This window comes from Streptomyces sp. NPDC052042, from assembly GCF_044548345.1.
In the GTDB taxonomy this organism is placed as follows: domain Bacteria; phylum Actinomycetota; class Actinomycetes; order Streptomycetales; family Streptomycetaceae; genus Streptomyces.
This window is the reverse complement of record NZ_JBIUBU010000001.1, coordinates 652,520-708,951: the sequence shown is the minus strand read 5'-3', so window position 1 is coordinate 708,951 and position 56,432 is coordinate 652,520. Positions and strand designations below refer to the sequence as shown.

The 56,432-nt window shown below is 71.3% G+C and carries 52 protein-coding genes, 1 pseudogene and 1 CRISPR repeat array (2 of these 54 running past the window's edge); of the genes and pseudogenes, 26 read left to right on the top strand and 27 right to left on the bottom strand.

Translation table 11 applies throughout. The features are described from left to right. The 4 genes from cas6e to ACIHCL_RS03085 form a co-directional block, all read left to right on the top strand. A protein-coding gene (cas6e, locus tag ACIHCL_RS03100; protein WP_399857123.1) for a type I-E CRISPR-associated protein Cas6/Cse3/CasE crosses the window boundary here: on the top strand, window positions 1–96 show its 3' end. Its footprint begins 657 nt before the window's first position; only the last 96 of its 753 coding nucleotides appear in the window; its start codon lies beyond the left edge, outside the window; the stop codon is at window positions 94–96. A 6-nt stretch (window positions 97–102) separates the two neighbouring features. Next, window positions 103–1,110: a type I-E CRISPR-associated endonuclease Cas1e gene (cas1e, locus tag ACIHCL_RS03095; protein ID WP_399856345.1), complete on the top strand. Its 1,008-nt coding sequence runs from the start codon at window positions 103–105 to the stop codon at window positions 1,108–1,110. Next, entirely contained in the window at window positions 1,107–1,415 is a 309-nt protein-coding gene (cas2e, locus tag ACIHCL_RS03090; RefSeq protein ID WP_399856343.1) for a type I-E CRISPR-associated endoribonuclease Cas2e, read from the top strand. Before cas1e ends, cas2e begins: the two co-directional genes overlap by 4 nt. Before the next feature lie 18 nt (window positions 1,416–1,433). Then, a CRISPR array of direct repeats spans window positions 1,434–2,682; the repeat unit is 28 nt; unit sequence GTCGACCCCGCGCCCGCGGGGATGGTCC. 323 nt (window positions 2,683–3,005) lie between these two features. Further along, window positions 3,006–3,572, top strand: a complete 567-nt coding sequence (locus ACIHCL_RS03085; RefSeq protein ID WP_399856341.1) for an NUDIX domain-containing protein — start codon at window positions 3,006–3,008, stop codon at window positions 3,570–3,572. A gap of 274 nt (window positions 3,573–3,846) precedes the next feature. Here the strand turns inward: ACIHCL_RS03085 and ACIHCL_RS03080 are convergent, their stop codons facing one another. Then, a complete protein-coding gene (locus ACIHCL_RS03080) occupies window positions 3,847–6,102 on the bottom strand; it encodes a SpoIIE family protein phosphatase (protein ID WP_399856339.1) in 2,256 nt (751 codons plus the stop codon). A 623-nt stretch (window positions 6,103–6,725) separates the two neighbouring features. On the opposite strand from ACIHCL_RS03080, the gene ACIHCL_RS03075 reads away from it, so the two are divergent. From ACIHCL_RS03075 to ACIHCL_RS03065, 3 genes are all read left to right on the top strand, one after another. Continuing rightward, on the top strand, window positions 6,726–7,766 hold the full coding sequence (locus tag ACIHCL_RS03075; protein ID WP_399856337.1) for an NlpC/P60 family protein: 1,041 nt from the start codon (window positions 6,726–6,728) through the stop codon (window positions 7,764–7,766). Window positions 7,767–8,139: 373 nt separating this feature from the next. Continuing rightward, on the top strand, window positions 8,140–8,508 hold the full coding sequence (locus ACIHCL_RS03070; protein WP_399856335.1) for a BlaI/MecI/CopY family transcriptional regulator: 369 nt from the start codon (window positions 8,140–8,142) through the stop codon (window positions 8,506–8,508). Between the two features lie 57 nt (window positions 8,509–8,565). Next, entirely contained in the window at window positions 8,566–9,411 is an 846-nt protein-coding gene (locus ACIHCL_RS03065) for a M56 family metallopeptidase (protein WP_399856333.1), read from the top strand. Window positions 9,412–9,501: 90 nt separating this feature from the next. Here the strand turns inward: ACIHCL_RS03065 and ACIHCL_RS03060 are convergent, their stop codons facing one another. Together ACIHCL_RS03060 and ACIHCL_RS03055 are read right to left on the bottom strand one after the other, a co-directional pair. Next, window positions 9,502–11,172, bottom strand: a complete 1,671-nt coding sequence (locus tag ACIHCL_RS03060) for a multicopper oxidase family protein (RefSeq protein WP_399856331.1) — start codon at window positions 11,170–11,172, stop codon at window positions 9,502–9,504. Window positions 11,173–11,262: 90 nt separating this feature from the next. Further along, on the bottom strand, window positions 11,263–11,691 hold the full coding sequence (locus tag ACIHCL_RS03055; protein WP_399856327.1) for a DUF6153 family protein: 429 nt from the start codon (window positions 11,689–11,691) through the stop codon (window positions 11,263–11,265). A gap of 603 nt (window positions 11,692–12,294) precedes the next feature. Here ACIHCL_RS03055 and ACIHCL_RS03050 point away from each other — a divergent pair. Then, the gene (locus tag ACIHCL_RS03050) at window positions 12,295–14,226 is read left to right on the top strand and encodes an ABC transporter ATP-binding protein (protein WP_399857121.1); all 1,932 of its coding nucleotides are present in this window, start codon (window positions 12,295–12,297) and stop codon (window positions 14,224–14,226) included. An 18-nt stretch (window positions 14,227–14,244) separates the two neighbouring features. Then, window positions 14,245–15,531, top strand: coding sequence for an MFS transporter (locus ACIHCL_RS03045; RefSeq protein WP_399856325.1), 1,287 nt, complete (start codon window positions 14,245–14,247; stop codon window positions 15,529–15,531). A gap of 78 nt (window positions 15,532–15,609) precedes the next feature. On the opposite strand, the gene ACIHCL_RS03040 is transcribed toward ACIHCL_RS03045, so the two are convergent. Both ACIHCL_RS03040 and ACIHCL_RS03035 read right to left on the bottom strand, forming a co-directional pair. Then, window positions 15,610–17,094: an acyl-CoA synthetase gene (locus tag ACIHCL_RS03040; RefSeq protein WP_399856322.1), complete on the bottom strand. Its 1,485-nt coding sequence runs from the start codon at window positions 17,092–17,094 to the stop codon at window positions 15,610–15,612. 165 nt (window positions 17,095–17,259) lie between these two features. Beyond that, a pseudogene (locus ACIHCL_RS03035) lies at window positions 17,260–17,877 on the bottom strand (nitrate/nitrite transporter); the annotation flags it as partial. Between the two features lie 96 nt (window positions 17,878–17,973). Between ACIHCL_RS03035 and ACIHCL_RS03030 the strand changes: the two are divergent. After that, window positions 17,974–18,405: an Lrp/AsnC family transcriptional regulator gene (locus tag ACIHCL_RS03030; RefSeq protein ID WP_399857119.1), complete on the top strand. Its 432-nt coding sequence runs from the start codon at window positions 17,974–17,976 to the stop codon at window positions 18,403–18,405. Between the two features lie 129 nt (window positions 18,406–18,534). Here ACIHCL_RS03030 and ACIHCL_RS03025 read toward each other — a convergent pair whose 3' ends face one another. From ACIHCL_RS03025 to ACIHCL_RS03010, 4 genes are all read right to left on the bottom strand, one after another. Then, a complete protein-coding gene (locus ACIHCL_RS03025; protein ID WP_399856319.1) occupies window positions 18,535–20,157 on the bottom strand; it encodes a GAF domain-containing sensor histidine kinase in 1,623 nt (540 codons plus the stop codon). Window positions 20,158–20,331: 174 nt separating this feature from the next. Then, window positions 20,332–21,369 (bottom strand): rod shape-determining protein, encoded by a 1,038-nt coding sequence (locus tag ACIHCL_RS03020; RefSeq protein ID WP_399856316.1) that lies wholly within the window; start codon window positions 21,367–21,369, stop codon window positions 20,332–20,334. A 156-nt stretch (window positions 21,370–21,525) separates the two neighbouring features. Next, on the bottom strand, window positions 21,526–22,092 hold the full coding sequence (locus ACIHCL_RS03015; protein WP_399856314.1) for a hypothetical protein: 567 nt from the start codon (window positions 22,090–22,092) through the stop codon (window positions 21,526–21,528). Window positions 22,093–22,350: 258 nt separating this feature from the next. Continuing rightward, window positions 22,351–22,800 carry a MarR family winged helix-turn-helix transcriptional regulator gene (locus ACIHCL_RS03010; RefSeq protein ID WP_399856311.1) on the bottom strand — a complete coding sequence of 150 codons (450 nt, stop codon included), beginning with the start codon at window positions 22,798–22,800 and terminating at the stop codon, window positions 22,351–22,353. A 165-nt stretch (window positions 22,801–22,965) separates the two neighbouring features. Between ACIHCL_RS03010 and ACIHCL_RS03005 the strand changes: the two genes are divergently transcribed. Both ACIHCL_RS03005 and ACIHCL_RS03000 read left to right on the top strand, forming a co-directional pair. After that, complete coding sequence (locus ACIHCL_RS03005) at window positions 22,966–23,985, top strand: NADP-dependent oxidoreductase (protein ID WP_399856310.1); 1,020 nt, start codon at window positions 22,966–22,968, stop codon at window positions 23,983–23,985. Window positions 23,986–24,074: 89 nt separating this feature from the next. Further along, window positions 24,075–24,503, top strand: coding sequence for an organic hydroperoxide resistance protein (locus tag ACIHCL_RS03000; RefSeq protein WP_399856308.1), 429 nt, complete (start codon window positions 24,075–24,077; stop codon window positions 24,501–24,503). Window positions 24,504–24,753: 250 nt separating this feature from the next. Here ACIHCL_RS03000 and ACIHCL_RS02995 read toward each other — a convergent pair whose 3' ends face one another. Both ACIHCL_RS02995 and ACIHCL_RS02990 read right to left on the bottom strand, forming a co-directional pair. Next, window positions 24,754–26,754 (bottom strand): flavin monoamine oxidase family protein, encoded by a 2,001-nt coding sequence (locus ACIHCL_RS02995; RefSeq protein WP_399856305.1) that lies wholly within the window; start codon window positions 26,752–26,754, stop codon window positions 24,754–24,756. Window positions 26,755–26,872: 118 nt separating this feature from the next. Beyond that, complete coding sequence (locus ACIHCL_RS02990) at window positions 26,873–27,469, bottom strand: TetR/AcrR family transcriptional regulator (protein ID WP_399856304.1); 597 nt, start codon at window positions 27,467–27,469, stop codon at window positions 26,873–26,875. 203 nt (window positions 27,470–27,672) lie between these two features. Between ACIHCL_RS02990 and ACIHCL_RS02985 the strand changes: the two genes are divergently transcribed. Continuing rightward, the gene (locus ACIHCL_RS02985) at window positions 27,673–30,162 is read left to right on the top strand and encodes a glycoside hydrolase family 3 protein (protein ID WP_399856302.1); all 2,490 of its coding nucleotides are present in this window, start codon (window positions 27,673–27,675) and stop codon (window positions 30,160–30,162) included. 115 nt (window positions 30,163–30,277) lie between these two features. Here the strand turns inward: ACIHCL_RS02985 and ACIHCL_RS02980 are convergent, their stop codons facing one another. Then, a complete protein-coding gene (locus tag ACIHCL_RS02980) occupies window positions 30,278–31,387 on the bottom strand; it encodes an aldose epimerase family protein (protein WP_399856300.1) in 1,110 nt (369 codons plus the stop codon). Window positions 31,388–31,465: 78 nt separating this feature from the next. Next, window positions 31,466–32,374 carry an SGNH/GDSL hydrolase family protein gene (locus ACIHCL_RS02975; RefSeq protein WP_399856297.1) on the bottom strand — a complete coding sequence of 303 codons (909 nt, stop codon included), beginning with the start codon at window positions 32,372–32,374 and terminating at the stop codon, window positions 31,466–31,468. A 345-nt stretch (window positions 32,375–32,719) separates the two neighbouring features. Here ACIHCL_RS02975 and ACIHCL_RS02970 point away from each other — a divergent pair, with 345 nt between their 5' ends. Continuing rightward, window positions 32,720–33,214, top strand: coding sequence for a DUF3145 domain-containing protein (locus ACIHCL_RS02970; RefSeq protein WP_399856294.1), 495 nt, complete (start codon window positions 32,720–32,722; stop codon window positions 33,212–33,214). Between the two features lie 165 nt (window positions 33,215–33,379). On the opposite strand, the gene fabF is transcribed toward ACIHCL_RS02970, so the two are convergent. The 5 genes from fabF to ACIHCL_RS02945 form a co-directional block, all read right to left on the bottom strand. After that, window positions 33,380–34,642 (bottom strand): beta-ketoacyl-ACP synthase II, encoded by a 1,263-nt coding sequence (fabF, locus tag ACIHCL_RS02965; protein WP_399856292.1) that lies wholly within the window; start codon window positions 34,640–34,642, stop codon window positions 33,380–33,382. Window positions 34,643–34,718: 76 nt separating this feature from the next. Continuing rightward, complete coding sequence (locus ACIHCL_RS02960; RefSeq protein ID WP_351727608.1) at window positions 34,719–34,967, bottom strand: acyl carrier protein; 249 nt, start codon at window positions 34,965–34,967, stop codon at window positions 34,719–34,721. A 63-nt stretch (window positions 34,968–35,030) separates the two neighbouring features. Then, window positions 35,031–36,062: a ketoacyl-ACP synthase III gene (locus tag ACIHCL_RS02955; protein WP_399856289.1), complete on the bottom strand. Its 1,032-nt coding sequence runs from the start codon at window positions 36,060–36,062 to the stop codon at window positions 35,031–35,033. A 13-nt stretch (window positions 36,063–36,075) separates the two neighbouring features. After that, window positions 36,076–36,990, bottom strand: coding sequence for an ACP S-malonyltransferase (locus ACIHCL_RS02950; protein WP_399856285.1), 915 nt, complete (start codon window positions 36,988–36,990; stop codon window positions 36,076–36,078). Between the two features lie 89 nt (window positions 36,991–37,079). Beyond that, the gene (locus tag ACIHCL_RS02945) at window positions 37,080–38,279 is read right to left on the bottom strand and encodes a PucR family transcriptional regulator (protein ID WP_399856283.1); all 1,200 of its coding nucleotides are present in this window, start codon (window positions 38,277–38,279) and stop codon (window positions 37,080–37,082) included. Between the two features lie 160 nt (window positions 38,280–38,439). Between ACIHCL_RS02945 and ACIHCL_RS02940 the strand changes: the two genes are divergently transcribed. The 3 genes from ACIHCL_RS02940 to ACIHCL_RS02930 all read left to right on the top strand — a co-directional run bounded on the left by ACIHCL_RS02940 (window position 38,440) and on the right by ACIHCL_RS02930 (window position 41,189). Then, a complete protein-coding gene (locus tag ACIHCL_RS02940) occupies window positions 38,440–39,108 on the top strand; it encodes a pirin family protein (RefSeq protein ID WP_399856280.1) in 669 nt (222 codons plus the stop codon). Window positions 39,109–39,263: 155 nt separating this feature from the next. After that, window positions 39,264–40,250: an ArsR/SmtB family transcription factor gene (locus tag ACIHCL_RS02935; protein ID WP_399856277.1), complete on the top strand. Its 987-nt coding sequence runs from the start codon at window positions 39,264–39,266 to the stop codon at window positions 40,248–40,250. A gap of 246 nt (window positions 40,251–40,496) precedes the next feature. Next, a complete protein-coding gene (locus ACIHCL_RS02930) occupies window positions 40,497–41,189 on the top strand; it encodes a C39 family peptidase (RefSeq protein ID WP_399856276.1) in 693 nt (230 codons plus the stop codon). Window positions 41,190–41,289: 100 nt separating this feature from the next. Here the strand turns inward: ACIHCL_RS02930 and ACIHCL_RS02925 are convergent, their stop codons facing one another. Next, the gene (locus ACIHCL_RS02925; RefSeq protein ID WP_399856274.1) at window positions 41,290–41,484 is read right to left on the bottom strand and encodes a DUF397 domain-containing protein; all 195 of its coding nucleotides are present in this window, start codon (window positions 41,482–41,484) and stop codon (window positions 41,290–41,292) included. Window positions 41,485–41,686: 202 nt separating this feature from the next. On the opposite strand from ACIHCL_RS02925, the gene ACIHCL_RS02920 reads away from it, so the two are divergent. From ACIHCL_RS02920 to ACIHCL_RS02905, 4 genes are all read left to right on the top strand, one after another. Then, window positions 41,687–41,962, top strand: coding sequence for a beta/gamma crystallin domain-containing protein (locus ACIHCL_RS02920; protein WP_399856272.1), 276 nt, complete (start codon window positions 41,687–41,689; stop codon window positions 41,960–41,962). A gap of 454 nt (window positions 41,963–42,416) precedes the next feature. Further along, complete coding sequence (locus tag ACIHCL_RS02915; RefSeq protein ID WP_399856269.1) at window positions 42,417–42,785, top strand: hypothetical protein; 369 nt, start codon at window positions 42,417–42,419, stop codon at window positions 42,783–42,785. After that, window positions 42,782–44,557, top strand: a complete 1,776-nt coding sequence (locus tag ACIHCL_RS02910) for an alpha/beta hydrolase (RefSeq protein WP_399856267.1) — start codon at window positions 42,782–42,784, stop codon at window positions 44,555–44,557. Before ACIHCL_RS02915 ends, ACIHCL_RS02910 begins: the two co-directional genes overlap by 4 nt. Before the next feature lie 113 nt (window positions 44,558–44,670). Next, window positions 44,671–45,159, top strand: coding sequence for a hypothetical protein (locus ACIHCL_RS02905; RefSeq protein ID WP_399856264.1), 489 nt, complete (start codon window positions 44,671–44,673; stop codon window positions 45,157–45,159). Window positions 45,160–45,445: 286 nt separating this feature from the next. Here the strand turns inward: ACIHCL_RS02905 and ACIHCL_RS02900 are convergent, their stop codons facing one another. Beyond that, entirely contained in the window at window positions 45,446–45,712 is a 267-nt protein-coding gene (locus ACIHCL_RS02900) for a DUF397 domain-containing protein (protein WP_399856262.1), read from the bottom strand. Further along, window positions 45,672–46,520, bottom strand: coding sequence for a helix-turn-helix domain-containing protein (locus ACIHCL_RS02895; protein WP_399856259.1), 849 nt, complete (start codon window positions 46,518–46,520; stop codon window positions 45,672–45,674). Before ACIHCL_RS02895 ends, ACIHCL_RS02900 begins: the two co-directional genes overlap by 41 nt. 87 nt (window positions 46,521–46,607) lie before the next feature. Here ACIHCL_RS02895 and ACIHCL_RS02890 point away from each other — a divergent pair, with 87 nt between their 5' ends. After that, on the top strand, window positions 46,608–47,108 hold the full coding sequence (locus tag ACIHCL_RS02890; RefSeq protein WP_399856257.1) for an ATP-binding protein: 501 nt from the start codon (window positions 46,608–46,610) through the stop codon (window positions 47,106–47,108). Here ACIHCL_RS02890 and ACIHCL_RS02885 read toward each other — a convergent pair. Beyond that, entirely contained in the window at window positions 47,068–47,889 is an 822-nt protein-coding gene (locus ACIHCL_RS02885; protein ID WP_399856254.1) for a serine hydrolase domain-containing protein, read from the bottom strand. The two genes, ACIHCL_RS02890 and ACIHCL_RS02885, sit on opposite strands and share 41 nt — an antisense overlap. Before the next feature lie 199 nt (window positions 47,890–48,088). Here ACIHCL_RS02885 and ACIHCL_RS02880 point away from each other — a divergent pair, with 199 nt between their 5' ends. The 4 genes from ACIHCL_RS02880 (at window position 48,089) to ACIHCL_RS02865 (ending at window position 51,554) form a co-directional block, all read left to right on the top strand. Continuing rightward, window positions 48,089–48,550: a MerR family transcriptional regulator gene (locus tag ACIHCL_RS02880; RefSeq protein WP_399856252.1), complete on the top strand. Its 462-nt coding sequence runs from the start codon at window positions 48,089–48,091 to the stop codon at window positions 48,548–48,550. Further along, window positions 48,550–49,569, top strand: coding sequence for an aldo/keto reductase (locus ACIHCL_RS02875; RefSeq protein WP_399856250.1), 1,020 nt, complete (start codon window positions 48,550–48,552; stop codon window positions 49,567–49,569). Before ACIHCL_RS02880 ends, ACIHCL_RS02875 begins: the two co-directional genes overlap by 1 nt. A gap of 299 nt (window positions 49,570–49,868) precedes the next feature. Next, a complete protein-coding gene (gene ycaC / locus ACIHCL_RS02870) occupies window positions 49,869–50,507 on the top strand; it encodes an isochorismate family cysteine hydrolase YcaC (protein WP_399856248.1) in 639 nt (212 codons plus the stop codon). Between the two features lie 225 nt (window positions 50,508–50,732). After that, window positions 50,733–51,554: an APH(3'') family aminoglycoside O-phosphotransferase gene (locus tag ACIHCL_RS02865; RefSeq protein WP_399856246.1), complete on the top strand. Its 822-nt coding sequence runs from the start codon at window positions 50,733–50,735 to the stop codon at window positions 51,552–51,554. Between the two features lie 127 nt (window positions 51,555–51,681). On the opposite strand, the gene ACIHCL_RS02860 is transcribed toward ACIHCL_RS02865, so the two are convergent. From ACIHCL_RS02860 to ACIHCL_RS02840, 5 genes are all read right to left on the bottom strand, one after another. Next, window positions 51,682–52,365, bottom strand: a complete 684-nt coding sequence (locus ACIHCL_RS02860; protein WP_399856244.1) for a response regulator — start codon at window positions 52,363–52,365, stop codon at window positions 51,682–51,684. 47 nt (window positions 52,366–52,412) lie between these two features. Next, window positions 52,413–53,963 (bottom strand): sensor histidine kinase, encoded by a 1,551-nt coding sequence (locus ACIHCL_RS02855; protein ID WP_399856241.1) that lies wholly within the window; start codon window positions 53,961–53,963, stop codon window positions 52,413–52,415. A gap of 510 nt (window positions 53,964–54,473) precedes the next feature. Further along, window positions 54,474–54,602: a hypothetical protein gene (locus tag ACIHCL_RS02850; protein WP_399856238.1), complete on the bottom strand. Its 129-nt coding sequence runs from the start codon at window positions 54,600–54,602 to the stop codon at window positions 54,474–54,476. Window positions 54,603–54,841: 239 nt separating this feature from the next. Further along, on the bottom strand, window positions 54,842–55,837 hold the full coding sequence (locus ACIHCL_RS02845; RefSeq protein ID WP_399856235.1) for a DUF4429 domain-containing protein: 996 nt from the start codon (window positions 55,835–55,837) through the stop codon (window positions 54,842–54,844). A gap of 85 nt (window positions 55,838–55,922) precedes the next feature. Beyond that, on the bottom strand, window positions 55,923–56,432 hold the final stretch of the coding sequence (locus tag ACIHCL_RS02840; protein WP_399856232.1) for an alpha/beta hydrolase. The gene runs 702 nt beyond the window's last position; 510 of the gene's 1,212 nt are visible here — the last part of the coding sequence; its start codon lies off the right edge, out of view; the stop codon is at window positions 55,923–55,925.

Genomic DNA, 56,432 nt, shown 5'->3' with positions numbered 1-56,432 from the left:
GCCCTCCTCACCGAGCGCCTCCTCGCCGGCATCGGCCCTTCCAAGGCTTACGGATGCGGACTGCTCACCCTCGCCCCGCTCCCCGAAAGGGAATGAACAGCCGTGTCCGATATCTGGTGGAAGGCCGACCCCCAGGACCTGCACCGCCTTGTCGACCGTGTCTCCAGCGTCTACGTCGAGCGAAGCCATCTGGACCGCGACGAGAACGCCGTCGTCATCATCAACAAGCAGCAAACCGTCCGGGTACCCGCGGCCATGGTGGCCGTCATGCTCCTCGGGCCCGGCACTCGCGCCACTCACGGCGCCATCCGTCTGCTTGCGGACTCCGGCACCACCGTGTGCTGGGTCGGCGAACAAGGCGTCCGCATGTACGCAGCTGGCCTCGGCCCCAGCCGGGGTGCCGGCCTTCTCCACCGTCAGGCCTGGCTTGTCACCCGCCCCAAGGAACGCCTTGCCGTTGCCCGTGCCATGTACAGCATGCGTTTCCCCGGCGAGGACGTCTCCACCCTCACCATGCAGCAACTCCGCGGCCGCGAAGGGACACGCATTCGCAAGTACTACCGCGCCCAGGCGGACCGCACCGGAGTCCCCTGGAACGGCCGCGTCTACAAAGCCGGGGACGCATTCGCAGCAGGCGACGACCTCAACCGCCTTCTGTCCGCTGCCAACGCCGCGCTCTACGGCATCTGCCACGCCGTCATCGTCGGACTCGGCGCCAGCCCAGGACTCGGCTTCGTCCACACCGGTAAAGCCACATCCTTCGTCCTGGACATCGCCGACCTGTACAAGGCGGAATACACTATCCCGCTCGCCTTCGACCTCGCCGCACAAGGCCTCACGGAAGAACGCGACGCACGGCTCGGGCTCCGCGACCTCATCGCCCGCGACAAACTCCTCAGCCGCATCGTCACCGACGTCAAAAACCTGCTCACTCCTGAAGGAACGGACTTCGACGACTCCGAAGCCAACCTCCTGTGGGACGAGCACCTGGGCTCCGTTCCGGGCGGCACCAACTACGCCCACCACGCTGACCTGTCGGCACACGGGATGACCGACAGTCACATCGCCGTTATCGGGCCCGAAATCGACGACCCCGAAGCCACGTCATGACCGTCATCATCCTCATCGCCGCCCCAGAAGGCCTCCGCGGGCACCTCACCCGCTGGATGGTCGAGGCCAGCGCCGGCGTATTCGTCGGCAACCCCAGCCGTCGCGTCCGTGACCGCCTCTGGGAGCTCTTGGCCACCCGCATCGGTGACGGCCAGGCCATCCTCATCGAACCCGCCGCCAACGAACAGGGCTGGGCCGTCCGCACCGCGGGCCGCGACCGCTGGCAGCCCGTCGACCTTGACGGACTGATCCTCTCGGCCCGCCCCAAAAAGCAACTAAACGAAAACAGCCCTCCCGCTCGATAAAGCCCCAGCTCAACAAGTGTCGACCCCGCGCCCGCGGGGATGGTCCGGCGATGGAGGACGCCGAGCGCGCCCGCCAGCTGTCGACCCCGCGCCCGCGGGGATGGTCCGTCCATCGTTGCCCGACTCGGTGAAGCCGCCGCGTCGACCCCGCGCCCGCGGGGATGGTCCGCACGTGCACGGCCTATTGAAGGGCCGCCGCATGTCGACCCCGCGCCCGCGGGGATGGTCCCCCGGACGGGTTCCGGCCGGGCGTCCGCGTGCAGTCGACCCCGCGCCCGCGGGGATGGTCCGGCCCAGTTGTCCAACTTCCACAGCACCATCGAGTCGACCCCGCGCCCGCGGGGATGGTCCGACGGCCCTGGAGGGGTTCCGTCGGATCGAGTCGTCGACCCCGCGCCCGCGGGGATGGTCCGGCAGTGCGGGAGCAGGTCCGCGCGGCCGAGGTGTCGACCCCGTGCCCGCGGGGATGGTCCGCTATTGGGCGGCTCCGTGCCGACTACCTTGCCGTCGACCCCGCGCCCGCGGGGATGGTCCTCGTCGTCGTCACGGTTGCTCCCTGGTAATGGCGTCGACCCCGCGCCCGCGGGGATGGTCCGGAGGCGATGATGCCAACGACGATGATCGGGGCGTCGACCCCGCGCCCGCGGGGATGGTCCGGCGGCATTCCCGATCAACTCCGGCGCGGTGCGGTCGACCCCGCGCCCGCGGGGATGGTCCCTACGACGTGCCCGGCGATGACCTCCCGGCCTAGTCGACCCCGCGCCCGCGGGGATGGTCCGACGCTGGAGAAGATCGGCGACACCCTCCTCAAGTCGACCCCGCGCCCGCGGGGATGGTCCGATCAAAGGCATCTCGGGCGTGAACTTGGTGATGTCGACCCCGCGCCCGCGGGGATGGTCCGCAGGTCGCCGGGCTGTAGATCGGCTTTGGCTAGTCGACCCCGCGCCCGCGGGGATGGTCCGCGCAAGGGCCGTACCCGTACCTCCCGCGTCAGGTCGACCCCGCGCCCGCGGGGATGGTCCGGCTCCACTGGGCCGTGAGCGCTGTGCGGACGGGTCGACCCCGCGCCCGCGGGGATGGTCCGCGGAGTTCGCACGCGGTGCCGACGGGGGCCGTGTCGACCCCGCGCCCGCGGGGATGGTCCCACGTCCGGGGGTGAGAGAGCACCGGCCCCACCGTCGACCCCGCGCCCGCGGGGATGGTCCGACCGCCGAAACCGTCGCGCGAATACACCGACAGCCGACCCTGCGCCCGCGGGGATGGTCCGGACCGATCGGCCTCGCTGTGGTGGGCCGTGAGCAGGGTCGCGGCCCGCCACCCGGGGCCTGCTCCCCGAGTCCGACCGCGACGCGTCCGGCCACCGGTGTTATGGGATCGTGGTCAGCGACGTGATCGCGGAGGACTTCCGGTGACAGGCGGACCGTGGGGCCGTTCCTGTGACAGAGACCGAGGAACGCACGCGCGGCCGGATCCCACGGGTCGGTTCCCGTCCCGCCGGGCGGTCGCGGCCGCCGTCGGACTTCTCGCGGAGGGCTCCGCCGCCCTCGACGTCGCCGGCCGCACAATCGTTGTTGACGGAGGAATGACCGCGTGATCAGAACGCTCTCCAGCACCACGGCCTACTCCAACCCGTGGATGACCGTGCTCGAAGACCAGGTTGTGCATCCCTCCGGGCACGAAGGGATCTACGGCTACGTGGACAAGCCCGACTTCGCCCTCATCATTCCGCGGACCGACACCGGATTCTGGCTGATCGAGGAGTTCAGATACCCCGTCCGTGCCCGGAGGTGGTCTTTCCCACAAGGATCGTGGCCCTCTGGAGTCTCCGGTACGGCCGATGATCTGGCGCGCGCGGAGCTCGCCGAAGAGACCGGGTTGTCCGCCGACCGACTTGAGTGGCTGGGGCGTCTCGATACGGCGCACGGGATGACCAACCAGGGCACTCAGGTGTTCGTCGCAGAGGGCTTGCACGCCGGTGAGCCGAACCGTGAGAAGACCGAACGGGACATGGTCCACCGGCACGTCACCGACGCCGAACTGACGCGCATGATCCAGGAAGGACGTTTCGTCGACAGCGCGAGCCTGGCCTCCTATCTTCTGTACCTCCACCAGACGGGTTCGCACTGTGGCGATGACGGAGGGGCCCGGCACGTCTGACCTCCACGCCACCTCGCGACCGTCGGCGCGGGCCGCGGTCACCGGCTGGCTGCGTCTGTCCTTTGGCCTCGGCGCGACGGATACCGGCGCAACCACACCGCCGGGTGATGACGGCCTCGACCTGTGAAGGACCGGGCGTCGGCAGAGCTGGTGTCCGGCAGACCTGGTGTGAATCCGGCAGACCTGGTGTGAAGCCATCATGAGGAACCGGACACGAGGACCGGAGGCCGGCTGCCGGGAGCGACCGGGGGACGATCGGGGGCGACAGGCAGCGCTACGGCTGGTCGGGCAGCGGGCCCGCCGCGGGCAGGGCCTGCTCGCACCAGATGGTCTTGCCTTGACGGGCGTGGCGGGTGCCCCAGCGCTGGCTGAGCTGGGCGACCAGCATCAGGCCGCGTCCGCCCTCGTCGAAGACGGCGGCCCGGCGCAGATGCGGGGCAGTGCTACTGGTGTCGGAGACCTCGCAGATGACCGTCCGGTCGTAGATCAGCCGCAGCTGGAGGGGAGGCAGGCCGTATCGGATGGCGTTGGTGATCAGCTCACTCACCACCAGCTCGGTCACAAATCCGATCTCATCGAGACCCCACGCCGCCAGCCTCTGGGCGATCCGGGCGCGGGCCCGGGCGACTTCGGCCGGTTCCGCGGCGATGTCCCAGGTGGCGACCCGCGCCTTGTCCAGGCGATGCGGCCGCACCAGCAGCAGTGCCGCGTCGTCGGCCGGGGGCTCGGACAGCAGCGCTCTGAGCGCGTCATCGCACAACGTTTCGAGTGAGTCGCACGGTTCGGTCAGCGCCCGGCGCAGTTCTTCCAGCCCCGCGTTCAGGTCCTGCTTCCTGGACTCGACCAGGCCGTCGGTGTAGAAGGCGAGCAGACTGCCCTCCGGCACCTCCACCTCCGCCGACTCGAACGGCACGCCCCCGACACCGAGCGGCGGCCCGACGGGCAGGTCGAGGAAACCGGCGCTGCCGTCCGGGGTCACCATGATGGGCGCCGGATGGCCGGCACAGGCCAGGGCGCAACGTCCGGCCACCGGGTCGTACACCGCGTACAGGCAGGTGGTTCCGAGGGCGGCGTCACCTCCGTGTACCAGGGCGGTAGCGTCGTCGGCGCCCGATTCCGCGGACAGTCGGCTCACCAGGTCGTCCAATCGGGTGAGCAGCTCCTCGGGGGTGGGATCGACATCGGCGAGGGTACGTACGGCCGTACGCAGCCTGCCCATGGTGGCGGCGGCGTGGATACCGTGTCCGACCACGTCCCCGACCACCAGCGCGACCCGGGCGCCGGACAGCCCGATCACGTCGAACCAGTCGCCGCCCACCCCGGCGCGGGGCGTCGCGGGCAGATATCGGGAGGCGGCCGACACCGCCGAATGCTCGGGCAGTTGTTGCGGCAGCAGACTGCTTTGCAGGGTGCGAGCGATCTCGTACTGGCTCTCCAGCACAGCGGCTTTCTCGATGCTCGCAGAGGCCAGCTGGGCGAGCTGGACGAGGATCGCCTCGTCGTCGGCCGTGAATTCGCCGCCGTCCTCCTTGTCCGAGAGCTGGATCAGACCCAGGTTGCGACCGTCGGAGGTGATGAGCGGGACGGCCAGCCAGCCGCGCAGCGGCGGATGCTCCTTGGCGTAGGGGCCGAAGCCCCGCCAGGCCGGATGGGCTTCCAGTTGGTCCTGGGTCATCCGCATCGGCCGGTTTTCCCTGCACACCAGGACATAGACCCCTTCTCCGACCGGGGGCGCGTCGAAGGAGCGGTATTCGGCGTACTTGTCCGACAGGGATACCGCGTTGATCGCTTGGGCCCAGTGGAGGTTCATGGTCATGCTGGTGATCGACTGGTGCGCGCCCACCAGCGCTCTGGCCTCCTCGGTGACCGTCTGGAGGGCGTAGTCCAATGACGGCGCGGTATTGATCCGCAGACTGGCCCGGGCCAGGTCCTGCAACTGCTGGGACCGTCTGCGCTCGACCACCGCGGCGGCTGCGGTCTGCGCATAGAGTCGATCGCGTTCTGCTGCGTCCAGCCGCAACCGGGTCTCGCTCATCACCGAGGCGCTCAGTTGCTCCAGCGCGTGCTTCTGTTCCGCGTTCCACGGCCGTGGCGTGGTGTCGATGACGCACAGCACGCCGATCGGCAGCTCCTCCAGGAGCAGCGGTACACCCAGGTATGCGCGCATGCCGGTGGCGGCGATCGCGATGTTGGCCCGGCGCCGGGAGTCGTCCCGGACGTCATCGATGACCAGCGGCCGGCCCGACGCCACCACCTCGGAGCAGAAGCCCCAATCGAGTCGCTCCTGCTCTCCGTGCCGCGGTACGGCTGTGCCGGTCCCGCTCCGGATGAACTGCCGGTGCGCCCCGGCCAGGCTGATCAGCGCCATGCTGGTGTCCAGTAGCCGGGCAGCCAGGCTTGTGGACCGGGCGAAGGCTTCCCCGGCCAGCTCGTCGACCGCGCGGACGGCGTCCACCGCGGCCAGCCGCGCGGGGTCACACAGCACCATGGCGGGGCTCGCTGAGGTGTCCGTCCTATGGAACTCGGCCATGGTCCCTCCGCGCCCGCTGTGCGAATACGCACCCCGCTTGGAGCTGTGGCTCAGGATCTTCGCCCGGGGCCGCCAGGGCTCCCGCAGGTCTCGCGTGCGTCCTCGTGGCTTCCACAGGGGCCGGTCGTTCTCATCGGGGAGTTCCTTCGCCTCACTTCAAAGTACGCCCGGCGGTCGCGGCGGCAAACTCCGCCGGGGACGCCGGACCGCAGTTCTGCTGTGGTGTCGCCGTCGGGGCGGCCGGGGCCGTGGGCCTCGGCCCTCCGGTAGTGGTGTGTCCGAGGTCAGCCGGCAGAGCAGGTGGAGGCCCCGGCCTCGCAGGGGACACACCCCACCTCATCGACCACGAGGAGCGTCGTGGCCGCAGGGGCCGTGGCCGTTCGCAAGCTCGTCACGGCCCGGGGTACGGCCCGGACCCGGTGGCCGGCTTCCGGGCCTCCTCGGGCCCTGGAACCTCGTGTCCGGGCTCCCTGAGCGAACTCATTGAGACTTAGTATCTAAGGAGATTAGAATTCGCACGCCTTCGTGTAGCCGGTCGCCCATTCGGGGCGGCGGCGAAGGCGCCGCCGTACTCCGCTGTGTGCCCAGCTCCTGTCGGCGGCCGAGGGAGAAGGAGCCCCGCAGTGGCCTCGCACCGCCGCCCGAAGCAGGCCGGGTCGTGCCGTACCGGTGTCCTCACCGCCACCGCCGCGGCGGCCGTGGCCCTCTCGTCCCAGGCGGCCTCCGCCGACCCGCTGCCCGACCCCAGGAAGAAGGGCGTGGAGGCACAGGTGGACCGTCTCTACGAGGAGGCGACCCAGGCCACCGAGAAGTACAACGGGGCGAAGGAGAAGGCCGACGAGCTCAAGAAGCAGGTGGCGGCCCTTCGGGAGACCGCCGCCCGCAAACAGGCCGAGCTCAACAGAATCCGGGACGGGATCGGCGCGGTCGCCGCCGGTCAGTACCGTTCGGGCGGACTCGACCCCGCGGTTCAGCTCTTCCTGTCCGACGACCCCGACACCTACCTGGACAAGGCGTCCGCCCTCAGCCGGCTCGGTGACCGGCAGGCCACCGCCCTCCAGCAGTTCCTCTCCCAGCAGCGGGCGCTCCAGCAGCAGCGCGGGGAGGCGTCCGAGAAGCTGGGCGAACTCGCTGCCGTGCAGAAGGGGCTGGGCACCCGGAAGAACGAGATCCAGGGCAAACTGCGCGAGGCGCAACGGCTCCTCAACACCCTGTCGGCGAAGGAGCGGGCACGGATCGCCGAGAAGGAGGACCGGGCGAACCGGGCGGGTGCGCGGGCCGACCTCGGGAACGAGGTGAGCGCCACAGGGCGCACCGGGTCCGCCTTCGACGCGGCCAAGAGCCGGGTCGGTATGCCGTACGTCTGGGGCGCGAGCGGGCCGAGTTCCTTCGACTGTTCCGGTCTCACGTCTTGGGCGTTCCGTCAGGCCGGCGTGACCATACCCCGGACCTCGCAGGCACAGGCGAACATCGGGACGCGCATCAATTCCCTGGGCGCCCTCAAGCCCGGCGATCTGATCATCATGCGCACCGACCTGAGTCATGTCGGCTTCTACGCGGGCAACGGGCAGATTCTGCATTCTCCCAAGCCGGGCGCGCAGGTGCGTTACGAATCCATCGCCCGCAGCGGTATGCCCTTCATGTGGGGCGTCCGCGTCAGCTGACCCTCGCACACGCGCACGGAGGGGGCCGGCCCCGGGCGGTGCTCGCCGTGCGCGGTCCGGCGTGCGTCGCTGTCCCGCGTCGACGCCCAGGACGGGCCCCTCGCCCAGGGCGGGCCCCTCGCCGGACCGCCTGCCGGGCCGGGGCGCGACCACCGACCGTCTGCCCCGCCCCGGTCCGAGTCCTGTCCGGCACCGGATCGACCCGCCCCGGTCCGATTCCGATCCGGCACCGGCTCGCCCCGGTTCGGGCCCGCTCCGGTCCGGCACCGGCCCGACGACGCGGCAGGGGCGGCACCCATGAGGCGCCCGCCACCCACGCCTACTATGAAACCGCATGCGAGGGACCACGGGATCGGCGGAAAGGACACGGCCCATGCGTCGGCTGGGGGAGCTTGAAGCGGAGATCATGGACCGCTTCTGGAGATGGAACCGCCCCGCCACCGTGCGCGAGGTCGTCGACGACATCAACCTCCACCGGAGCGTCGCCTACACCACCGTGACCACGGTGACCACCATCCTCTTCCACAAGGGCCACCTCGCCCGCGACCGTGACGGACGGGTCTGGCTCTACCGGGCCACCGCCACCCGGGAGGCGTACTCCGCCGCGCTCATGGAGGACGGCCTGGAAGCCAGTGAGGACCGGCCCGCCGCCCTCGCCCGGTTCGTGGAGAACCTCGACGACGACGAGATCGCGGCACTCCGCCAGGCCCTGCTCGACGTCGGGCGACGGGCGCAACGGTGAACACGGCCCCGGCCCTCCTCGGGTACGCGGCCGTCGTGGGCGTCGCCGCCCCATCTGATGACGCGCAGCACCTGGCCGCACCGGGCACCCGTGCTGGCCGCGGCCGTGTGGCTCGCCCTGACGGTGTCCTTCACCCTTTCGGCGGCGCTCGCCGCCTCCCAGCTCGCGACGCCCACCGAACACCTCCACGCCGGACTCATGGGGCTGCTCCACGCCTGTGGTCTCGGCACGGGCACGCCCCATCCGAACCCCACCGTGGCGGACCGGCTGGCCCTGGCGATGCCCCTCGCCGTCGTCACCGCCTTCGTCGGTGCGTTCGTCCTCCACCTCGCCCGCACGGGTCTCGTCCGGGCACGCCACCGCGACCGGCTCGACAAGGTGGGGACGCGCTGCGACCGCCTGCGCGCCACCGTGCTCCCGCACCCCACCCCGGGCGCGTACTGCCTGCCGGGACTCCGCCCGCGCATCGTCGTGAGCGACGCGGCCGTACGCCTGCTCACCCAGGACCAGCTCGATGCGGTCCTGGAGCACGAGCGGGCCCATGTCGCCGGACGCCACCATCTGCTGCTCGCGGTCACGGAGGCGTTCGCCGCCGTCTTCCCCTGGGTGCCGCTGGCACGCCGCGCCCGTCAGGAGATGGCGGTACTGCTGGAGATGGCCGCGGACGACCGGGCCCTGCGGAGGCATTCCCACGAAGTGCTCGCGACCGCGATGTACGAGATGGCCGCCGGCCGGGCGCCCGAGGGCGCGTTCGGTGCGGGCGGGGCGACGGCTCTGCTCCGGATGAGGCGCATCCTGGGCCCGCGCCGGGTCCCGCATCCGGTTTTCCGGGGCTCGGTGGCGTCGGCCGCGCTCACCGCCCCGCTGCTGCCACTGCTGGTCGCCTGCCCTCCCGGTGTCTGATCCGCCCCGCTGTGACGACCGGGTGCGTCCCGGCCGGGGAAACCCGGCCGGGACACACCCGCCCTGCGGTGGGTCGGCCCCCGGCAGCGGTTACTTCAGGTAGCCGAGGACGGTCATCATCCCGGACTCGGCGTGGTACACGTTGTGGCAGTGGACCATCCACAGCCCGGGGTTGTCGGCGTCGAAGTCGACGGCGAGCCGCCGGCCCGGCAGCACGATCGAGGTGTCCTTGCGCGCGCCGCCGTCGGCGAGCGCGAAGGTGTGACCGTGCAGATGCATGGGGTGCCACATCGTCGTGGCGTTCACGAACGAGAGGCGGACGCGCTCGCCGGAGCGGACCGGGTAGCGCTGCGCGGGGTCGTACTTCCTGCCGTTGACGGCCCAGTCGTACTTCGCCATCGAGCCGGTGAGCCGGAACTCGATCGTCCGGTCCGGGCGTTCCGTCCCCAGCCGCACGGATGCGTCCGCCGTCAGCTGACCTCCGTGCAGGACGCGGCGTTTCAGCTCCTCGGGGCGTACGGAGGCGGCGGGCGCGGCGCCGCCGCCGGTGCGCAGGACCGCGAGGGCGGTGCTGTTCTTGCCCTCGGCGAGGGCGGTGAGGGGGAACGCGCCGTCCCGGGCGGTGACGAGGGCGTCGATACGTTCGCCCATGCCCAGGAGCAGCGCGTCGGCCCGCGTGTGCTGGACGGGGAAGCCGTCGGCGTGCGTGACGGTGAGCCTGTGTCCGCCGAGCGCGACCCGGAACGCGGTGTCGCCGCCGGCGTTGATGATCCGGAGCCTGATCCGGTCGCCCGGCTTCGCCGTGAAGGTCGAGGGGGAATCCGGTGTGCGCCCGTTGATCAGGTAGTGCGGGTAGCCGACGTCCCCGGCGTCGTCGCCCAGCAGATCGCTGCTCGCCCCCATCAGCATCCGGGACGGGCCGGACGGCGCGGGGGACGGCGCCCGCCTCGCGTTCGCGGTCCTCACCGACGTGCCCGATGCCATCGACATGTTCGACATGTCGTGGCCCTCCATGCCGTCCGAGCCGCCGTGCTCCATCCCTCCGGAACCGTCGTGGCCCATGCCTCCGGAGCCCCCGTGGTCCATGCCGCCCATGCCCTGGGAGAGCTCGGCGAGCACGGCGTCAGGGGTGGAACCGTCGACCCCGTCGACCCAGTCGTCGAGGACGATCACCCACTCCCTGTCGTACTTCAGGGGCTCCCTGGGGTCCTCGACGATGAGCGGGGCGTACAGACCGCGGTCCTGCTGGACGCCGGAGTGGGGGTGGAACCAGTACGTGCCGGGGTGGGGGACGGCGAAGCGGTAGTCGAAGGAGGAGCCGGCCGCGATGGCGCGCTGGGTGACGCCCGGCACTCCGTCCATGTCGTTGCGGAGGGCGAGCCCGTGCCAGTGGACGCTCGTGGCCTGGGGCAGGTTGTTGGCGAGGGTGAGCGCGAGGGTGTCGCCCGCGGTGACCCTGACCTCCTTGCCGGGGAGGTCGTCCCCGTACGCCCAGGAGCGGACCGTGCGTCCGCCGCCGAGGTCCAGCCGGGTCTCGACGGCGGTGAGCCTCACCTTCCGCTCGGGGCCGTGCGGGCGGCGGGCCTCGGCCGCCGCGACCTCCTTGCCGTCGGGGGCGAGGTAGTCGGATGCCGACGGGGCGGCGCCCCCGCCGGAGGAGTGGTCCATGCCGCTCGTCGCATCCGAGCAGGCGGTCAGCAGGCCGCTACCGGCGACGGCGAGTCCGGTGCCGAGGACGGTACGACGGGTGATTCCGGTCATGACTGTGGAACCTCTTGAGATGGTCGTCGCGAGAAGACGCGTGAAGGACTGAGGAAGGCGGTTCCGCTCGCGGGGGAGCGGCCGGGCTTCCTATATGCGCAACAGCGACAGACGGCTCAGGAGGGAGCCGGGCGGCTCGGGCGGCGGGATCGCGCGGAGCGCGTACGCGAACCACTGCGTCACCGGCGGCCCGGCGGTGCGGACGGGCCGCCCGAGGGCGGCGCGCGCGACCAGGAGGGCACCGACGCCCGCGCCGAGCACGGCGAGGCACACGGCGGTGGTGGCCCCCGCTCCGTGAGCGGGCGAGGGATCCGTCGTGTGGTGGGGCTCGGCGACGACCGGCTGATGCGCCGGTGTGGCGGAGGCGTGGGACGAGGTCGTGATGTGGCCGCCGGAGAGCTTCGGGACCGCGTGTTCCTCCGGATGGCCGAGCGCGTGCATCAGCACGATGCCGAAGAGCAGCGCGACGGCGAGCAGGCACCGGCTCAGCCACGTCGCGGGCTTCCGGCACACTGCCACGTCGGTCTCCGTTCCCCGTCCGGCACGGGGAGGGCCGAACGCACTCCATGGTAGGGGGAGGGGGTATCGAGTCGGCGCGGGGTGCCGGCGCGGGGTGCGCAGGACGGGGCGGAGGGCGACCCGGCGCGGTTGGGGGCGGCTGAAAGCCCGTCGGCGCACCGGCCGGGGGAGGGCATGAGGCGTCACCCGGGGCAACGTTCCGGCAGCGTGCGGCATTTAGTGCCATTGGTCGAATGAAGCCCGCTATGAGTTGTTGGTCGCAAGGGGGCGTCGTAGTGTCGGTAGTGCCGCTGCAGAAGCAAGGAGCGGCGCCACAAGTCCTCCGAAGGAGGCGAAGATGAAGGTCTCGAACATCTTCGACCACAGGGACAGGGACCGCGGACGCGGTCATGGGCGCGGACGGGGCCGTGGACGCGGTCGCGGACGCGGATACGGTGACTACGGCAGGCGCCACCGCGGACGCTGGTGGGGTTACTGACCCGGTTCCCTGATCCATCCCCGATTCGAGGCGGGCTCGCGCACTGGCGCGGGTCGGCCTCCCGTTTTTGGGTCCGTGTCTATGGAGTCGGTCCATAGCCCCAGTGTTCGTGCGACGTGACGCTCATGCTGCTGCGTGGTTCCGCGGGCCGTTCGGTGCCCGACGAAGGCCCTTCCCCCCATGACGGACCCTCCCTCGGTGACGGCCTCTCCGGGCGCGAGGCCGGTTTCGCGGACGCCGACGGGGTGTCGGACGTACCGGTCCGCACCGACCCGGTCGGCATCTGGCTGGCGTTCCGGCGTTTTTGGCCGTTGACGCGGGGGGATCGCGGGTGGTTCGTACTCGTTTTCGTGTGCGCCGTGCTGTCCGCCGTCGCGGAGACGGTGACGGTGCTGCTGTTCGCGGAGCTGACCGACACGGCCCTGGGGCAGGGTTCGGTCGCCGCGTTCTGGCGGCCGGCGGGGCTGTGGCTGGCGGTCGCGATCGTGGGAGCCGTGACGGGATATCTGGGCAACTCACTGGCGGCTTGGGCCGCGGAGCGCTTCGTACTGCGCCTGCGGGCACGGGTCTTCGGCCATCTGCAGACGCTGCCGCCCCACTTCTACCAGGCCAACCGGCGCGGTGACCTGGTAGAACGGCTGACGGGCGACGTGGAGGCGATCGAGGCGCTGGTGGTGTCCGGGATCGTGCAGGCGGCCTCGGCCCTGTTCAGCACCGTCTTCTACGCGGCGGCGGCGCTGTGGCTGCGCTGGGACCTGGCCCTGGCCACCTTTTTCATGGTCCCGCTGTTCTGGTTCACCACCCGCCGGTTCGCCGGGCCGCTGCGCGCGGTGTCGCGGCGCGGGCGGGCAGCGGACGGGGCCATCACCGCGGTGGTCGAGGAGACCCTGGTCAACGTCGTCCTGACCCAGGCGTACAACAGGCAGCGCGACGAGGAGGAACGGCTGCTCGGCAGGGCCCGCGTCCGGTTGAGGACGGCGGTGCGGGCGGTGCGGCTGACCGAGTTCTACGAACAACTCGTCGAGGTCCTGGAGACGTTGTGCGTCCTGACGATCATCGGCCTCGGGGCGTGGGAGATCTCCCAGGGGCGGATGACGCTCGGACAGCTCCTGGCGTTCGCCGCGTTCATCGGCTACCTCTACCCGCCCATCCGCTCCCTGGGCCAGCTCGGCCTGACCGCCACCGCCGCGACCGCCGGAGCCGAGCGCCTGCTGGAGATCCTCGACACCCCGCCCACCGTCACCGACCCCGATCCCGACCGAGTCCCGCCCGCCGTGTCCCCGGGCCGGGCCCGCGGCGAGTTGACGGTGCGCGGGGTCTGGTTCCGCTACCCGGGCGTCGACCAACCCGTACTGCGGGACCTCTCGTTCACCGCGAGCCCCGGCGAACTCGTCGTCATCACCGGCCCCAGCGGCGCGGGCAAATCGACGCTCGCCGCGCTGCTCCTGCGGTTCTACGACCCCGACACCGGCACCGTCCGCCTCGACGGCGTCCCCGCCGACCGCATGCCCCTGGCCCATCTGCGTGCCAACATCACCCTGTTGCCCCAGGAAACACTCGTCCTGCACGACACCATCGAGAGGAACATCGCCTGCGGGCTCGACGGCGAGCCCCGCCGCGCCGACATCGTCGCCGCCGCACACGCCGCCGACGCCGACCGGTTCATCCGGGCCCTGCCCGACGGCTACGGCACCGTCATCTCCCCCGGCACCTCCCGCCTCTCCGGCGGCCAGCTCCAGCGCATCGCCATCGCCCGCGCCATGCTCCGCGACGCCCCCGTCCTCCTCCTCGACGAACCCACCACCGGCCTCGACACCCTGGCCGCACGACGCATCATCACCCCCCTCAAGCGCCTCGCCCACGGCCGAACCACCCTCGTCATCACCCATGACCTCACCCTCGCCCCCGACGCCGACCGCATCCTGGTCCTCGACGAGGGGCGCCTGATCGAATCGGGCACCCACGCCCAGCTCCTCCACCACGACGGGCTCTACACCACGCTCTTCCGGCACCACGCACGTCCCCGTGAGGAGGGACCCGGACCGGCCGGTGCATGACGGTCGATACCATCCGCTGTGACCGAAACAGCCCCGAAGGACGAGGTGGCGGACGACGGCCCCGCCCGCCGTCGCCGCATACTCGCCGACCTCACCCCCCTGCGCACCTCTCCCGACTACCGGCGGCTCTGGTTCGGCAACACGGTCTCCTGGATCGGGCAGGGGATGACGGCGCTCGCCGTGTCGCTCCAGGTCTACGACATCACCGGGTCCGCCTTCTCGGTCGGGCTCATCGGCTTCTGCTCGTTCCTGCCGCTGGTCGTCTTCGGCCTGTACGGAGGGGCCGTCGCCGACACCTTCGACCGGCGCAAGCTGGGGCTGGCCAGTGCGGTGGGTTCCTTCGTGCTCTCCGTCGTGCTGCTCGCCGCCGCCCTGGCCGACGTGGAGCAGGTGGGGCTGCTGTACGCGATCGTCGCGTTGCAGGCGGCCTGTTTCGCGGTCAACGCACCGGCCCGCAGCTCGATGATCGCCCGTCTGCTGCCGGCCGAGCAGCTGCCCGCGGCCAACGCGCTCAACTCCATCACCAGCACCACCGGCACCCTCGTGGGGCCGATGCTCGGCGGGCTCCTCGTCGGCTGGTGGGGCTACCGGGCCGCGTACAGCGTGGACGTCGTCACCTTCACCGCCTCGTTGTACGCGATGTGGCGGCTGCCCTCGATGCGGCCGGAACGGAAGGAGGGGCCGGGCGCGGGCAGGGCGTCCGTCGCGGACGGGCTGCGGTTCCTGGGGGCCAGGCCCAATCTGCGGATGACGTTCCTCACCGATCTGTGCGCCATGGTGCTGGCCCACCCCCGGGCGCTGTTCCCCGTCGTCGCCGTGGTCTGGTTCGGCGGCGACGCGAAGACCACCGGTCTGCTGGTCGCGGCCCCGGCGCTGGGGGCGCTGCTCGGCGGGGTGTTCTCGGGGTGGCTGGGGCGCGTACGCCGCCACGGCCTCGCCGTGCTCCTCGCCGTCGCCTCCTGGGGCACCGCCATCGCGCTGTTCGGGTTGACCCGTCAGCTCTGGCTCGGGCTGCTCTTCCTGGTGCTCGCCGGGTGCGCGGACACCACCTCGATGGTCTTCCGGAACACCATGCTCCAGGCAGCGGTGCCGGACGAGATGCGCGGACGGCTGCAGGGCGTGTTCATCGTGGTCGTGGCGGGCGGGCCGCGGCTGGGCGACTTCCTCGCCGGTTCCGTCTCCGACCTGGCCTCCCCCGCTGTGGCGGTGACCGGGGGTGGGCTCGCCTGTGTCCTGGCCGTGTCGCTGCTGGGGCTGCGGTGGCGCGGATTCGCCCGGTACGACGCGAAGGACCCGCAGCCGTGACCAGGCCCGGCACCGGGCGCCCGACCCCCGCGGCTGGCCCGTGCGGGGGCCGCGCCCCAAGCCCCCGCCGGCGGCCGGTCAGGGGCGCAGCGACCGCTTCATGATCTTGCCCAGATCATTGCGGGGCAGCGCGTCCAGGTAGCGGACCAGGCGCGGGCGCTTGTGCGGGGCCAGCTGGGCGGCGACATGGTCCGCGAGCTCGCCCTGTGCCGGAGGAGCGGCGGGATCGGACGGCACCACCCACGCGACGATCCGCTCGCCCAGGTCCGGGTCCGGCTCCCCGGTGACGGCGGCCTCGCGGACGCCGGGGTGGTCGAGGAGGGCGTTCTCGATCTCGCCCGCGCCGATCTTGTAGCCGCCGCTCTTGATCAGGTCGGTGGCCTTGCGGCCGACGATCCGCACATAGCCGTCGGCGTCCCGGGTGGCCATGTCGCCGGTGCGGAACCAGCCATCGGCGGTGAACGCGGCGGCCGTGGCGTCGGGGCGGTTGAGGTAGCCGGTGAAGAGGTTCGGGCCGCGCACCTGGATCTCGCCGATGGTGTCCGGACCGCCGCCCGTGAGGATGGTGCCGTCCTCGTCGGCCAGGCGCAGCTCGACACCGGCCAGGGGCGTGCCGACCGTGCCGGGGCGCGGTTCGCCGTCGGCCCGGACCCCGGTGTTCATCAGGGTCTCCGTCATGCCGTAGCGCTCGACCACCCGGCGGCCGGTCGCCGCCGCGATCCGCTCGTGGTCGTGGACCGGCAGCGCCGCCGAACCGGACACCAGCAGCCGGGCCCCGGCCAGCGCCTTCGCCAGCCCGGCCGCCGCGGGGCCGGAACCGTCCAGGGCCTCGGCCAGCCGGTGGTACATCGTCGGCACGCCGAAGAGCATCGTGCCGCCGGACGACAGCTCCCGGGCCACCCCGTCGGTGGTGAACCGGCCCAGGTGGCGCACCTCCCCTCCCCGGCGCAGCGGCCCGAGCACACCCAGGATCAGCCCGTGCACATGGAACAGCGGCAGGGCATGGACGAGCACGTCCTCGCCGGTCCACCGCCAGGCGTCCGCCAGCGCGTCCAGCGACGCGGCGATCGCCCGCCGGGGCAGGACCGCGCCCTTGGGCGGGCCCGTGGTGCCGGAGGTGTAGACGATCAGCGCGGGGGACTCGGAAGGCGGCTCCGGGAACGGGTTGGCACCGCCGTCGCCCGTACCGCCGGGCTCCTCGCCGGCGCCGGGGTCCGCGCCGACGTCGATACGGGTCGGCCCGTCCAGCGCGGGCGGGAGCACGTCGTCCGCCCCGGCCAGCACCACGCCGGGCTTGCTGTCGGCCATGATGTGCGCGAGTTCGCGCGTCCCCGTCCTCGGGTTGAGCGGCACCGCGGGCACCCCGGCCCGCAGCGCCGCCACGACCGCGACCACGGTCTCCACGGTGGGCGTGGCCCAGACGGCGACCTGTCCGGCGCCGGTGAGCCGTGCGGCGAGCCTGTCCGAGGCGGCGACCAGCCGTTCGTACGTCAGTGAATGCGTGCCGAACCGGACGGCCTCGCGTACGGAGGCGTCGGCGGGCAGCGGCAGAAGAGGCGTCATCTGCCCGACCCTAAGGGCTGCCCCGCGATCCGTGGCGGGCTTCGCGCCTCGCCGGCCGCCGGAAGGTTCGGGCGCCGCCCCGTCGCCCGTCGAGGGCTGGAGGAGCGCTCCCTAGGGAGCGTTCCCATGGGCCCGGGGAGCCCCCGGGGTCTCCGGGAGCGGTCCTCACCCCGGTCGCACGTTCCGCATGCGACCGTACGCGTACACGCATCCCGCCAGTGCCAGGTCCGACAGCAGCATGAAGCCGATCGAGTACGACCCCTTCGCCGTGTAGACCGCCCCCATCACCAGGGGCGGCACGAAACCGCCCAGGCCCCCGGTCGCACCGACGATCCCGGTCACGCTGCCCACCCTCGCCTGCGGGGTCACCTGCGCGACGAGCGCGAAGACGCTGCCGCTCGCCAGGCCCAGGCCCGCCGCCATGACCAGCAGCGCGGTCGTGCCGACCGGGATCAGCACCGGGTCGAACGACTGGAGGATCGCCGCCAACGCGGCCGGACCGAGCGCCCCCGCCGTGACCAGGGCCGGGTGGACGCGGTCCGAGAGCCAGCCGCCGATGGGCCGGAAGACCACCGTGACCAGGGCGAACCCGGCGGCCTTCGTGCCGGCGTCGGTGGGTGTGAGGCCGTACCAGGTCTTCAGGTACGTGGGGAGGTAGACCCCGAACGCGACGATGCCGCCGAAGCCGATCGCGTACAGCGCCGACAGTTCCCAGGTGACCCGCAATCGCGCCGCCGCCCCCAGTCGGCGGGTCAGGGAGGCGGTCGGCACCTGCCGGTCCGGGCGTGGCGTCCGGCAGTGGTCCGGGCGTGGCGGTGATGAATCCCCCGAAACGCCCTGTAGCGGCTCAATCGCGACAGATCTTGGGACAATTGCCGTATGGACCGTCTGGACAGGGAGATCCTCGGCATCCTCCAGGAGGACGCCCGGATCTCGTATCGCGATCTGGGCGCACGGATCGGGCTCAGCGCCAACGCCGCCGCGGACCGGGTCCGTCGACTGCGGCGCGACGGTGTGATCCGCGGTTTCACCGTGATCATCGATCCGGCCGCCGATACCCGAACGGGCCTTGTCGTCTTCATCGACGTGACCCTGCGGATCGACACGGCGAACGAGACGTTCGAACGCGCCGTGCTCGCCCTTCCCGGCATCACCGAGGTGGTGCACGTGACCGGCGGCCACGACTACCTGGTCCGCGCCACCGTCGCCGACACCGCCGCCCTGGACGGACTGCTGCGCAGGCTCAAGCGGGAGGCCGGCGTCGCGCACTCCAACACCCGGATCGCGCTCAGGGCGGCGCCCTCCCGGTGACGGCCGCGTCCGGAGCCGGCGCCCGCCCGTCCCGGAGCCGGATCGCGCGCGGCGGCGCCCCCGCGACGGTCGCGCCCCTGCGACGACGGCCGCGCCCGGAACCGCACCCGCCGGATCCGACGGCCGTCCTCAGAGCGGCGCCTGCCAGACGACGGTCGACGAGCGCGAGCCGTCCTCCTCGCGGCCGTCGTCGGCCACCGCCAGCCGCACCGCGGGACGCCCGTCCGGCTGCACGGCCGTCGCGTCCACCTCGACCTCGATCACCGACACCCCCGTACGGCGGTGCGCGGCGGCCAGCGCGCTCCGCAGCACGGCGAGCAGCTCTCGTTCCACCGGCTCCCGCACCAGCGCGTCGACCGCGCCGTCGAAGTGCACCGACGGCTGGAAGCCGAGGACGGCGGCGGCGCCCCCGGTCTCCCGCAGCACCCGGCCGCGGAAGGTGGTGGGGACCTCCGCCGGTGGCTGCTGGAGGGCGAAGATCGCCGTCCGCACCTCCTGGATGGTGGAGTCCAGTTCGTCCACGGCGTGGTCGAGCAGCGCGCTCGTCTCCGGCGAGGGAGACCGGCGTCGGGTCGACTCCAGCATCATCTCCGTCGCGAACAGCCGCTGGACGACCAGATCGTGCAGATCGCGGGCGATCCGGTCCCGGTCCTCGTACACCGCGAGCTGCTCCCGGTCGTGCTGTGCGTCCGCCAGGACCAGGGCGAGCGCGGCCTGCGAGGCGAACTGCGTGGCCAGTTGGCGGTCCAGCGCCGTGTACGGGTGACCGCTGCGCCGCCGGGGCAGGGCGAGGGTGCCGATCAGCCGCCCGCCGCTCTGCAGCGGCAGCATCATGCTGGGCCCGAACCGCGACCGGACGTGTGTCGTCATCCGCGGATCGGTCGCCGAGTCGTCGATGAACACCGGCTCACCGCCCAGTAGTTGGACCAGTACGGCGGAGCCGGGCTCGATGGTCGTGCCGACGATGCCGGCCGGATCGTCGAGGGTGGACGCGGTGACGATCTCCATGCCGCCCTCCGCGGTCGGCTGAAGGATCACCCCGGCGTCGGCGTCGGCGAGCGTCCGGGCCGCCTCGGCGACGGTCATCAGCGCGTCGGCCGCGGTGTCGCCGGTCAGCAGGGTGGTGGTGACGGCGGCTGCCCCCTCGATCCAGCGCTCCCGCTGCCGGGCCTCCTCGTACAGCCGCGCGTTGCCGATCGCGGCCCCGGCCCGCGAGGCCAGCATCCGCAGCAACGCCATGTCCGTGTCGGTGAAGCGGCCACCGGTGCGCTTCTCGGCGAGGTAGAGGTTGCCGAACACCCGGTCCTGGACGCGCAGCGGCGCCCCGAGGAAGGAGCGCATCACCGGGTGGCCGGGCGGTACGCCGCCGGAACGCGGGTCGGCGGGCAGATCGTCGGAGCGCAGCGGGCCCGGTTCGGCGATGAGGGCGCCCAGCATCCCCGTATGGCCGTCCGGGGGATCGCCGATGCGGCGGCGCTGGGCGTCGTCGATGCCCGAGGTGAACAGCTCGCTGATGGTGCCGAGTTCGGGGTCGAGCACGCCGAGCGCGCCGTACCTGGCATCGGCCAGGGTGGTCGCGGTGTCCACGATCTGCTGGAGGGTGGCACGCAGTTCGAGGTCGTTGCCGAGGTTCAGCACCGCTTCCAGGAGCGTCGGGGAGGGGGACGGGGAGCCTGACGGGCCGTCGGCCGCCGCCGTCCCCGGCTTCCCGCCCGAGGAGGGCGCACCCGGCCCCGGGCCCGGGGCGTTCACCTCGGGCCCTGTCCGGTCCGGGGCCGATCCGGGTGCGTCCGGCCTGTTCGGACCCGGACTGTTCGGACCCGGCCCATGTGCGTCCGGCCCGGTCGCGCCCGGCCCGTACGGGGCCTGACCGGTCGCGCCCCGACCGGTCGATTCCTCGGTCATACATGCACCCCCCTGCGGTGATCAGCAGGCGATCGGCTCAAGGACCAGCGGCTCGATGCTCCCGTCCAGCATCGCACCCAGTCCCAGGACGGAGCACACGTCGGGCCGCTCCGCGATGTGCACGGGCACGCCCGTCGCCGCCCGCAGCATCTGGTCGAGTCCGGGCAGCAGCGCGCTGCCGCCGACCATCATGATCCCGCGGTCGGTGAGGTCGGCCACCAGATCGGGCGGGCACTCGCGCAGCACCTTGCCGAGACCGTCGAGCACCGAGGTCAGCGGGGCATGGATCGCCTGCCGGATCGACGCGGTGTCCACCCGTACCGAGCGGGCCAGCCCGGTCGCCACGTCCCGGCCGTGGATCTCGGTCATCAAGGGGCCCCGCCCCGTCAAACCGGCGCCGCTGAGCGCCAGTTGGAGCGGTCGCACGGACTGGCTAGGCAGCATCAGCTCGTGGTGCTGGCGCAGATGCTGGATCACCGCGTGGTCGATGGCGTCACCGCCGACCGGTACGCGCGCGGCGGTCACGATCGAACCCAGCGAGAGCACCGCGATCTGGGTGGTCGCCGCCCCGCACACCATGATCATGGTGGCGGTCGGCTGTTCGACGGGCAGCCCACAGCCGACGGCCGCCGCGATCAGGGTGTCGACCAGCTCCACCCGCCTCGCGCCCAGCCCGACCAGGGTCTCCACGGTGGCCCGCTGGGCGAGCGGGTCGCTGTCGTGCGGGGTGCAGGCGGCGGCCCGCAATCGCGGCTTGCGGCGCAGTTGGCGGCGGAGCTTCTCGCCGAGCAGCTGACGGAGCATCCGCTGGGCCATATCGATGTCGATGACGGTTCCGCCGCTGACCGGGCGGGCCACCCGGATGTAGTCGGGGGTGCGGCCCGTCATCTGCTCGGCCAGCTCTCCGACGGCGATCAGCGAGCCGGTGCGGGTGTTCACGGCGGCGGCACTCGGTTCGTCGACGACGAGCCCCAGCCCCTTGACGTACACGCGGGTCCGGGCGGCTCCGAGGTCGACGGCGACATGGCAACGGCGCAACTGCTCAAGGCTGACGGTCACGGCGGGTTCTCCCGGGGAGCACGGTGTGTGTGGGGGGATGCCGACGGTGGCCGGCCCTCCTCGCATCGTGCGCCGTTCGGAGTCATACCGCGCGTCGAGTGGGCCGTAGGGGGTACGGGGCCGGTGGAGTGACCGGGCGGGCGCGGCGGGCGGGGCTCACCTCGGCAGCAGTCGCTGGAACAGCCCCCAGGTGAATTCGGCGACATGCCGCTCATCCGTTCCGGGCGCGGTGATCGCGAGCGCCCACCGGGTCGGCGCCGCGCCCTCCATCGGGCGGGCCGGCGCGAAGGCCCGCGCCACCTCGTCCACCGTGGCCGACCAGGGGCGCAGATCCCCGATCGCGCGCAGTTCGGGGCCGGCCGCTCCCGCCGCCCTGACCAGCCACTCGTTCCACACCGCCCCGCCCGGCGCGACCGTCACCTCGAACCGCAGATCCGGCCAGAGCGGCACCGGCCACCGCAGCACATCGCACTCCAGGTCGCCGAGCACGCGGGGCGCCGACGACTCGGGCTCGCCCAGCACCGAACGGTAGCGGCGCAGCGCGCCCCGCCCCCGGGGCGCCCGCACCATGGCCTGCCAACGGCGGTTCGCCTCCCGCATCTCGGCGATCGAGGCGCCCAGCTCCCGCCGGGCATCCTCGACGAGTCCGGGCTGGTGGTCGGCCATCCGGCGCAACAGCACGAGCTGGAACTCGCGGGGGCCGAACGGCAGCGGTGCGTTCATGGGGTCAACGGTCCCACGGCCGCACGGGTCCGACGGCCCGCGGCTTCGCGGACCCCGGCGGTCCAGGGCCGCACGGGACCTGCGGTCCAGGACCGCACGGGCCCGGTGGCCCGCCCGCTCACGGGTCCGACGGCCCACGGGCTTGGCGGACCCCGGCACCGCCTCGGGCCGGACGGCGGCACCGCCGGGCCCGAGGCGGAGCCGGGCGGTGCCCCGCTGGGCCGCCACTACCTCCGGTAGTCGCCGCGGTCCCGGTGCTCACCGGGAACCGCCCTTCGGCCCCGCCTCGCCCAGCATCCGCCGCAGCAGGTCCCGCAGCACCGTCCGGTCCGCGTCCGAGAGTTCGGCCAGCGGCTCCCGCGCGAAGGTGAGCGAATCGCGGAGTTCCCGGGCCGTGCGCACGCCCCGCTCCGTCGGGACGGCCAGCTTCACCCGGCGGTCGGCCGGATCCGGCCGGCGCTCCACCAGGCCGCGCGACTCCAGCCGGTCGACGATGCCCGTGACGTTCGACGGCTCGCACTTCAGCTTCTGGGCGATCCGGCGCATCGGCATCGGCTCCAGTGCGAGCAGCCCGAGCACACGGGCCTGGGCACCGGTGAGCGAGTGGGCAGCCGCGGCCTCGTCGTACTCCTCGTAGTAGCGCGCCACGACGGTGCCGATGAGCTCGACGACTTCGAGGGTCAGAGGGTCTGAACGGGTGGTGGCCATGACACACAGGATAGTGAGTTGCTTGACAACATGAAATATTCAGGAGCATCGTTGTTTCATGTTCTGAAGTATTTCCTCCCGTGGCCCCCGGATCCCTCTCGTGGTCCGCCGGCCCCGGGGCGAAGCTTCCCCCGTTCCGTGAGGCATTGAGGAGTTCCCGAGCCCATGTCCGCAGCACTTCCCACGATCGGCCGTGAATGGCATCTCGTCGCCCGCCCCCACGGCTGGCCGAAGGCCGAGGATCTCGCGCTGAGGGAGGCCCCGGTCGCCGCTCCCGGTGAGGGCCGCGTCCTGGTGCGCAACCTGTACTTCTCGGTCGACCCGTACATGAGGGGGCGGATGAACGACGGGAAGTCGTACACCTTGCCCTTCGCGCTCGACCGGCCCATGGACGGCGGCGCGGTCGGTGAGGTCATCGCCTCCAACGCGGCGGGCCTCGCGGTCGGCGACCATGTGCTGCACGGTCTGGGCTGGCGGGAGTACGCCGAGGTCCCGGCGGAGCACGCGGTGAAGGTCGACCCGGCGCTCGCCCCGCTCTCCGCCTATCTCGGCGTGCTCGGCATGACCGGGCTCACCGCATACGCGGGGCTCTTCGAGGTCGCCTCGTTCAAGGCCGGCGACGCCGTGTTCGTGTCCGGCGCGGCCGGTGCGGTGGGCGGCCAGGTCGGGCAGATGGCGAAGATCAAGGGCGCCTCCCGGGTCATCGGCTCGGCCGGTTCCGACGAGAAGGTCCGGTTCCTGGTGGAGGAGTACGGCTTCGACGCGGCCTTCAACTACAAGAACGGTCCTGTCGACGAGCAGTTGCGCCAGGCCGCTCCCGACGGCATCGACGTCTACTTCGACAACGTCGGCGGGGAGCACCTGGAGGCGGCGCTCTCCTCCCTCCGCGAACACGGGCGGGTCACCGTCTGCGGCATGATCGCCCAGTACAACGCCACCGAGCCGACCCCCGCGCCGCGCAACCTCGCCCTGGTCATCGGCAAGCGGCTGCGCATCCAGGGGATGCTCGTGCGCGACCACGCGGAGCTTCAGCCGAAGTTCGTCGAGGACGTCGCCGGTTGGCTGGCCTCGGGCGAGCTGAAGTACCGCGAGACCTTGGTGGAGGGCATCGAGAGCGGCTTCGACGCCTTCCTCGGTCTGATGCGCGGGGAGAACACCGGAAAGATGATCGTCTCCCTCGTCTGACGTGCGCTCAGGCGCACCCGGTAGTCTCAGTCACAGGCCGCCGCGATCGTGGGCGCGAGTCGCGGCGCACAGCAGGAGGAATCCTCAGCATGACCATGTCCGACATCGACGTTCTGTACACCGCCGTCGCCACCGCGGAGAACGGCCGCGACGGCCGGGTCTCCTCCGACGACGGGAAGCTCGACGTCGTCGTCAACCCGCCCGTTTCCATGGGCGGGAGCGGCGCGGGCACCAACCCGGAGCAGCTGTTCGCGGCCGGGTACGGCGCCTGCTTCCAGGGCGCCCTCGGCGTCGTGGCCCGCAAGGAGAAGGCCGACATCTCCGGCTCCACGGTGACCGCCGCGGTGTCCATCGGCAAGACCGCCGAGGGCGGCTTCGGCCTGGAGGTCGAGATCACCGCTTCCATCCCCAACGTCGACGCCGCGACGGCTCGTTCGCTCGTCGAGAAGGCCCACCAGGTGTGCCCGTACTCGAACGCGACGCGCGGCAACATCAAGGTGTCCCTGGCGGTCGCCTGACCGCACGGCGAGACCCGGTGGCCGAAGCGTACGGAGAGGCCGTACGGCGGACCACGCGGTGGAACGAACGGTGGCCGCACTCCCGAGCGGGGTGCGGCCACCGGCCGTGTCCGGGGCCCGAGGGCGACGTGGGCGGCGCGGACGAGGAGGAGAGCGAGGACGGGGGAGCGGGCCCCGGCGCGGGCACGGCCCCCGCCCCGTACACCCCCCGACCGGGGCTGACGGAGAGGGGCCGCCCCGCTGCCCGGCATCAGGCGCTGTGCACCTCCAGCGCGGCCCTGACCGCCGACTCCAGGGCCCCCTCGATCCAGGCGGGCTTCACCGAGGTGTGGCAGCCCGCGAAGTGCAGCGGCCCCTCGACGGAACGCATGTGGGCGAGCAGTTCGGTGTGCTGGCCGGGGAGCAGCACCGACGCCTCGCCGTACGCGTACGGGTCGCGCATCCACGACTGGGTGGCGCCGACGCCGGTGTAGAAGACCTCGACGCGTTGCCCGTACAGGTCCTGGACACCGCCGAGGGCGTGCGGGTAGCGCTCGTCGTCGTCCAGAGAGTCCCACTTCAGCGCGTCGTCGGACCAGCTGTAGGAGGCGAGGACCACGCCGCCCCTGCTGCCCTCGACCGGATGGGACGGCTGGAAGACGAAGCGGTTGGGGTTGTCGGTGACCGATCCGCCGCCGATGACGTGCGCCGCCTCGGGCTGGTTGCGGGCGGTCGCCCGGTATGCCGCGTAGTGCACCCGCTGGTTGGGCGGGAGGTGGCCGGGCGGCACGGACGGGTGGGCGCCCAGCAGCGAGCCGTCGGCCGGAGCCCTGCCCAGCCGGTAGGCGTCGTACAGACCGGGCCTGATCCGCTCCAGCTCCCTCTTCCAGTCCTTCTCCTCGAACTCCCACCAGCGGCGGCTGAATTCGAGCAGCACCTTGGTCGCCGTGTCGTAGTGGACCTCGGTGATCGCGCGCCGCTTGCCGTACGACGGCAGGGGGCTGACGGGGATGTGGCGCAGCCCGGAGAAGGGCACGGTGATGACCGCCCGGTCGCCGGTGAACGTCTCGCGCACCAGCGGTCTGCCGTCGCGGCCCTCGGAGATCGTCTCGATCCGGACACCGTTCGCCCCATGGCTGATCCGGGTGGCCCGGCGGTCCAGCCGCACCAGGTCCCTGACCTTCTCGTACATCGCGTCCGCGAGCGTGGCGGTGCCGCCCGGCAGTTCGAAGAACGCGGTGTCCGGGCTGATCAGCGACGCCCCGATGAAGCTGTGCACGAAGGAGAGGTGGAGCCGCGAGGTGAGGTTCTCGACGGTGCCGACGAGGTCGATGGTGCGCTCGTCGAGCTTGGCCGCCTCGGTCAGGAAACGGAACATCGACCAGTGCCCGTAGCGCTGGACGACCCGTGCCCAGCCCTCGACGAGGGCGTGGCCCTGCTTGCCCTCGAACTCCCCGCGCACGGGCGCGAACGCCTCCCGCAGGATCATGGCGGCGGGCTTGTCCTCGAACCGCGCCGGGATGCCGAACGACCGGTTGATCGCACGCGGCCGGGCCGCGTAGTCCGCCTTGCGCATCCGGACGCCGTTGACATGGATCCAGGTGTGGTTGGCCGGGCGGCCCTCCGCGTCGACGTCGACCAGGTGGAAGCGGCGGCGCTTCAGCCCGAGGCCGTCGATGAGCCCGGTGACCAGCGGGTGGCTGTCCGGGATGCGCATCGCGCCGGCCTCGGCGTACTGCCTCGGGTCGGCGAACGGGGCCTTCGCGCGCTCGTGGCCGCCCCGGCGGAACGTTTTGATGCGTCCGCCGACACGGTTGCCGTTGGCCTCGATCACGGTGACGGTGTGCCCGGCCTCGCGGAGCAGTCGGGCGGCGGTCAGCCCGGCCGGGCCCGCGCCGACGACCAGCACCTTCTTGGGGGGCTTCCGGCCGCGCGGCAGGCCCTTGGTCAGCAGGACGTCCTTGTAGTACGGGACCAGCGACCGGTCGTCCTCGCCGCGTACCAGGATGGCGCGGGCCACGTTCAGGCAGGTGTTCCAGTCCGATCCGGCCGCCGAGGGCGCGAGTGCGGCGTCGGACGCGGCGCCGACGGCGTCGGGGGCGGTGGCCCGCGCGGGACCGGCGGCGGCCGTGGCGAGGACGGCGGCACCGGCCGCGGCGCCCGCGATCACGGAACGGCGGGAGGGCGGTTCAAAGGACGGGTCGCGGGAGGTCTGGGCGCGGGTCGGATCGGACGACGTGCCGCAGGAGGGGCCGGTTGGTTCGGAAGTCATGCGTCCACCCTGGTCCGCCCGCGCCGCGTCCCTCGCGCGAACGCGCGTGCAGAGCCCCGGGAATCACCCGTAGGGGTTGCTCAACTCCCTTTTATTGTCCGTCAGTTGAAGCATCGTGCTATGGCGGTGGATGCTCTTCGCCGGCCGGTTCCGCCGGACGCAGCAGCGCCAGGAAGTCCCGGAAGGCGGCGGGCATGTCCACCTCGTCCGGATCCAGCAGCCACTGGTACTGGAGACCGTCCATCACCGCGACCATCAGGGGCGCCGCGCGCTCGGGCGTCAGTCCGCCCGGCAGCCGCTCGCCGTACTCCGCGCGCAGGGCCGTCGCGATGGCCGTGCGGGCCCGGACGTAGCGGCGCGTGAAGAAGTCCCGGGCCGGGTGATCGTCCGTCACGCTCTCGCCCAGCAACGCCGAGAACGTCTGGATGATCCCGGGCCGCATCGCGTTGTACTGCACGAGCGCGTCCAGCAGATCGGTCCGCCAGACGTCGCCGCTCCGCGCGACGTCGACGGGATCCCACTGGTCGCGCGCCTCCAGCACGGCGACGAGCAGTGCCTCCTTGGTGGGGAAGTGGTGCAGCAGCCCCTGCTGGCTGAGGCCGACCCGCTCGGCGACGGCGCTCAGCGAGGCACCGCGATAGCCGCGCTCGGCGATCACCTCGAACGCGGCGCGGAGAATCTCCGCCCGCCGCCCCGTACTTCTGGCCCGCCCCATCGTTCCGGCCCCTTTCGGTGCTGCGTCCCGGTGCGTTCGTCCCGGTATCCACCGGAATGTTTCCGCCCCGGCGTGTCGGTCCGGCCCGAGGACCGTACGCCACTTCCGTACGTAACGGAAATGTAACGAAACCTACTGCTCGATCGGTCAGGGGGTGACCATGGGGGACGGCACTGTCAGGAAAACGACGAGGAGGCACGGCCGTGGCAGACGCGTCCGCCCCCACCCACCCCGACGAGGCCCGCGAGGCCGCGGTCGAGAAGGCGCTGGCCGCGCTCGGTCTCGACGACAAGGCCCGGCTGCTGGCCGGGCAGGACATGTGGTCGCTGCCCGCGCTCCCCGCCGTCGGCCTGCGCTCCCTGGTGATGTCCGACGGGCCCATCGGCGTCCGAGGGGTGGCCTGGAGCGCGGACGACCCGTCCGTCGCACTGCCCTCACCCACCGCTCTCGCCGCGACCTGGGACCCGGCCCTCGCCCGCCGGGCCGGCCGGCTGCTCGCCCAGGAGGCCCGCCGCAAGGGGGTGCACGTCCTCCTCGCCCCGACCGTGAACCTCCACCGGTCCCCGCTCGGCGGACGCCACTTCGAGGCGTACAGCGAGGACCCGTACCTCACCGGCGAGATCGGCACCGGCTACGTGCGCGGCGTACAGGACGGCGGCGTCGGTACCACCGTCAAGCACTTCGTCGCCAACGACGCCGAGACCGACCGCTTCACCGTCGACAACATCGTCTCCCCGCGCGCCCTGCGCGAGATCTACCTTGCCCCGTTCGAACGGATCGTCAAGCACGCCCGTCCCTGGGGCATCATGTCCGCCTACAACCGGGTCAACGGCCCCACCATGACCGAGCACCGCTACCTCCAGAACACGGTGCTGCGCGGCGAATGGGGCTTCGACGGCTTCGTCGTCTCCGACTGGCTGGCCGCCCGCTCCACCGTCGGCGCCGCCCTCGGTGGGCTCGATGTCGCCATGCCGGGACCGAAGACCGTGTACGGGAAGGCGCTGGCCGACGCCGTGCGGGCCGGCGAGGTCGCGGAGTCCGTCGTCGACGGGGCGGTGCGCAACGTGCTGCGGCTCGCCGCCCGCGTCGGCGTCCTGGACGGCGCGCCGCCCGCCGTCCACCCGGCCGACCACCCCGAACCCGTCGACGGCGAAGCGCTGGCCCGTGAGATCGCCCGCCGCTCCTTCGTCCTGGTGCGCAACGAGCCCGTCCAGAACAGCGGTCGCACCGCGCTGCCCATCGACCCGGCGGCCGTCCGCCGGGTGGCGCTCAGCGGGGCGCTCGCCCGGGACGCCCGGGTCCTCGGCGGCGGCTCCGCCCAGGTCTTCCCGCACCATGTCGTCTCGCCGCTGGACGGCCTCGCCGCCGCCCTCCCCGAAAGCGTCCTCGACTACCGCGTCGGCGCCGACCCGAACGACGAACTCGTCCCCGCCCAGAAGGGCTTCGAGCTCAGGGCCGTCTGCCACGACGCCTCCGGTGCCGTCCTCGGCGCGGCCCCGTTGCACGACGGCACCGTCCAGTGGATCGGCGACGACCTCCCCGAGGGCGTCGACCGGCGGACGCTGCACAGCGTCGAGATCACCGGCACCTTCGTCCCGCGCGAGAGCGGCGAGCACGTCTTCGGCACCCGCGGCACCGGGGCCCTCGCCCTCACCGTCGCGGGCGAGACCCTGTACGACGAGGTCCACCGGGTCACCGGCTCCGCCGACCCCGGCGAGTCGTTCTTCGGCAACCCCCTGGAACGCGGCCGGATCACGCTCACCGCCGGCGAGCCCGTCGAGATCTCGCTGCGACAGGTCCCCGAAACCCTGGGCAACGACGCGGCCATCCCCGGGGTCTCGTTCTCGCTCTGCCACCTCGGCCCGCGCCGCGACCCGGCGGAACTGATCGCCGAGGCCGTCGAGTCGGCCCGCGCGGCGGACACCGCGGTCGTCGTCGTGGGCACCACCGAGCGCGTCGAGTCCGAGGGATTCGACCGCACCTCCCTGAAGCTGCCCGGCCACCAGGACGACCTGGTCAGGGCCGTCGCCGCGGCCAACCCGAGCACGGTCGTCATCGTCAACTCCGGTTCCCCGGTGGAGCTCCCGTGGCGTGACGAGGTCGCCGCCGTGCTGCTCGGCTGGTTCCCCGGCCAGGAGGCCGGGCACGCCCTGGCCGACGTACTGCTCGGCGTCGAGGAACCGGGCGGACGCCTCCCCACCACCTGGCCGGCCGCGCTCGCCGACGCCCCGGTCTCCCGCACCATCCCCACCGACGGCGAACTCCACTACGACGAGGGCGTCTTCGTCGGCTACCGGGCCTGGGAACGGGCCGGCACCGCGCCCGCGTACCCGTTCGGCCACGGGCTCGGCTACACCACCTGGCGGTACGAGGGCCTCGACGTCCGGCCCGGGAGCGCCACCGTCCGCCTCCGCAACACCGGCACCCGCCCCGGCGCCGAGACCGTCCAGATCTACCTCGCCCCCCGCTGCCCCGTCGGCGAACGCCCCGCCCGCCGGCTGGCCGGTTTCGCGCGCGTCGAGGCCGCGCCGGGCGAGTCCGCCGAGGTGGTGGTCCCGATCGATCGGCGCGCGTACGAGATCTGGGACGAGGAGGCGCACGGCTGGGAGTTCGTCCCGGGCCGGTACGAGGTGCAGGCGGCCCACTCGCCGGCCGACGTGCGTCTGACGGCGGCCGTGGACATCGACGCGTAGCGGATCCGTTCCGGTACGCCCCGTGCTCCGGTGGCCCGGTGCGCGGGGCCGCCGGCCCGCGGCGCGTCGTCGGGCGACGACGGGCCCCGGAGCGGCACCCGGCCGGCTCCGGGGCTCAGCGCACCCCGAACCCGTACACCGTCGTCGAGACGAACTCCTCGCCCGGCCGCAGCACCGTGCTCGGGAACCCGGGACGGTTCGGGGAATCCGGGAAGTGCTGGGTCTCCAGCGCGATTCCGGCGCACGGCCCGAACGGCCGCCCGTCGAAGTGGTCCGCCGTGTAGAGCTGGAGCCCCGGTTCCGTGGTGGTGACGGTCAGGATCCGACCCGACCTCGGGTCATGCAGCTCGGCCGCCGGACCCGCGTCGGCCCCGTCCGGCCCGTCCAGTACGAAGTTGTGGTCGTAGCCGGGCCCGAGCGGCCTCGGCTCGCGGAAGTCGAACCGCGTCCCGTCCACCGGCAGGAAAGCGCCCGTCGGCAGGGACTCGCCGTCCACGGGCGTGATCCGCCCGGCCGCGATCCGCAGTACCTGGCCCAGCGCGCCGCTGCCCTCCGGGCCCGGGTCCGTACGTGCCCCCGCCGTCGCGTCCGCGCCGGTATCCGCGTCCACGCCCGCGGGCGTACCCGGCCCCGTGCCCGCACCGCCGTCCGCGTCCACGCCCGCGAGGTTCCAGTACGTGTGGTTCGTCAGGTTCAGCACGGTCGGGGCGTCGGTCGTCGCCCGGTACGCGATCCGCAGCGCCCCGCCCTCGTCCAGGGTGTACGCCGCCGAGACCGTCAGACGCCCCGGGAAGCCCTCCTCGCCGTCCTCGGAGACCAAGGACAGCTCGACCCCCTCCGCGACCTCCCGCGCCCGCCACACGCGCTTGTCGAAGCCCCGGGCGCCGCCGTGCACATGGTTGCGCCCCTCGTTGCGTGTGAGCCGGTGCGTGCGCCCGTCCAGCTCGAAACGCGCCCCGCCGATCCGGTTCGCGTACCGCCCGACCAGCGCGCCGAGGTACGGGCCGGGGAAGGCCACGTACCCGGCGAGATCCGGCAGCCCCAGCGCCACCTGCGCCCGCACCCCGTCCCGTCCGGGCACCTCCACCGACTGCACGATGCCGCCGTACGTCAGCACCCGCACCCGCGTGCCGTCCCGCTCCAGCGTCCAGCGGTGCACGACGGCGCCGTCCGCCAGGGTGCCGAACTCCTCCGCACGGACCACCGTGCTCGAACTCGTGTCCATGATCGTCAACCTTAGAGGGCCTGAGCGAGCCTTCGAGGGCCCGCGCGAAGGAGGCCGCCCCACGCGCCCGCCCGGGGCTCACGCCGGGGGACGCGCCGCGGTGACGTTCCGGTACGCGATCTCCGCCAGCCGGGCCTGACCGTCGCGCCCCGGATGGAACCAGTCCCACTGGCTGAGCTGCTCGCCGGTGAACGGGTAAGAGAAGACCGCCCCGCCGTCGTAGCGGCAGCGCGCGTCCTTCGCGCAGACGTCTTCCAGCACCTCGTTGTACGCCATGACGCGCTGCCGCACCGAGGCCCGCCGGGCCGCGGCCGCCGCGCCCAGGTCGTCCGGGTCGCTCAGCATCGAGCGGCAGATCCCGAGCTGCCAGATCCGTTTGCCCAGCGGGTTCTCCCGCCCGGTCGACCAGAGCCGCATCAGGTCCGGCACGCTCGACACGTACACCTGTGCCTTGGGCGCCTCGGCGCGCAGCCGACCCATGGCCGTCTCGAACGAGAACCGGAAATCGGCCACCGGCGTCATGTGCCGGACCTGATCCCGGCAGGCGTCGTTCGCGCCGATCATCACCGTCACCAGATCCGGCTTCTCCTGCGCGGCCAGGGCCATCTGCTCCGGCAGCTGCACGATCCTGGCCCCCGTCTCGGCGTGGTTCCAACTGCGCTCGGCGGCCCCGGACCCGCCGAGCAGCCGCACGGCGAGACTGCGCACCCCGCTGTCCGTGCCAGTGGCCCAGGACACCTCCGGACAGTCCGTCAGTACCGAACAGGCGTCGAAGCCGCGCGTGATGGAATCCCCGACGGCGGCCACCGACTTCGGGCTGCGGTTCCAGGCCGGGCCGGCCGCCTTCCGCTGCTCGGCCGCGGACCCCTTCGTGGTGGTGTCCCCGTCGGAGTCGCAGCCGGAGAGCGCGGCGGAGCCCAGCACCGAGACCGCCACCAGGACGGCGGCCGCGGTCTGCGGACGACGGCGGACGGAACGGTCCTGCATGCTGTGGTCCCCTCGGTTGTGCCCCGGCGGTGCCCGGTGGCCCCGGGCGCGGGGCCCGAGAGCTCCGCCGGAGGCCGGGCGAACGATGTGCCCAGGACCGACCGTACGTCACCCTTGGGGCGCCGTGTCGCGGTAGCTTTTCCTCGTCGAACCAGCGGTGCGTCCCCTCGCCCGGCTCCACTCGGGTGGCTTTCCGTAAATCACATCACGTCACATACTGTCCCTTTTCAGGAGATTCACCCCGATGCTGTTTACTGATGACAACCTCGGGATTCGGCTGAGAAAAGACGGTACGGGCGCGAGGCCGCTGGGGAAGGCGAACTTCGTCCCACACTGGAGGTCCCGGTGACGACACGTGGAGTCCTGTACGTTCACTCCGCACCGCGCGCGCTCTGTCCCCATGTCGAATGGGCGGTGGCCGGTGTCCTCGGGGTACGCGTACAGCTTGACTGGATCCGACAACCGGCCGCGCCCGGCACCTGGCGGTCCGAGTTCTCCTGGCAGGCCCGGGCGGGCACCGCGTCGAAGCTGGCCTCCGCGCTGCGCGGCTGGGATCTGCTGCGCTTCGAGGTGACGGCGGAGCCGAGCCCCACGTCGGAGGGCGAGCGCTACAGCTCCACGCCCGAACTCGGCATCTTCCATGCCGTCACCGGCATGCACGGTGACATCCTCGTGCCCGAGGACCGGCTGCGCGCGGCACTGGCGCGGTCCACGCGGGGGGAGACGGACCTGAAGGACGAGATCGCCAAGCTGCTCGGCAAGCCGTGGGACGACGAACTGGAGCCCTTCCGGCACGCGGGCGAGGGCGCGCCGGTGCGGTGGCTGCACCAGGTGGTGTGAACGCCCGGTGCTCCGGGGGCGGCGCCTCCGGAGCACCCGTGAGGGGCCGTTTCGCCCGAACGCCCGTGCAGTTTTGCCAAAGCCTGTGAAACGGAAGAGCCCGCCTCCCCGTGGGGGGAGGCGGGCTCCGTCGTACTCCCGGCCAGAGGCCGGACGCCCTTCCGGTCAGACGCTGCGGAACGCCAGGACGACGTTGTGGCCGCCGAACCCGAACGAGTTGTTGATCGCGGCGATGGTCCCCTCGGGCAGCGGTCGCGGCTCGTCGCGCACGATGTCCGCGTCCACCTCCTCGTCGAGATGGTCCACGTTGATCGTCGGGGGTGCCATGCGGTGGTGCAGCGCCAGGACCGTCGCGACGGTCTCGACACCGCCCGCGCCACCGAGGAGGTGACCCGTCATCGACTTCGTCGCGGAGATCGCGATGTGGTCGAGGTCGTCGCCGAGGATCTTGCGCAGCGCCTTCAGCTCCGCGATGTCGCCCTGCGGCGTCGAGGTGGCGTGCGCGTTGAGGTGCACGAGCTCGGCCGGCTTGAGGTCCGTCTGGTCCAGCAGGTTCTGCAGCGCGGCGGCGATGCCGCGACCGCTCGGCTCGGGCTGCGCGATGTGGTGGGCGTCCGCGGACAAGCCCTGGCCCAGCACCTCGCAGTAGACCTTGGCGCCGCGCGCGGCGGCGTGCTCCGCGGACTCCAGGACGACGACGCCAGCGCCCTCGCCGAGCACGAAGCCGTCACGGCCCGTGTCGTACGGACGCGACGCCTTCTGCGGGTCGTCGTTGTTCTTGGACATCGCCATCATGTTGGCGAACGCGGCGATCGGCAGCGGGTGGACCGCCGCCTCGGTGCCACCGGCGAGAACCACGTCGGCGCGGCCGGTGCGGATCATCTCGATGGCGTACCCGACCGCCTCGGCGCCGGAGGCGCAGGCGGAGACCGGCGTGTGCACACCGGCCTGGGCGTTGACCTCCAGGCCGACATTGGCCGCCGGGCCGTTCGGCATGAGCATGGGCACGGTGTGCGGGGAGACGCGGCGTACGCCCTTCTCCTTCAGCACGTCGTACTGGTCGAGCAGGGTGGTCACGCCGCCGATGCCGGAGGCGATGACCGTACCCAGCCGCTCGGGCCGGATCGAGCCGTCCTCACCGGCCTTGCCGGTGAAGCCGGCGTCCGCCCACGCCTCGCGGGCCGCGATCAGCGCGAACTGCGCCGAGCGGTCCAGCTTGCGGGCGAGCGGGCGGGGCAGGACGTCGCCCGGGTCCACGGCCGCGGTGGCCGCGATCCGGACGGGAAGTTCAGCGAAACGTTCGCCCTCGAGAGGCTTGACGCCGGAACGGCCGGCCATCAGACCTTCCCAGGTCGACGCCGAGTCGCCACCCAGCGGAGTGGTTGCGCCGATACCGGTGACGACCACGGTGCGATTGGTCGAGTTCACTGGAAAATCTTCTCCACGTGTAGGGGGTCGTGAATCAGCGGCGCCACCGCCGGGTGGCGACACAGGTGGCGGGCTGTCAGCCCTGGTGCTTCAGGATGTAGTCGGCAGCGTCACCGACCGTCTTGAGGTTCTTGACGTCCTCGTCGGGGATCTTGACGTCGAAGCGCTCCTCGGCGGCGACGACGACCTCGACCATGGACAGCGAGTCGACGTCCAGGTCGTCGGTGAAGGACTTGTCCAGCTGGACGTCCTCGACCGGGATTCCGGCGATCTCGTTGACGATCTCGGCGAGACCGTTGACGATCTCTTCCTGGGTGGCGGCCATGTTGGCGCTCCTTCGGTGTTTATCTGCAGGGTTCGGACGTCCGGGCCGAATGGCCTGGTGTGTCTAGGGGAGGGTAACGACCGTCGCGGCGTACACGAGACCCGCCCCGAAGCCGATGATGAGCGCGGTGTCGCCGCTCTTGGCCTGACCCGTCGCCAGAAGCCGCTCCATGGCGAGCGGAATCGAGGCGGCGGACGTGTTGCCGGTGGTCTCCACGTCACGGGCGACCGTAACGTGCTCCGGCAGCTTGAGGGTCTTCACCATCGAGTCGATGATCCGCATGTTGGCCTGGTGCGGAATGAAGACGTCCAGGTCTTGCGGGGCGATCCCGGCCGCGTCCAGCGCCTGCTGGGCGACCTTCGCCATCTCGAACACGGCCCAGCGGAACACCGCCTGGCCCTCCTGCGTGATGGCGGGGAACTTGATGTTGCCCTGGGAGTCCAGCGGAAGCTCGGACATGTCGCCGGTGTGGAACCTGTCCCACGACACGGTCTGCTTGATCGTTCCGGCCTTGTCGCCCTCGGAGCCCCACACGGTCGGGCCGATGGCGGGTACGTCGGACGGGCCGACGACGACGGCGCCCGCGCCGTCACCGAACAGGAAGGCCGTCGCCCGGTCCTCCAGGTCCGTCAGATCGCTCAGCCGCTCCACGCCGATGACGACGACGTACTGCGCCGAGCCCTCGACGACCATGCCCTTGGCGAGCGTCAGGCCGTAGCCGAAGCCGGCGCAGCCCGCCGAGATGTCGAACGCGGCGGCCTTGTCGGTGCCCAGCTTGTCGGCGATCTCGGTGGCGATCGCGGGCGTCTGTGCGAAGTGCGAAACGGTGGAGACGACCACGGCGCCGATCTGGTCGGGGCTGACCCCGGCGTCCGCGAGGGCCTTCCCGGCCGCCTCCACGGACATCGCGGAGACCGTCTCCTCGTCGTCGGCCCAGTGGCGGGTGACGATGCCGGAGCGCGAACGGATCCACTCGTCGGACGAGTCGATCTTCTCGAGGATCACCTCGTTGGGCACGACACGGGTCGGACGGTAGCCGCCGACGCCCATGATCCGCGCGTACGGGGCGCCCTGGGCGGGCTTGATCTTCGACATGCTCTCGGGCTCCTTAGGCTCCCGCGTGCTCGATGATGAGCGCGCGGGCCGCTTCGAGGTCGTCGGGGGTCTTCAGCGCGAGCGTCTGCACACCGGGCAGCGCGCGCTTGGCGAGACCTGTGAGCGTGCCACCCGGGCACGCCTCGATGAGCGCCGTCACGCCCATCTCCCTGAAGGTCTCCATGCACAGGTCCCAGCGGACCGGGTTCGCCACCTGGCCCACCAGCCGGGAGACGACCTCGTCACCGGTCGCCACGGACTTCCCGTCGGCGTTCGAGACGTACGTCACGGACGGGTCGCTGATCTTCAGTTCCAGGGAGGCCTCGCGCAGCCGCTCGACGGCCGGGGCCATGTGATGCGTGTGGAAGGCGCCGGCGACCTTCAGGGGCACCACCCGGCGCACCCCCTCGGGCTTGTCCTCGGCCAGCGCGGCGATCTGCTCGGCGGTGCCGGCGGCGACGATCTGGCCGCCCCCGTTGACGTTCGCCGCGGTCAGCCCGAGCTTCTCCAGGTGCGGCAAGGTGACCTCGGGGGCGCCGCCCAGCAGCGCCGCCATGCCGGTCTCGGTGATCGCCGCGGCCTCGGCCATCGCGAGCCCGCGGGCCCGGACGAGCCGGAGCGCCGCCTCGTCGCCGATGACCCCGGCGAAGGCCGCCGCCGTGATCTCACCCACGCTGTGACCTGCGACGATGTCGGGCGACGCGTCGAGCGCGGCGGCGGAGAGCAGGCCGGCGGCGACCAGCAGCGGCTGCGCCACCGCGGTGTCGCGGATCTCCTCCGCGTCGGCCTTCGTGCCGTAGTGGGCGAGGTCGAGCCCGATGGCCTCGGACCAAGCCGCGACACGGTCGGCGGCACCGGGGAGATCGAGCCAGGGGGTCAGGAAGCCGGGCGTCTGAGCGCCTTGGCCGGGAGCGACGAGTACGAGCACCCTCACACTCTCTCTTGTGAACGGTTCGCCGCGCCCGTGGGGACAGGGACGAAGAACCGTAGGGGGAATTGTTGACGTCCGACAAAATTCTAGGACGGCACATCCCCGGCAGCCAGGCGCCCCAGGATCAGGGCGATTCGCAGAGTGAACGCGGAGCGGACATCCGAGGGTGACCATCCGGTGACGTCAGTCACACGTCGGAGCCGGTAGCGCACGGTGTTGGGGTGGACGAAGAGCATCCGGGCCGCGCCCTCCAGACTGCTCGCCTGCTCCAGATACACACTCAGCGTCTCCAGGAGCGCGGACCCCGCTTCCTCCAGTGGTCTGTAGATCTCCTCCACCAACTGGTCCCGGGCGGCGGGGTCTCCCGCCATCGCGCGCTCCGGCAGGAGGTCGTCGGCGAGCACCGGGCGCGGCGCGTCCTGCCAGGCCCGGCACGCCTTCAGCCCGGCCGCCGCGGCCCGCGCGGACCGGGTGGCCGCCAACAGGTCGGGGACCACCGGACCGGCGACCACGGGCCCCGCGGCGTACGGGCCGATCAGCGCCTTGGCGACCTGCAACGGGTTGTCGCTGCCGCCCGCGATGACCACCAGGCGGTTGCCGAGCACCCCGGTCAGGACCTGGAGCTTGGCGTGCCGGGCGGCCCGCCGGATCGCCTCCACCGTCAGTTCGCTGTCGCCGTCCGGAGCGGTGCCGAGCACCACGCAGACGTGCTCGGGCGAGTTCCAGCCGAGCGCGGCGGCGCGCGACACGGCGCCCTCGTCGGCCTCGCCGGACAGCACCGCGTTCACGACGAGCGATTCCAGCCGCGCGTCCCAGGCGCCGCGGGCCTCGGCGGCCTGCGCATACACCTGCGCGGTCGCGAAGGCGATCTCCCGCGCGTAGACGAGCAGCGCCTCGCGCAGCGCCGACTCGTCACCGGGCGCGGCGACCTCCTCGATCGCGGCCTCCATGACCTCGATCGTGGTGCGCACCATCTCGACGGTCTGCCGCAGGGTGATCGCCCTGGTCAGCTCGCGCGGCGCCGTGCCGAACACATCGGTGGAGATCGCCTGCGGGGTCTCCGGATGCCGGAACCACTCGGTGAACGCGGCGATCCCGGCCTGGGCCACCAGGCCGATCCAGGACCGGTTCTCCGGTGGCATCGCCCGGTACCACGGCAGCGTCTCGTCCATGCGGGCGATGGCGTTGGCGGCCAGACGGCCGGAGGACTGCTCCAGCCGCTTCAGGGTCGCGGCGTGCGGGTGGGCGTCGGGCGCAGCGGGCTGCTCAGGATCGGGTCGGGACACGCACACAAGACTGCCTTATCCGGCCACGTACTGGGTGGGCCGGGGCGGTGGCGGGTCGTACGGCGGGGCCGCGAGGCCGCGGACGGGCCGCGCAGCCGGGCCCGTACCGAGTTGTGGACGGAGGGGCGGAGCGCGCCCCGTGCCGGGCTACCGTGGGCGGGTGATCTCCGTACAGCGTTCCGAGGACCGGTTCAGGGGCGGGGACGAGGCGGCCGGCATCGAGACCCGGCACGCCTTCTCCTTCGGCCACTTCTACGACCCCGACAACCTGCGGTTCGGCCCGGTCATGGCCTGCAACGAGGAACGGCTGGCCCCCGGCGCGGGCTTCGACGAGCACCCGCACAGCCACACGGAAATCGTCACCTGGGTCGTCGAGGGCGAGCTGACCCACCGCGACTCGACCGGCCGCGCCACGGTGGTGGAGACCGGCGGCCTCCAGCACCTGAGCGCCGCGGCGGGCGTCCGTCATGTCGAACGCAACGACGGCGCCGAACCGCTGACGTTCATCCAGATGTGGCTGGCCCCGCTGGAACCGGGCGGCGATCCCGCGTACACCATCGTCCCGGACCTGGCCGCCGACACCCCGTACGCCCTTCCGGCGGCGGGCGCCGTCCTGCACGTGCGCCGACCGGCCCCGGGGGAGCGCACGCCGGTCCCGGACGCGCCGCGGGTGTACGTCCATGTGGTGGCCGGTGAGGTCCGCATCGGCGACGAGGCGCTGCGTCCCGGCGACGCGGCCCGGATCACGGGCGAGACCGGTCCGGAATTGACGGCGACGGCAGGCCCGGCCGAGGTGCTGATCTGGGAGCTGTCGGAGCCATCGGCCTGAGCGGCCCGTCCGGCGGCCTGCCTCCCACCGCGACGTGAGAGCGGTCACAGTCCCCCCGGGAACCGCGGGTGACGGGCCAGAACTCCCCAACTACGAGGCTTTGTGACCCAGTTGGTGACAAGCCCTCATGCGATCGCGCGAAGAACGGGGGCGACATGCTGCGCGTGCATTTCACGGATGCCGATCTCGCGAAGGTACGGGTCGCGCCGGGTCCGGACCCGCTCTGGGAAACGGTTCTCGGGGTGCAACTGCTGTCACAGCGCGCGCCGAGGTCCTTCGGCGAGTGGCGGCAGCGGGCCCGTGCGGAGCTGCGGCGCGGGGGTGCCGACGGCCCGGCCCGGCTGGTGGGCGCCGCCGCGCCTCCGGCGAGCTACTTCCCGGACTTTCTGACCCCGGTCGAGGCCCACCGCGGCCTCGCCGCCGGCCTGGACGCCCTGCGGGCCACCCCGTCGGCCCGGCTGGACCGGGAGCTGGCGCGGACCGCGAGCACCCGGCGGCTGCCGCGCTGGTTCGCCGGTCTCGCCGCAGGTGAGCGGGGCCACCTGGACGAGCTGAGCGACGCGCTCCGGCGGGTGCACGACACCATCGTCCGCCCCGACTGGACGCGCGCCGCCGCGACCGTCGAGGCCGACCGGATGGTCCGCGCCCGCGCCCTGCGTGACGGCGGTGTCCCCGGACTGCTGGAGTCGCTGCGTCCGGTGCTGGACTGGCGGCCCCCGACGCTGTACGTGCGCTATCCGGAGGCCCGTGACATCCACCTCGACGGCCGGGGCCTCTGCCTGATCCCGTCGTTCTTCTGTCACGGCAGCCCGGTCGCGCTCGGTGACCCCGCGCTGCCGCAGGTGCTCGTCTATCCGATCGCGCGGACGGAGGGCCCCGACGCGTCACCGGTCGGCGCGGACCGGCGGCTCAAGCAGCTCGCCGGACTCCTCGGCCGGACCCGGGCCCGTGTCCTGATGACACTTCAGAATGCCGCGACCACAACCGAGTTGGCACGCGTTCTGCACATCTCGGCGGCCTCGGCGAGCGAACACGTCCGCGCCCTGCGGGAAGCCGGACTCGTGCACGGCAACCGGGTGGGCGGGTACGTCATCCACAGCCTCACCCCGCTCGGCGTGGCCCTGTTGCACGGCGACCGGTGACCCGGCCGGACCGCGCCGCGGAACGACCCGAATCCCCCTTCGAAGCACGACCGAACCCCGCCCGACCGGTGGAATTCGCCCCTGCCCGAACGCCGTCGCCGCCCGGTGCGCACCGCCCCGATGCTGGTACGGCAGCCGGGGCGACCGGAAACGGAGAACGGCCCCGACGCGCCAGGCACGAGCAACACATGTCCGTCGCACCGCCGTTCAGCAGGGTGGCGCGACACGGGGGAAGGAATTCCGCTCATGACCACAACCACCACGACCACGACCCCGACGGAGAAGCGTCCGTCCGCCTCGCGCCGCCGGGTGCGGCTGGCCGCAGCCGCGATCACCGCGCTCGCCACAGCCGGCGTCCTCGTCCCGGCCGGCACCGCTTCGGCGCAGCTCGCGCCGCCTCGGCCCGGCAACTACCCGGCCAAGAAGTCGCTGTCCGCGTACAAGTTCCAGACGCAGTCGACGTACTACTACTGCGGTCCGGCCGCCACCCGTCTCGCGTTGACCCAGCGGAACAAGACCGTCAGCCAGAAGACCCTGGCGAAGGACCTGAAGGTCGAGCAGAACGGCAAGCAGACCGACAACATCGGCCTGGTGACCAAGACCCTCAACAAGCGCGGGAAGACCTCCTGGTACGAGAACAAGTGGATCCCGGGCAACACCGCCACCTCGGCCCAGGTCAAGCGCCTCAAGGCCGACATCCGCCTGGACATCAACAAGGGCTACGCCATCGTCGCCAACGTCTACGGCACGGCGTATGACACGGCAGGTAAGAAGCACGCGTACAACCAGGGCCACTACCTCACCGTGGTCGGCTACACCAACAACGGCGACAAGGCTGTCATCGAGGACATCGCGATCGGCTCCTCGAAGCGGCACAAGTACACGATGACCACCAAGAAACTGGCGACGTGGATCGCGACGCGGGGCTACTCGGCGTAAGCCGGCCCGCCCGGTCCGCATAGCACGAGGGAGCGGTGGGGCCCGGGACGACAGCACGTCGTCCCGGGCCCCTTCGTGGTGCCTCGGGACGGTGTCTTGTTCAGCGGAGCCCGTCGACGAAGGTCCGCCAGGCGGCGGCCCCGATGGTGAGGACGGGGCCGTCGGGGTTCTTGCTGTCGCGGACGGGGACGGCGTAGGGGAGGCCGTCGGCCACCTCCACGCAGTCGCCGCCGTTGGTGCCGCTGTATGTCGACTTGCGCCACTGTGCTCCGGTCAGGCCGTGACTGGTCCGCATAGCGATCCTCCAACGCGCGAACGAACAGGGCGCCCCTGGTCGTGACTCTTCGTACGGAAGATTTCCGTTGCTCTCCAACCAGAATAGGGCGGACGCCTCCATCGCTTGTCGAGCGTTTCAGGACGAGGCTTGAAACCGCCTCAAGCGGATGGTGCCACGGGCGAGAGCTGATCTCCCGTTCGTCGGTGTCGCTGTCGCCTCTGTGGCTGCACTGGTCGCCACGACCGTTCCCGTCGCGGCCGCGTCCCCCCCCCCGGCCGTCGGCGCCTTGATCAACCGTACGGCCTGTAACGAGCGTGGCTACCTGGCGATCTACAATAATGACGGTCGTGAAACGCTCTGTTCCGCCAACGCCGGATCCATGCCCGTTGCCATTTACGGCGTCAACTGGGTCGAATCGGGGAACAACGTCGTGACCCTCGAATACCAGAAGGATATGAACGACCCGAAGCTCGACACCGTCAACCTTCAAAAGTAGAGCGTGTGGAACCCCGGCCATGCTGTCATCAAGGACATCGCGGTCAAGTCCTCCAGTCATCGCCGGTGCACGGCGAACACGAAGAAGCCGACGACACGGATCGCGATGAGGGTTACTCGATGCTGTGCGACCCTCGCTTTCCCGTGTACCACGGGGAGCGGAAGGGGGCTCGGGGCAGCCGCCGGTCGTCCACTGCCAGGCATCGGCTCCGCGGAAGCTGAAACTGAGATGCCGAACTCTTTTGAAGGCTCGTACCCCTTGTACGGAGCAGGTGTTGACTTTGGCGCCAATCCGCTTTGCGTGTGTTCGCTGCTGGGAAGCTGAGATAGTGTCATATACCGTGTTTACACAGGGGAAGACGAGTGGGGGTAGCGTCCATGTCTCATCTGTCGGGCTGGCAGGAACTGTTCGATCTGACGACGCTTTCGGGAACGACGGAGGGGGTGAAGCTCGGATGACTCTTGCCTCCCTGGCCTCCTCGACGCCAGACGCAGCAGGTGTCGGAATCGGGAGCCTGAAGCACAGTGGCGGCCCGTGGACGAATGCTTCGGGTACCGCCAGTGCATTGCGGGCGAGTACGGAGAAGAGCCGCAGTGGTCTCGGCCTCGGTCATGAAGGCGTTGTGTCGGGTGCGGCCGGATTTGCCTCTGCGTCTTCGCTCAAGAACATTCTGAAGTCCTGGGAGGAGCGTCTCGCGGAGGTGAAGGACGAGTGCGACTACCTCGAAGGCGCTTTACTGAAGGTCGCTAAGGAAATGGGTGAAACCGACATTGGGGTGGGGAAGTCCCTCAAGGCCACCCAGGCGGGACGTGAGCATCGATGACCACCGCTGGACTCACTTGGCTGCAGTTACGGGACTTGAAGTCGTCCGAGTTCGATGACGCGGCGGACGGCTGGAACGAGGTTTCCGGAAGGTCGGGCGCCAGTCGCACAGAGGTTGATCGTGCGATGTCAGCGAAGCTGCGCGAGACCCAGGCGAGCGAGTCGGCTGAGGCGGCGATCGGGCGTCTGAAGCGGCTGAGTCGTAACTTCCAGTACCTGCACACCGAGTGTGGCCTCATTCGTACGGCCCTCAACGGCCTGGTGTCCGAACTGGCCGAGCCGCAACGCCAACTGAAACAGGCCCTTGAAGACGCCGCTGCGCTGAAGTTCTGCGTTCACGAGGACGGTTCCGTCAGCTACCCGGCATCCGTGGCCGAGGTGCTCACCGGAGAGCAGGAGGCCCCTGGCGGCAAGGTGCGGGGCAGTGCGCGTCTTCCGCTCGAACCACCCGGATGGGACGGGAATGCGCGTTCGCCGCTCAAGCCGCTCAACCCGAACGAGGAGAAGGCACAGGCCATCGCGGACCGGGTTGCGAGGGCTGTTCGTGCTGCTGCTGAGATTGACGGCAGGTACGCACGGACGCTGGACAAGCTCAAGGCGGCCAAGGGTCTTGATGTCACGAAGGCGATGCTGGAGGACGTCTTTCGTGACACGGATGCAGTGCGCACGGCTGCAGACAAGTACCTGGATGCAGGTATTCCGCAGGGCAAGGCCCCGTCCGAGAACAAGGCTTGGTGGGATGGCCTCAGCGACGAGCAGCGGCAGGAGTACTTAGAGATCGCTCCGGACCTAGTCGGCAGTCTCGATGGTGTTCCGGCGGTAGCGCGTGACGAAGCCAACCGCAACTACCTGCCGGTGCTCATCGAATCGTTGGCAGGACAGGATAGTGATGAGGCGCGTACGAAGCTGGATGCGCTGCGGATGATCGACGAAAGACTGAAAAAACCCAGTCACCCCCGGATGTTCTTGCTGGGTATCGGGGACGAAGGAAACGGCCGCGCGATCGTCTCCTACGGAAATCCTGACATGTCACGGAACGTATCGGCGTACGTTCCCGGCTTGGGGACAAGACTGAACAAGGATTTTGTCGAGGACACGATGAAGCGCGCTCAGGATACGGCCCTTGGCGCTCAGGACATTGATCCGTCCAGCGCGTCGATCGTCTGGCTTGGCTACGACGCTCCGCAAAGTGTTGATGTCATGAGCACCGGCAGTGCAGAGAAAGGCGCACCCGCCTACAACAATTTCATGGCTGGGCTGGAAGCCACCAACGAGAACAGCGACCGTCACCTGACCGCCATAGGCCACTCCTATGGATCTCTCACGGTGGGAACCGCAGCCAAGCAGGCCGACGGAATTCCAGGAGTGGAAGACGTCATCTTGCTGGGTAGTCCCGGAGTCGGCTTCGACAAGGCGCAAGATTTCAGTGTCGGCAAGGAGCATGTGTTCGTCGGCTCCGCAGAGAACGACCCGGTCACCCATCTACCGACGAAGGGTGAAGTTCTTCTCGCCGGCCCCCTGGGGGCCTTCTTGTACGGCGATGTCTTTGACAGGGGCGGTGACGATATCTACTTCGGTAAGGACCCGGCCAGTGAGGCTTTCGGGGCGCAGCGATTCAAAGTTGACCCCGGGCCCAAGGCTATTCTTGAGATGGGTGGCTTCGATGCCCACTCTCAGTACTTCACGCCTGAGAAGGACATGGTGTCTGCGGCGAATATTGCTGCGATCGTCGCAGGGAATCCCGAAGACGTGATCAAGGAAGAGTACAGGTGAAGCGCGTTAGGCACGCTGTTCGGACGTTGCTTTCGGCGGCGCTGGCAGGTGTTTTGCTGGCCGGGTGCGGAATCCTGAAGGGCGGGCGGGAGAGCGGGAGGTATACGGCAGCTATGGATATGCAGGGTGCGGCTGACCGGGCGGATGCGATGCTGGATGCGACAATGAAGGCTGTCGTGCCCGAGATCCAGTGGGCTCATTACGTCACGACTGTCGGCAGCTGCGACGTGTCCCGCCGCCAGAAGGTCATGACGATCATTTCCGAGCAGCGGCGTGGCAACTTTCTGGGCGTGATCGAACGCTTCTGGAAGAAGAGCGGTTACAAGATCACTGCGGTGAGGCAGAGCAAGGAGCGCCCAGCCATCTTCGCTCAGTCGCGCGATGGGTTCGGGATCAGTCTGGTCTTCGGGTACCACGGGCAGGCCACTTTCGAGGTTGCCACTCCGTGCGTGCAGGAATCTGAGGTTTCCGATCCCAAGGTCAAGCCCAATGGCCTTGAGTACCCCTTGGGTGAGATTCCTGTGCCCAACGTGCGCTCCGACTTCTGGTCTGCGGAAGCCGCCGTTCCTATGCCCTCACCGAAGGTTGACGCGTCGGGCTGAGAGTTGCAGGGCGGTCCTGCGGGACAGACGGTTCCGCCCTCCCATTCCTACGCCGCGAAGAAGCCGATCAGCATCGGAGACGGCTTATGCGGAGCCATCCCGATGGTCCCGGCAGCGGAGGGTTCGGGGCGGCGGGATGACGTGAAACCGATGCTCATGGGCGTCCCAGTAGCGGCGCCCGCTGTCCGATGCCCGCGCTTCCCCGTGCACCACGGGGAGTGGAAGGGGGCTCGGGGCGACCACTGGTCGCCCCGAGCCCCCTTCTTCGTGTGTTCTTGCGGGACGGTCAGCGGAGCCCGTCGACGAAGGTCCGCCAGGCGGCGGCCCCGATGGTGAGGACGGGGCCGTCGGGGTTCTTGCTGTCGCGGACGGGTACGGCGCAGGGGAGGCCGTCGGCCACCTCCACGCAGTCGCCGCCGGTGTTCCCGCTGTACGTCGACTTGCGCCAGGTCGCGCCGCCGGTGACGGTGCACTCGACGCATTCGCCGCCGGTGCTTCCGCTGTAGCTGGACTTACGCCACCGCGCGTTCTTCAGGTCGGGCCGGGTCTCCATAACGCTCCTCCATCACGCGGGCGATCAGGGCCGCCGAAGCCTCGACGGAGAGGGCTGCGGCCTGCAAGTGAGCGTAACGGAGCGCGGCCTCCCTGACGGTGTCAGGGTTGGCGGTCATATGGCCGGAGACGATGTCCTCCGTGTAGACGATGTCGGGGTCGTCGTTGAAGCGCATCGTGGTGAACGATCCGTCCAGACTTGCGTGTTCACCGGCCGCGAAGGGCAGCACCTGGATCCGCATCCAGCGGTGGCCGACGAGGTCCAACAGCCGCTGGAGTTGCTTCCGCATCACCTCACGACCTCCTATCGGCCGGTGCAGCACGGCCTCGTCGAGCACGACCCAGGTGAGCGGCGGCCGGTCCCGTTCCAGGATGCGCTGGCGCTCCAGCCGGGCCGCCACCTGGTTGTCGAGGTCGTTCGGCATGCCGGTGGCCAGGACGGCCCGCGCGTAGTCGCCCGACTGCAACAGCCCGTACACCAACTGCGCCTGGTACGTGGAGATGTACGCGGCGCACGACTCCATCTCGGCGTATGGCTGGAACCAGGTGGGCAGTTGGCTGCGCAGGACCAGTCCGATCAGCCGGGAGAACACCCCATCCGTGCCGAGCGCCGCGTCCACCCGCTCCGAGAAGTCGCGGGTGGGGACCTTCTTCGTCGTCTCGACCTGACCGATCAGCGACCCCGTGCAGAAGATGATGTCGCCGAGCTGCCCCTGCTTGAGGTTGTTGGCCTCTCTCAGCCGGCGCAACTCCGATCCGTAGTAGTCCAACGGGGAAGCGCAGGGGTCGAGTTTCTGGATGTTGGCCACGGCGAGGGGCACCTCCGGCGTTCAACGGCTCACGGCGTTCGTTTCCGTAGGTAGCCGACCGTAGTCACACCTTTGCACTCTGGTGACATGAATCACGCAACTGACCCCCGAACCGGGGACCCGCTGGAGCCGACCTACCGCGCCGAGTTCGCGATGGGTGAGCACTCGGCCCGGCATCTGCGACGCATTCTGCGCCTCTACCTCACCAACTGGGGGCTTCTCGACGTGGCCGACGCGGCGGAGCTGGCGCTCACCGAGCTGATCGCCAATGTCGTACGGCATGTGCCCGGCCGCCGCTGCCAGACGTTCATCTTCCTGCTCCCCCACGGGGGCGTGCGCGTCGAGGTCGCGGACGGCTGCGCCGAACTGCCGTGCGTGACGGACGGTGACGTACTCGACGAGGACGGGCGCGGGATGCTCCTCGTCGATGCCGTCACCGACCGCTGGGGCGCGGAACTGCGCCGCGACGGCGCGGGGAAGACGGTGTGGTTCGAGTGCCGGTGGTCGGTGAAGAAGGGGGAGGGGGACAGGCTGGAGGCCGCGTCCCTCAGCGGCCCGCGCGCAGTTCCGCGAGCACCGCGTCCGTGAACGCGGGCCACACCTCCACCGCCCACGGGCCGAAGGCCCGGTCGGTGAGGGCGACGCACGCCGCGCCCGCGACCGGGTCGACCCACAGGAAGGTGCCGGACTGACCGAAGTGCCCGAAGGCCGCGGGCGAGGACGAACTACCCGTCCAGTGCGGGGACTTGTGGTCCCGGATCTCGAATCCGAGGCCCCAGTCGTTGGGGTTCTGGTGGCCGTATCCCGGCAGCACACCCTTCAGGCCGGGGTGCTGGACGGTCTGTGCGGCCAGCACCGTGCGCGGGTCGAGGAGGCGGGGCGCCTGGAGCTCCGCCGCGAACCGTATGAGGTCGTCGACGGTCGAGACGCCGTCCTTGGCGGGCGAGCCGTCCACCGTCGTCGACGTCATCCCCAGCGGCTCCAGCACCGCCTCGCGGACGTACTCCGGGAACGGGATGTCGGCGGCCTTGGCGATGTGGTCGCCCAGCACCTCGAAGCCCGCGTTGGAGTAGAGCCGTCGGGTCCCGGGCGCGGCCATGATCCGGTGCTCGTCGAACGCGAGACCGCTGGTGTGCGCGAGCAGGTGCCGCACGGTCGACCCCTCGGGCCCGGCCGGCTCGTCCAGCTCGACCGCGCCCTCCTCGTACGCCACGAGCGCCGCGTACGCCGCGATCGGCTTGGTGACCGAGGCGAGCGGGAAACGGTGCGCGGTCGGGCCGTGCGTGCCGACGGCGGTGCCGTCCGCTCGTACGACGGCAGCCGCCGCGGTGGGGACGGGCCAGTTGTCGATCATCGCCAGGCTCTGCATGCCTATGAGCGTAACGGGCGGGTGTTCGGTACCTCGCGGCCCGTGGTCCCCGGTGCTGGAGAGGGTCGAGGCGAGGGAAACCGGCGGGGCTGGCCGGGCCGTCCCGGTGTGACGGCCCGGAGCAGGCTCGTACCGGCGCCGCAACCCGTCCCCGCCCGCGCTTGCTTCGAGTGCACTCCAGGGTTTTAGCGTGGAGGGCATGACGGTGATGGAGACCACTTCCACGAGGACGGACGTCCGCGTCTCGGCTCCCAAGGCGCACCCGCGCCCCGACGGGCAGGATCACTACACGATCGGCGAGGTCGCCGCCTTCACGGGGCTCACCGCCCACACCCTGCGCTGGTACGAGCGGATCGGGCTGATGACCCACGTCGACCGGTCGCACACCGGGCAGCGCCGGTTCACCAACCGGGACCTGGACTGGCTGGCATTCGTCGGCAAGCTGCGGCTGACCGGGATGCCGGTTGCCGACATGGTCCGGTACGCGGAGCTGCTGCGTGAGGGCGAGCACACCTTCGAGGAGCGGCGGGAGCTGCTGGAGGCGACCCGCCGCGACGTCAAGGCGCGGATCGCGGAGCTCCAGGACACGCTCGCCGTTCTCGACCACAAGATCGACTTCTATGCGGGTGCCCAACCGGCACCGGAAAGGCCCTGTGCCTGATGACTGACGACAAGATCGCCACGGTGGAGCTCGGCAACGGAGGCCCCCGGGTCGGCGTGCAGGGGCTCGGCTGCATGGGGATGAGCGAGTTCTACGGGGAGACCGACGAGACCGCCGCCCGCGAGACGCTGGAGACGGCCCTGGCGGCGGGCGTCACGCTGTTCGACACCGCCGACGTCTACGGGGGCGGTGCCAACGAGGAGTTCCTGGCCCCGTTCGTGGCGGCGCACCGGGGCGAGATCGTCCTCGCCACGAAGTACGCCATCGAGCGGCGGGCCGACGACCCGAACTACCGGGGCGTGCGCAACGACCCCGCGTATATCCGGCAGGCCGTGGAGGACAGCCTGCGTCGGCTCGGCACCGATGTCATCGACCTCTACTACATGCACCGCCGCGACCCCCTCGTCCCCCTGGCCGAGTCCGTCGGAGCGATGGCCGAGCTGGTCCAGCAGGGCAAGGTCAAGCACCTCGGGCTGAGCGAGGTGACCGGACCCGAGCTGCGCGAGGCGCACGCGGTGCACCCGATCGCCGCCCTCCAATCGGAGTGGTCGCTCTTCAGCCGGGACGTGGAGCGCAGCGCCGTGCCCGCCGCCGTCGAGCTGGGCGTGGCCCTCGTGCCGTACTCGCCGCTCGGCCGCGGCTTTTTGACCGGGGCGTTCACGGACGCGGCCAAGGACCTGTCGGACGGCGACTTCCGCAGGCACCAGCCCCGCTTCACCGGCAACAACGCCAAGGTGAACGCCGCGCTGCTGGCGCCCGTGCGCGAGATCGCCGAGGTGCACGGGGCCACGCCCGCGCAGATCGCCCTCGCCTGGGTGCAGCGGCGTGCCCAGGTGCACGGTCTGACCGTCGTCCCGATCCCCGGCACCCGCAAGAGCAGCCGGCTGCTGGAGAACGTGGCCGCCACCCGGATCACGCTGACGGACCGGGAACTGGCCCTGCTGGAGCCGATCGCCGGACAGGTGGCGGGCGACCGCTACCCGGACATGAGCAGTACGGCCACGGCCCGCGAGCGCTAGCCGGTTCGGGTCGGTTCGGGCCCGTTTCGGGCCCGTTTCGCTCAGGTGGAACGGTGGGCGGCGGGGGGCGTCCCGGCGGGCGCGGGCGCGGCGGAGGACGCCGGTCCGCCGGTTGCAGACGGTCGACCTCCGGTTGCAGGCGGTCCACCGGCACCCTCTACTGGTCGTCGAGCGAGACCGCCCAACGCCCGGCGCCGATCCGATCCGATTCGATCCGCGCCGGGCTCCCCGAACCGTGAGTGGCCGTGCCGCGCGGTGCCGTCCGGCACGGCCACCTCCCCAGGGAGTTGAGTGCCCCCATGTCGGCCCAGAACGGCTTCACGTACAAACGGCTCTCCATCGACGACGCCGCCGCCCTCTTCATCGACCACCAGACCGGTCTGATCTCCCTCGTCCAGGACTTCGGGCCGGACCAGTTCAAGAACGACGTCCTCGCGCTCGCGGACTGCGCCAAGTACTTCAACCTGCCCTCGGTGCTGACCACGAGCTTCGAGGACGGCCCCAACGGCCCGATGGTCTCGGAACTGCGCGAGATCTTGCCCGACGCCGCATACGTTCCCCGGCCGGGGAACATCAACGCCTGGGACAACGAGGACTTCGTCCGGGCGGTCGAGCAGACCGGGCGCCGCCAGTTGATCATCTCCGGTGTCGTCACGGACGTCTGCGTGACCTTCCCCGTCCTCTCCGCGCTCGAAGCCGGATACGAGGTCTTCGTGGTGACCGATGCCTCCGGGACCTTCACCGGACAGGTGCGCGACGCTGCCCTGATCCGCATGGCGCACGCGGGGGCCCAGCTGATGAACTGGTTCAGCGTCGCCTGCGAACTGCAGCGCGACTGGCGGCGTGACATCGAGGGGCTGGGTAACCTGCTCGCCGAGCACATCCCGAACTACCGGAATCTCATGGTCAGTTACGCGGCGGCCAAGGGCTCAAGCTGAAGGGGCCGGAGCCGAAGGGGCTGGAACAGAGAGGCCGGAGCCGAAGGGGCTGGAACAGAGAGGCCAGAGCCGAAGGGGCTGGAACAGAAGGGCCAGAGCGGAGGGCAGGTGCTGGGGGAGTCGAGGCCGAGAAGGCCGGGGGCGGGCCGCGCCCCGGCGGACCGGGACAGCCGCTCAGCCGGGCGAGCCGGGGCGGCCTGGTGCCGCGGCACTAGAGTGGCCGACATGAGCGAAGTCCCCGGGCTCCGAACCCTGTTGCCGAAGACGCCGGGCGCAGGCGAGGACGACTGGCTTCCCGTCCACACCGGAGAGTCGGGAGCGGACGTCTTCCGCAGCGCGGACGGCGGTCGGTACGCCAAGTGCGTGGCCGCCTCGGACGCCGCCGAACTGCGGGCGGAGCGCGACCGGATCGCCTGGCTGGGGGACCAGGGAGTTCCGGGGCCGCGGGTACTGGACTGCCGCTCCGGCGACGCGGGCGCGTGCCTGGTGACCAGCACCGTCCCCGGGGTACCCGCCGACGAACTGTCCGCCGCCGAACTGCGGGCCTCCTGGGGTCACATCGCGGACGCGGTCCGCGCCCTGCACACGGTGCCCGTGCGCCGGTGCCCGTTCCGCCGGGACCTGGACCGGATGATCGCCCTGGCGCACGACGTGGTGAGCCGTGGCGCGGTGAATCCGGAATTCCTCCCCGTCGAACAACAGCACACGCCCGCCGGTGAGTTGCTGGACCGTCTCATCCCGCAGACCGCCCGCCGCCGCGAGCAGGAGACCGCCGACACGGTCGTCTGCCACGGGGACCTGTGCCTGCCCAACATCGTCCTGGACCCCCGGACGCTGGACGTGTCGGGCTTCATCGATCTGGGCCGCCTCGGCCTGGCCGACCGCTACGCCGACCTGTCGCTCCTGCTCGCCAACGCGCGGGAGACCTGGGCGGACGAGGAGGACGCGCGCGCCGCGGACGCGGCGTTCGCCGAGCGGTACGGAATCACCCTCGACCACGACCGCCGGCGCTTCTACCTTCACCTCGACCCGCTCACCTGGGGGTAGCCGCACCGGGCCGTCCGGAGATCCCGGAGCCCGGTGCGGGATTCCGGGGCTCGGCGCGGGGGTTCCGTGGCCGGTACGGGCATCCAGGGCGGGGCGGGTCCGGACGTCCTTTGGCGGCCCCAGCTCCTCACCCCTCGCCCGGCACCACCAGCCCCGCCTCGTACGCGAAGATCACCGCCTGCGCGCGGTCCCGCAGGTCCAGCTTGGCCAGCACCCGCCCGATGTGGGTCTTGACCGTCTGCTCGGCCAGCACCAGTCGTGCCGCGATCTCCTGATTGGACAGCCCCCGCGCGATCAGCTCCAGCACCTCCGTCTCGCGCGGGGTCAGCCCCTTCAGCCGCAGCGCCTGTCCGCTCCGGGTCGCGCCGGAGGGACCTTGCCGGGCGAAGTCCGCGATCAGCCGCCGCGTCACCGACGGTGCCAGCAGCGCCTCGCCCGACGCCACCACCCGCACCGCCGCGATCAGGTCCGAGGGCGGCGCATCCTTGAGCAGGAAACCGGACGCCCCGGCGCGCAACGCCTCGTACACGTAGTCGTCCACGTCGAACGTGGTGAGCATCAGCACCTTCGGCCGGTGCTCCACCCCCGCCGGAGGGTTCAGCAGCGCGCGGGCCGCCGCCAGGCCGTCCATCTCGGGCATCCGGACGTCCATCAGGACCACGTCCGGGCGCACGTCCCGGCTGACGTCGACGGCCCGGCGCCCGTCCGGCGCCTCACCGACCACCTCGATGTCGCTCTGCGCCGCGAGCAGTGCCGCGAACCCGGCTCGCACCATGGCCTGGTCGTCGACGATGATCACGCGGATGGTCACGGTTCCTCCGAGGGCGGGGTCAAGGCGGCGTCAGGGTGGGGCGGGCGTCAGTCCACCGAGTGCTTCAGCGGCAGGCGGGCGGCCACCCGGTAACCGCCGTCGGGCAGCGGACCGGTGTCCAGTGTGCCGTCGGTCAACCGTACGCGTTCGCGCATGCCGACCAGACCGTTCCCGGTGCCGGTCGTCTCCAGCGGCGAACCGGCCTGCTGGGCAGGGCCGTTGACCACCAGGACGGTCAGGTGCTCGCCGTCGGACGCCACCGACACCCGGGTCCGCGCACCAGGCGCATGCCGCACCACATTGGCCAGGGCCTCCTGCACGATCCGGTACGCGGACAGGTCCACCGCCTGCGGCAGGTCCGGCAGGTCGGCGGCCAGCGACAGTTCGGCCGGAAGCCCTGTCCGTACCGTCGCCTCCACGAGCTGCTGGACCCGGTCGAGCCCCGGCTGCGGGGCCCGCTCGCCGTCCGTGCCGTCGCTGCGCAGCACCGCCAGCAGCCGCCGCATCTCCGTCAGCGACTCCCGCGCGCTCGCCGCGATCGCGCCGAACTCCTCGCGCGCCTCCTCGGGCAGCCCGCTGATCCGGTAGGGCGCGGAGTCGGCCTGGACCGTGATCACGGACATGTGGTGCGCGACCACGTCGTGCAGTTCGCGGGCGATCCGGGCGCGTTCTTCCAGCAGCGTCCGCCGAGCCCGTTCCGCCTCGCTGATGATCTCCTGCTCGACGAGCCGTTGCCGCGCGATGCCCCGTTCCCGTATCACCGCGCCGATCAACGCGCCGATCACCGCGACCACCGCGCCGAATATGGAGAGCAGCGTCGCGCTCCCGTTGCTGCGGTGCGGGTTGATCAGCTGGAGGACCAGGCCCGCCGCTGTCGTCACTGCCCAGACGGAGGCCACGGTCCGCCGGGGCTCGCGCAGGGCCAGCGCCAGCATCAGGAAGAGGTGGCCGAACAGGGTCGGCGGAGGCCACGGCCAGACGTCGTCCGGGTGGGCCGGGAACCTGAGCAGGATCAGCGCCCCCAGGATGTCGGCGGGCAGGATGATCCACCACGCCTGCAACGGCCGGTGCGCCAGCATCAGCAGCGGCGTCACCTGGGCGACGGCCAGGAGCCCCGCGATCCCGCTGGGTACCTCGAACTGATCCGTCAGGACCCTGATCGTGGCCGGGAAGAAGATCGCGAAGAGGGCGAGGACCACCAGGTACGGCAGCCATCGCTGCCAATGCCTGGGCGCGTCCGCCAGGAGAGGTGTCGGGGGGTGGGACGGATGGGCGAGGACCTGGGCGAGCTGCCGTACGTTGCGGCGCGCGGCACTCACCAGGCCATCGACGGCGGGCGGCGGGGGCAGTGCCGATCGGGGCGGTACGCGCGGTGGCTCGGGCAGGCGGCACGCCGCCCCGGACGGGTCGTACGGTGCTTCGGACGGGGCGGTCGGTGCCTCGGACGGTACGTGTGGATTGTCGAGCGGGGCGGTCGGTGCCTCGGACAGGGCGGTCGGTGCCTCGGACGGTGCGCGTCGATCGTGGAGCGGGTCGTGCGATGCCTTGGACGGAACGTGCGGTTCCTCGGACGGGATGTGCGGCGGGGGAGTGGTCATGGCCGCATCAGCGTAGGCAGCGGACCCGTCCGAGGGCGTCATACCGGGGTTTCGATCCGCTGCCGCCCCGTCTCGTACGGGGGTATGACGGGGAACGACGGACGGACCGGGCGGCGCCTTCGGGGCCGGGGGTGCGGGCGTGAGGGCGAGCAGGAAGCGGCCGACTGGAAGTCGGCAGTGGGGCGGGCGGCGTGGATGGCGTGGACGGCTGCCCGGGGGTGCCCGGCGCGCAGCAGCTCGGTGGCGGTGACCGCGGCGGGGTGTCGAAGGGCTCGATCGTGATGAACCGCATCCGTGGATGTAGGCGAGGAGGCCGGGCCGTTCGGTGTCCCCGGCGGTCAGGGAGAGCGCCGGGGCGTCAAGGGCGCCCCGGCACCCTGCGGCTGCGGATCTACAGGTGCTGCTGGATCCACCAGGAGAAGATTGAGTACCTGGGGCAACAGGGACCGACGGCAGGTTTCACACGTCGATGGTCCTCGGATCCTGACGGCTGGGAGCTGTACGTCGGGCTCATGACGGGTGGTAGTCGCTCACCTCGATCGTACGGTCGAGGTACACGGTGTCGGCGAGGCGCCGGTCATGTGTGATCAGGAGCAGCGTGCCGGTGAAGCTGTCCAGAGCTTGCTCCAGTTGCTCCACAGCCTCGATGTCCAGGTGGTTGGTGGGCTCGTCCAGAACCAGGCAGTTGACTCCGCGGGCCTGTAGGAGCGCCAGGCCGGCACGGGTGCGCTCGCCTGGCGACAGCGACGATGAGGGGCGCCGTGCGCTGTCCTGCGTCAGCCGGAACTTGGCCAGGAGCGTGCGTGTTTCGGTGGTGTCCAGGTCTGCTGCCTCGCTGACGATCTCTACCGTGGACGTGAACGCAACGGTGTTGAGTTCTAAAGCTCCGCGAGCAGTTGGGCCTTCTTCACGCTGAACTCCTCGTCCGTGACCAGACCCGCCTGGTGGAGCTCCCCGAGGTGGCGGATCCGCTCCGCGATGTCCGCGGGATCGCGCCGCCCCGCGCCGGCCAGGATGGTGTCGGGGGCCATGTGCGCGGGCTGCTTCCTGCGGACGGATGCCAGCACCGCCGCGGCGAACGGCAGCGACTCGTGCACCGGACCGTAGCCGAGGCCGAACACCACCGCGGCCGGGTCCTGATCGGCGCGGGTGGGCCGGGCGGCCGTGGGCAGGGCGGTGTCCGACGCCGCGCCCGGGCTGAGACCGGCCATCGGATCGGCGGCCGGGCACGCGCCCGTGGCCGTGACCGCGGCGGACCCCAGGGCGGGACCCGGCACCGGGACCGTGCCTTCCGCTGCCCTCGGCAGCAGCCGCAGATAGCCGTCGATGGCGTCCGGCGAACGCCACTCGACACCGCTCAGCTCCGCCACCGGAAACGTCTGGTCGCCGGCCTTCCACTTCGCCGTGGAGGCACCCGTCCAGAACCAGCGGAAGGAGACCCGCTCGCCGTCGAAACCGGCCCGGCCGTCGTACGCCTTGAACCGCATCGGCGCCTCCGGGGCGGCGATCAGGAACCGGTCGGCGGGCTCCGAGGCGTCCGGGCCGAGCAGGGCACGCAGCTCGTCCGCGTAGTACTCGGCGAGCGTCTCGGACTCGGCGGGGAGCACCAGCCGGTACGGGTCGTGGCTGTCCTTGAGCTGTCCGGCGGCGGCCTCCAGCAACGGGTCGGCGCCCGGTCTGGGCACGGCACGCAGGACCACCGTTCCCCGCTTGCCGGGAGCCAGCGTCACCGATGACAGCGCCGCGAGTGGTACGCGGCGCTCACGCAAGCTCTGAAAGAGCTTCGGTGTGCGAATCCCCCGTTCGAAGCGGATGAGCACGGCGTCGGTGTCGAACTCCCAGGTGGCATGAATTCCGGCCAGCACATCACCCATGTGCCTCATCGTATGCGGCACTTGCCCCCCGCGTCCCCCCTGGTGCATGCCCCGAAATGTGGCCGGATACGGGGCGATAATCCCGTCAGGCCACGTGGTCGAGGGCGACGCCCTCACGGCAGGTGCGGTCGGACGCCGCGCAGCTCACCGAGGCGTAGGCGCCCACACCGATGGCCGCGAAGTTGTCCAGGCTCTCGGTGCCCGGCTCGAAATAGCCGCTGTGCCCGACCGCGTTGCCCGCCGCGACGACACGGGCGCCGAACGCGGGGTCGACCGGGTCGGCCCCGTGACCGAGCCCGCCGAATTCCAGGTTCGGCACGTCCTCGATCCAGTCGCCGCGGTCCCGCGTCGCCCACACCCTGGCCCCGGTTCGCAACTGGTCGGCGCGCTCCGCCCGCATGCCGGGACTGCCCGCGACCGCGATGTCGGCGACCCTGGCGGGCAGTTCGTGCGCGGCGACACCGCAGAGCACCGAGCCGTAGCTGTGGCAGAACAGAGAGACCGGAGCGTCGCCCGGCAACACGTTCACCAGCGCGTTCAGGCGCACCGCGCCGCGTTCGGCGAGGTGGCCCAGGGCTGCGTCCACGCCGATGCC

Coding starts and splice junctions, on each gene's coding strand:
- cas2e (WP_399856343.1), top strand. CDS start 1,107: ATGACCGTCATCATCCTCATCGCCGCCCCAGAAGGCCTCCGCGGGCAC.
- ACIHCL_RS03080 (WP_399856339.1), bottom strand. CDS start 6,102: ATGGCCGAGTTCCATAGGACGGACACCTCAGCGAGCCCCGCCATGGTG.
- ACIHCL_RS03070 (WP_399856335.1), top strand. CDS start 8,140: ATGCGTCGGCTGGGGGAGCTTGAAGCGGAGATCATGGACCGCTTCTGG.
- ACIHCL_RS03065 (WP_399856333.1), top strand. CDS start 8,566: ATGACGCGCAGCACCTGGCCGCACCGGGCACCCGTGCTGGCCGCGGCC.
- ACIHCL_RS03060 (WP_399856331.1), bottom strand. CDS start 11,172: ATGACCGGAATCACCCGTCGTACCGTCCTCGGCACCGGACTCGCCGTC.
- ACIHCL_RS03050 (WP_399857121.1), top strand. CDS start 12,295: ATGCTGCTGCGTGGTTCCGCGGGCCGTTCGGTGCCCGACGAAGGCCCT.
- ACIHCL_RS03040 (WP_399856322.1), bottom strand. CDS start 17,094: ATGACGCCTCTTCTGCCGCTGCCCGCCGACGCCTCCGTACGCGAGGCC.
- ACIHCL_RS03030 (WP_399857119.1), top strand. CDS start 17,974: ATGGACCGTCTGGACAGGGAGATCCTCGGCATCCTCCAGGAGGACGCC.
- ACIHCL_RS03015 (WP_399856314.1), bottom strand. CDS start 22,092: ATGAACGCACCGCTGCCGTTCGGCCCCCGCGAGTTCCAGCTCGTGCTG.
- ACIHCL_RS03010 (WP_399856311.1), bottom strand. CDS start 22,800: ATGGCCACCACCCGTTCAGACCCTCTGACCCTCGAAGTCGTCGAGCTC.
- ACIHCL_RS03005 (WP_399856310.1), top strand. CDS start 22,966: ATGTCCGCAGCACTTCCCACGATCGGCCGTGAATGGCATCTCGTCGCC.
- ACIHCL_RS03000 (WP_399856308.1), top strand. CDS start 24,075: ATGACCATGTCCGACATCGACGTTCTGTACACCGCCGTCGCCACCGCG.
- ACIHCL_RS02995 (WP_399856305.1), bottom strand. CDS start 26,754: ATGACTTCCGAACCAACCGGCCCCTCCTGCGGCACGTCGTCCGATCCG.
- ACIHCL_RS02990 (WP_399856304.1), bottom strand. CDS start 27,469: ATGGGGCGGGCCAGAAGTACGGGGCGGCGGGCGGAGATTCTCCGCGCC.
- ACIHCL_RS02980 (WP_399856300.1), bottom strand. CDS start 31,387: ATGGACACGAGTTCGAGCACGGTGGTCCGTGCGGAGGAGTTCGGCACC.
- ACIHCL_RS02975 (WP_399856297.1), bottom strand. CDS start 32,374: ATGCAGGACCGTTCCGTCCGCCGTCGTCCGCAGACCGCGGCCGCCGTC.
- ACIHCL_RS02960 (WP_351727608.1), bottom strand. CDS start 34,967: ATGGCCGCCACCCAGGAAGAGATCGTCAACGGTCTCGCCGAGATCGTC.
- ACIHCL_RS02955 (WP_399856289.1), bottom strand. CDS start 36,062: ATGTCGAAGATCAAGCCCGCCCAGGGCGCCCCGTACGCGCGGATCATG.
- ACIHCL_RS02935 (WP_399856277.1), top strand. CDS start 39,264: ATGCTGCGCGTGCATTTCACGGATGCCGATCTCGCGAAGGTACGGGTC.
- ACIHCL_RS02930 (WP_399856276.1), top strand. CDS start 40,497: ATGACCACAACCACCACGACCACGACCCCGACGGAGAAGCGTCCGTCC.
- ACIHCL_RS02925 (WP_399856274.1), bottom strand. CDS start 41,484: ATGCGGACCAGTCACGGCCTGACCGGAGCACAGTGGCGCAAGTCGACA.
- ACIHCL_RS02915 (WP_399856269.1), top strand. CDS start 42,417: ATGACTCTTGCCTCCCTGGCCTCCTCGACGCCAGACGCAGCAGGTGTC.
- ACIHCL_RS02910 (WP_399856267.1), top strand. CDS start 42,782: ATGACCACCGCTGGACTCACTTGGCTGCAGTTACGGGACTTGAAGTCG.
- ACIHCL_RS02905 (WP_399856264.1), top strand. CDS start 44,671: ATGGATATGCAGGGTGCGGCTGACCGGGCGGATGCGATGCTGGATGCG.
- ACIHCL_RS02900 (WP_399856262.1), bottom strand. CDS start 45,712: ATGGAGACCCGGCCCGACCTGAAGAACGCGCGGTGGCGTAAGTCCAGC.
- ACIHCL_RS02890 (WP_399856257.1), top strand. CDS start 46,608: ATGAATCACGCAACTGACCCCCGAACCGGGGACCCGCTGGAGCCGACC.
- ACIHCL_RS02885 (WP_399856254.1), bottom strand. CDS start 47,889: ATGCAGAGCCTGGCGATGATCGACAACTGGCCCGTCCCCACCGCGGCG.
- ACIHCL_RS02880 (WP_399856252.1), top strand. CDS start 48,089: ATGACGGTGATGGAGACCACTTCCACGAGGACGGACGTCCGCGTCTCG.
- ACIHCL_RS02875 (WP_399856250.1), top strand. CDS start 48,550: ATGACTGACGACAAGATCGCCACGGTGGAGCTCGGCAACGGAGGCCCC.
- ycaC (WP_399856248.1), top strand. CDS start 49,869: ATGTCGGCCCAGAACGGCTTCACGTACAAACGGCTCTCCATCGACGAC.
- ACIHCL_RS02865 (WP_399856246.1), top strand. CDS start 50,733: ATGAGCGAAGTCCCCGGGCTCCGAACCCTGTTGCCGAAGACGCCGGGC.
- ACIHCL_RS02855 (WP_399856241.1), bottom strand. CDS start 53,963: ATGACCACTCCCCCGCCGCACATCCCGTCCGAGGAACCGCACGTTCCG.
- ACIHCL_RS02845 (WP_399856235.1), bottom strand. CDS start 55,837: ATGGGTGATGTGCTGGCCGGAATTCATGCCACCTGGGAGTTCGACACC.